This is a genomic window from Enterovibrio baiacu, from assembly GCF_004120195.1.
GTDB lineage: Bacteria > Pseudomonadota > Gammaproteobacteria > Enterobacterales > Vibrionaceae > Enterovibrio > Enterovibrio baiacui.
In genome coordinates this window covers 519,042-576,712 of record NZ_SCHN01000008.1, presented here as the reverse complement: position 1 = coordinate 576,712, position 57,671 = coordinate 519,042, and the positions used below count along the sequence as shown (strand labels likewise).

At 46.5% G+C, this 57,671-nt stretch carries 53 protein-coding genes and 1 pseudogene (1 of these 54 only partly in view); 38 read left to right on the top strand and 16 right to left on the bottom strand.

The window, feature by feature from the left end:
• Positions 1-357: the end of an ABC transporter substrate-binding protein gene (locus EQP46_RS09420; protein ID WP_129493392.1), read on the top strand. It extends 687 nt beyond the left edge of the window; 357 of the gene's 1,044 nt are visible here — the last part of the coding sequence; its start codon lies beyond the left edge, outside the window; its stop codon occupies positions 355-357.
• A gap of 113 nt (positions 358-470) precedes the next feature.
• On the opposite strand, the gene EQP46_RS09415 is transcribed toward EQP46_RS09420, so the two are convergent.
• The gene (locus tag EQP46_RS09415) at positions 471-1,202 is read right to left on the bottom strand and encodes a sulfite exporter TauE/SafE family protein (RefSeq protein ID WP_129493391.1); all 732 of its coding nucleotides are present in this window, start codon (positions 1,200-1,202) and stop codon (positions 471-473) included.
• A gap of 173 nt (positions 1,203-1,375) precedes the next feature.
• On the opposite strand from EQP46_RS09415, the gene ltaE reads away from it, so the two are divergent.
• From ltaE to EQP46_RS09390, 5 genes and pseudogenes are all read left to right on the top strand, one after another.
• On the top strand, positions 1,376-2,386 hold the full coding sequence (ltaE, locus tag EQP46_RS09410; protein WP_129493390.1) for a low-specificity L-threonine aldolase: 1,011 nt from the start codon (positions 1,376-1,378) through the stop codon (positions 2,384-2,386).
• 82 nt (positions 2,387-2,468) lie between these two features.
• A pseudogene (locus EQP46_RS09405) lies at positions 2,469-2,939 on the top strand (DUF808 family protein); the annotation flags it as partial.
• A gap of 253 nt (positions 2,940-3,192) precedes the next feature.
• Entirely contained in the window at positions 3,193-3,687 is a 495-nt protein-coding gene (locus EQP46_RS09400; RefSeq protein ID WP_161972850.1) for an HTH domain-containing protein, read from the top strand.
• 46 nt (positions 3,688-3,733) lie between these two features.
• Positions 3,734-5,305: a recombinase family protein gene (locus EQP46_RS09395; RefSeq protein WP_129493388.1), complete on the top strand. Its 1,572-nt coding sequence runs from the start codon at positions 3,734-3,736 to the stop codon at positions 5,303-5,305.
• 64 nt (positions 5,306-5,369) lie between these two features.
• Complete coding sequence (locus EQP46_RS09390) at positions 5,370-5,735, top strand: hypothetical protein (protein WP_129493387.1); 366 nt, start codon at positions 5,370-5,372, stop codon at positions 5,733-5,735.
• 36 nt (positions 5,736-5,771) lie between these two features.
• On the opposite strand, the gene EQP46_RS24095 is transcribed toward EQP46_RS09390, so the two are convergent.
• Both EQP46_RS24095 and EQP46_RS24300 read right to left on the bottom strand, forming a co-directional pair.
• Complete coding sequence (locus tag EQP46_RS24095) at positions 5,772-5,939, bottom strand: hypothetical protein (RefSeq protein ID WP_161972849.1); 168 nt, start codon at positions 5,937-5,939, stop codon at positions 5,772-5,774.
• Between the two features lie 15 nt (positions 5,940-5,954).
• A complete protein-coding gene (locus EQP46_RS24300; protein WP_192545490.1) occupies positions 5,955-7,985 on the bottom strand; it encodes a hypothetical protein in 2,031 nt (676 codons plus the stop codon).
• A 124-nt stretch (positions 7,986-8,109) separates the two neighbouring features.
• On the opposite strand from EQP46_RS24300, the gene EQP46_RS09380 reads away from it, so the two are divergent.
• From EQP46_RS09380 to EQP46_RS09310, 15 genes are all read left to right on the top strand, one after another.
• Entirely contained in the window at positions 8,110-8,370 is a 261-nt protein-coding gene (locus EQP46_RS09380; RefSeq protein WP_129493386.1) for a hypothetical protein, read from the top strand.
• A gap of 141 nt (positions 8,371-8,511) precedes the next feature.
• A complete protein-coding gene (locus EQP46_RS09375) occupies positions 8,512-8,928 on the top strand; it encodes a hypothetical protein (protein WP_129493385.1) in 417 nt (138 codons plus the stop codon).
• 90 nt (positions 8,929-9,018) lie between these two features.
• On the top strand, positions 9,019-11,574 hold the full coding sequence (locus EQP46_RS09370) for a DNA-directed RNA polymerase (protein WP_129493384.1): 2,556 nt from the start codon (positions 9,019-9,021) through the stop codon (positions 11,572-11,574).
• Positions 11,575-11,787: 213 nt separating this feature from the next.
• A complete protein-coding gene (locus EQP46_RS09365; protein ID WP_129493383.1) occupies positions 11,788-12,120 on the top strand; it encodes a hypothetical protein in 333 nt (110 codons plus the stop codon).
• Positions 12,121-12,168: 48 nt separating this feature from the next.
• On the top strand, positions 12,169-13,698 hold the full coding sequence (locus EQP46_RS09360) for a terminase large subunit domain-containing protein (protein WP_129493382.1): 1,530 nt from the start codon (positions 12,169-12,171) through the stop codon (positions 13,696-13,698).
• Positions 13,699-13,710: 12 nt separating this feature from the next.
• Positions 13,711-15,828: a portal protein gene (locus EQP46_RS09355; protein ID WP_129493381.1), complete on the top strand. Its 2,118-nt coding sequence runs from the start codon at positions 13,711-13,713 to the stop codon at positions 15,826-15,828.
• A 182-nt stretch (positions 15,829-16,010) separates the two neighbouring features.
• Entirely contained in the window at positions 16,011-16,223 is a 213-nt protein-coding gene (locus EQP46_RS09350) for a hypothetical protein (RefSeq protein ID WP_129493380.1), read from the top strand.
• Positions 16,216-17,142, top strand: a complete 927-nt coding sequence (locus tag EQP46_RS09345; protein WP_129493379.1) for a hypothetical protein — start codon at positions 16,216-16,218, stop codon at positions 17,140-17,142. Before EQP46_RS09350 ends, EQP46_RS09345 begins: the two co-directional genes overlap by 8 nt.
• A gap of 3 nt (positions 17,143-17,145) precedes the next feature.
• Positions 17,146-17,889 carry a hypothetical protein gene (locus EQP46_RS09340; RefSeq protein WP_129493378.1) on the top strand — a complete coding sequence of 248 codons (744 nt, stop codon included), beginning with the start codon at positions 17,146-17,148 and terminating at the stop codon, positions 17,887-17,889.
• A 12-nt stretch (positions 17,890-17,901) separates the two neighbouring features.
• Positions 17,902-18,216 (top strand): hypothetical protein, encoded by a 315-nt coding sequence (locus EQP46_RS09335; RefSeq protein ID WP_129493377.1) that lies wholly within the window; start codon positions 17,902-17,904, stop codon positions 18,214-18,216.
• 55 nt (positions 18,217-18,271) lie between these two features.
• Positions 18,272-18,670, top strand: coding sequence for a hypothetical protein (locus tag EQP46_RS09330; protein WP_129493376.1), 399 nt, complete (start codon positions 18,272-18,274; stop codon positions 18,668-18,670).
• A gap of 2 nt (positions 18,671-18,672) precedes the next feature.
• Positions 18,673-20,343, top strand: coding sequence for a hypothetical protein (locus EQP46_RS09325; RefSeq protein WP_129493375.1), 1,671 nt, complete (start codon positions 18,673-18,675; stop codon positions 20,341-20,343).
• A gap of 16 nt (positions 20,344-20,359) precedes the next feature.
• Positions 20,360-22,843, top strand: a complete 2,484-nt coding sequence (locus tag EQP46_RS09320) for a hypothetical protein (RefSeq protein WP_129493374.1) — start codon at positions 20,360-20,362, stop codon at positions 22,841-22,843.
• Positions 22,844-22,898: 55 nt separating this feature from the next.
• A complete protein-coding gene (locus EQP46_RS09315) occupies positions 22,899-23,105 on the top strand; it encodes a hypothetical protein (protein WP_129493373.1) in 207 nt (68 codons plus the stop codon).
• Positions 23,102-23,617 (top strand): DNA N-6-adenine-methyltransferase, encoded by a 516-nt coding sequence (locus EQP46_RS09310; protein WP_129493372.1) that lies wholly within the window; start codon positions 23,102-23,104, stop codon positions 23,615-23,617. The genes EQP46_RS09315 and EQP46_RS09310 overlap by 4 nt, the downstream gene beginning before the upstream one ends.
• 184 nt (positions 23,618-23,801) lie before the next feature.
• Here the strand turns inward: EQP46_RS09310 and EQP46_RS09305 are convergent, their stop codons facing one another.
• A complete protein-coding gene (locus EQP46_RS09305) occupies positions 23,802-24,449 on the bottom strand; it encodes a hypothetical protein (protein ID WP_129493371.1) in 648 nt (215 codons plus the stop codon).
• A gap of 256 nt (positions 24,450-24,705) precedes the next feature.
• On the opposite strand from EQP46_RS09305, the gene EQP46_RS09300 reads away from it, so the two are divergent.
• The 12 genes from EQP46_RS09300 (at position 24,706) to EQP46_RS09255 (ending at position 34,805) form a co-directional block, all read left to right on the top strand.
• A complete protein-coding gene (locus EQP46_RS09300; RefSeq protein ID WP_129493370.1) occupies positions 24,706-24,942 on the top strand; it encodes a hypothetical protein in 237 nt (78 codons plus the stop codon).
• 242 nt (positions 24,943-25,184) lie between these two features.
• Complete coding sequence (locus EQP46_RS09295; protein ID WP_129493369.1) at positions 25,185-25,862, top strand: helix-turn-helix domain-containing protein; 678 nt, start codon at positions 25,185-25,187, stop codon at positions 25,860-25,862.
• A 9-nt stretch (positions 25,863-25,871) separates the two neighbouring features.
• Positions 25,872-26,033 (top strand): hypothetical protein, encoded by a 162-nt coding sequence (locus EQP46_RS24090; RefSeq protein WP_161972848.1) that lies wholly within the window; start codon positions 25,872-25,874, stop codon positions 26,031-26,033.
• On the top strand, positions 26,033-26,647 hold the full coding sequence (locus EQP46_RS09290; protein WP_129493368.1) for a hypothetical protein: 615 nt from the start codon (positions 26,033-26,035) through the stop codon (positions 26,645-26,647). Before EQP46_RS24090 ends, EQP46_RS09290 begins: the two co-directional genes overlap by 1 nt.
• Positions 26,648-26,714: 67 nt before the next feature.
• On the top strand, positions 26,715-27,461 hold the full coding sequence (locus tag EQP46_RS09285) for a hypothetical protein (protein ID WP_129493367.1): 747 nt from the start codon (positions 26,715-26,717) through the stop codon (positions 27,459-27,461).
• A gap of 1 nt (position 27,462) precedes the next feature.
• Positions 27,463-27,624, top strand: coding sequence for a hypothetical protein (locus tag EQP46_RS24085; RefSeq protein ID WP_161972847.1), 162 nt, complete (start codon positions 27,463-27,465; stop codon positions 27,622-27,624).
• Complete coding sequence (locus EQP46_RS09280; protein WP_129493366.1) at positions 27,617-28,111, top strand: hypothetical protein; 495 nt, start codon at positions 27,617-27,619, stop codon at positions 28,109-28,111. The genes EQP46_RS24085 and EQP46_RS09280 overlap by 8 nt, the downstream gene beginning before the upstream one ends.
• A gap of 163 nt (positions 28,112-28,274) precedes the next feature.
• Positions 28,275-28,472 (top strand): hypothetical protein, encoded by a 198-nt coding sequence (locus tag EQP46_RS09275; RefSeq protein ID WP_129493365.1) that lies wholly within the window; start codon positions 28,275-28,277, stop codon positions 28,470-28,472.
• 653 nt (positions 28,473-29,125) lie between these two features.
• Positions 29,126-29,758, top strand: coding sequence for a recombinase family protein (locus EQP46_RS09270; RefSeq protein ID WP_129493364.1), 633 nt, complete (start codon positions 29,126-29,128; stop codon positions 29,756-29,758).
• A gap of 1,068 nt (positions 29,759-30,826) precedes the next feature.
• Positions 30,827-31,306: a DUF808 family protein gene (locus EQP46_RS09265; protein ID WP_276320899.1), complete on the top strand. Its 480-nt coding sequence runs from the start codon at positions 30,827-30,829 to the stop codon at positions 31,304-31,306.
• A gap of 140 nt (positions 31,307-31,446) precedes the next feature.
• Positions 31,447-32,214, top strand: coding sequence for a 3-hydroxybutyrate dehydrogenase (locus tag EQP46_RS09260; RefSeq protein WP_129493363.1), 768 nt, complete (start codon positions 31,447-31,449; stop codon positions 32,212-32,214).
• Positions 32,215-32,438: 224 nt separating this feature from the next.
• A complete protein-coding gene (locus tag EQP46_RS09255; RefSeq protein ID WP_129493362.1) occupies positions 32,439-34,805 on the top strand; it encodes a Lon protease family protein in 2,367 nt (788 codons plus the stop codon).
• A gap of 113 nt (positions 34,806-34,918) precedes the next feature.
• On the opposite strand, the gene EQP46_RS09250 is transcribed toward EQP46_RS09255, so the two are convergent.
• The 3 genes from EQP46_RS09250 to EQP46_RS09240 form a co-directional block, all read right to left on the bottom strand.
• Entirely contained in the window at positions 34,919-36,304 is a 1,386-nt protein-coding gene (locus EQP46_RS09250; RefSeq protein ID WP_129493361.1) for a TRAP transporter large permease, read from the bottom strand.
• The gene (locus tag EQP46_RS09245; protein WP_129493360.1) at positions 36,291-36,857 is read right to left on the bottom strand and encodes a TRAP transporter small permease subunit; all 567 of its coding nucleotides are present in this window, start codon (positions 36,855-36,857) and stop codon (positions 36,291-36,293) included. Before EQP46_RS09245 ends, EQP46_RS09250 begins: the two co-directional genes overlap by 14 nt.
• A 72-nt stretch (positions 36,858-36,929) precedes the next feature.
• Entirely contained in the window at positions 36,930-37,982 is a 1,053-nt protein-coding gene (locus EQP46_RS09240; protein ID WP_129493359.1) for a TRAP transporter substrate-binding protein, read from the bottom strand.
• Between the two features lie 356 nt (positions 37,983-38,338).
• Here EQP46_RS09240 and EQP46_RS09235 point away from each other — a divergent pair, with 356 nt between their 5' ends.
• From EQP46_RS09235 to EQP46_RS09220, 4 genes are all read left to right on the top strand, one after another.
• Positions 38,339-39,715 (top strand): cache domain-containing protein, encoded by a 1,377-nt coding sequence (locus tag EQP46_RS09235; protein WP_194956747.1) that lies wholly within the window; start codon positions 38,339-38,341, stop codon positions 39,713-39,715.
• Positions 39,716-39,768: 53 nt separating this feature from the next.
• A complete protein-coding gene (locus EQP46_RS09230) occupies positions 39,769-40,419 on the top strand; it encodes a response regulator (RefSeq protein ID WP_129493358.1) in 651 nt (216 codons plus the stop codon).
• Positions 40,420-40,572: 153 nt separating this feature from the next.
• Positions 40,573-41,262 (top strand): hypothetical protein, encoded by a 690-nt coding sequence (locus EQP46_RS09225; protein ID WP_129493357.1) that lies wholly within the window; start codon positions 40,573-40,575, stop codon positions 41,260-41,262.
• 27 nt (positions 41,263-41,289) lie between these two features.
• Positions 41,290-42,030: an SDR family NAD(P)-dependent oxidoreductase gene (locus tag EQP46_RS09220; protein WP_129493356.1), complete on the top strand. Its 741-nt coding sequence runs from the start codon at positions 41,290-41,292 to the stop codon at positions 42,028-42,030.
• 111 nt (positions 42,031-42,141) lie between these two features.
• Here the strand turns inward: EQP46_RS09220 and EQP46_RS09215 are convergent, their stop codons facing one another.
• The 5 genes from EQP46_RS09215 to EQP46_RS09195 form a co-directional block, all read right to left on the bottom strand.
• Positions 42,142-44,235: a VIT and vWA domain-containing protein gene (locus tag EQP46_RS09215; RefSeq protein ID WP_129493355.1), complete on the bottom strand. Its 2,094-nt coding sequence runs from the start codon at positions 44,233-44,235 to the stop codon at positions 42,142-42,144.
• Positions 44,236-44,511: 276 nt separating this feature from the next.
• Positions 44,512-45,243: a helix-turn-helix domain-containing protein gene (locus EQP46_RS09210; protein ID WP_129493354.1), complete on the bottom strand. Its 732-nt coding sequence runs from the start codon at positions 45,241-45,243 to the stop codon at positions 44,512-44,514.
• 186 nt (positions 45,244-45,429) lie between these two features.
• Entirely contained in the window at positions 45,430-46,473 is a 1,044-nt protein-coding gene (locus EQP46_RS09205; protein WP_129493353.1) for a GMP reductase, read from the bottom strand.
• 390 nt (positions 46,474-46,863) lie between these two features.
• Positions 46,864-48,330 (bottom strand): chitinase, encoded by a 1,467-nt coding sequence (locus tag EQP46_RS09200; RefSeq protein WP_129493352.1) that lies wholly within the window; start codon positions 48,328-48,330, stop codon positions 46,864-46,866.
• A 536-nt stretch (positions 48,331-48,866) separates the two neighbouring features.
• Complete coding sequence (locus EQP46_RS09195; protein WP_129493351.1) at positions 48,867-50,564, bottom strand: chitinase; 1,698 nt, start codon at positions 50,562-50,564, stop codon at positions 48,867-48,869.
• 500 nt (positions 50,565-51,064) lie between these two features.
• Here EQP46_RS09195 and EQP46_RS09190 point away from each other — a divergent pair, with 500 nt between their 5' ends.
• A complete protein-coding gene (locus EQP46_RS09190; protein WP_129493350.1) occupies positions 51,065-51,766 on the top strand; it encodes a DNA alkylation repair protein in 702 nt (233 codons plus the stop codon).
• Positions 51,767-51,782: 16 nt separating this feature from the next.
• Here EQP46_RS09190 and EQP46_RS09185 read toward each other — a convergent pair whose 3' ends face one another.
• The 4 genes from EQP46_RS09185 to EQP46_RS09170 form a co-directional block, all read right to left on the bottom strand.
• Positions 51,783-52,004: a hypothetical protein gene (locus tag EQP46_RS09185; protein ID WP_240671690.1), complete on the bottom strand. Its 222-nt coding sequence runs from the start codon at positions 52,002-52,004 to the stop codon at positions 51,783-51,785.
• Between the two features lie 136 nt (positions 52,005-52,140).
• Complete coding sequence (gene nspC / locus EQP46_RS09180; protein WP_129493349.1) at positions 52,141-53,274, bottom strand: carboxynorspermidine decarboxylase; 1,134 nt, start codon at positions 53,272-53,274, stop codon at positions 52,141-52,143.
• Positions 53,275-53,335: 61 nt separating this feature from the next.
• Positions 53,336-54,580, bottom strand: a complete 1,245-nt coding sequence (locus tag EQP46_RS09175) for a carboxynorspermidine synthase (protein ID WP_129493348.1) — start codon at positions 54,578-54,580, stop codon at positions 53,336-53,338.
• 88 nt (positions 54,581-54,668) lie between these two features.
• Positions 54,669-57,572 carry a pyridoxal phosphate-dependent class III aminotransferase gene (locus EQP46_RS09170; protein WP_420841368.1) on the bottom strand — a complete coding sequence of 968 codons (2,904 nt, stop codon included), beginning with the start codon at positions 57,570-57,572 and terminating at the stop codon, positions 54,669-54,671.
• Positions 57,573-57,671 lie beyond the last annotated feature (99 nt).

Below are 57,671 nucleotides of genomic sequence, written 5' to 3'. Positions count from 1 at the left end.
TGGAACGGTAATGCCTACATGGCTCAGGAAGAAATGGACAGCATCCATTTCGTTTACCCAGAAGAAGGCTCAATCCTTTGGATGGATAACTTCATCATTCCTAAAAACGCAGAGAAAAAAGAACTGGCGCATAAGTTCATCGACTTTATGTACCGCCCTGAAAACCAAGCAGCCATGGTTGAAGAGCTTGGCTACCCAGCGCCAAGCAAGCGCGCAAAAGAAAAGCTCTCTGCTGAATACACCGAAAATAACACCATTTTCCCGTCTGATGAGGACGTAGAAAAAGGCGAATTCACCAATGACGTTGGTGATGCGGTCAGCATTTACAATCGTTACTGGCAATTACTGAAAAGCTAAATCGATGGCGATTCATTGCACGTAAAATAGAAAACCCGCAGCCAAGGCTGCGGGTTTTCTTTTATTCGGTGGCTATATCAAAGCGTATTCGTTCTGAACAATCGCTCACAAAACTAATTCGATTTGAAAAACAGAAGATGCGCTGCACTGAGCGATATCATGCTGCGCACAATCACCTTCAATTGCTCCGGTGATATCCGCGCAAACACCTTGTAGCCAATCCACATACCAAGAAAAAGCGCTGGGATACCCACGGCGCTTGCTTTCAACGTTTCTGTATTGATTAACCCAAGGCTTAACAGCCCCGCCAGTTTCATTAGGTTCAGGCTCAGGAATGCCCAAACTCGCGTAGCAACGTAGGCGGATTTTTCCATTTTCTGCTCAAGCAAAAACAAGCCCATCAATGGTCCTGCCCCGTTAGCGATTACCCCCACAAACCCGCATAACGAACCTGCAAGGCTTGCCGCCCAAGGGTGAGTGAAAATAGGTAAAGGGTGGTAATCCAACCACAAAGACAGGCCCAACAAGGCGAAAATCAAAATACCGAGGAAGGTCATGAAGGTGCCGGGGTCTACTGTCCCTAACACATAAGTGCCAGCCGCGATGCCAAGTGCCCCAAAAGGCAGCAGTTTAGCGAGCACCTTCCAGTTGATATTTTTGCGATAAGTCATTACCGCTATCAGGTCTGTGAGTAAGTAGAAAGGTAAAATCACCCCAAGCGCTTCTGGCCCCGGGAACGCCAACATCATCAGGGGTAAGATAACCAAACCCAGCCCGCCGATGGAAAACTTTGAGAAGCCTGTAACTAAACACGCCAACGAGATAAACAGCCAAGACAAATCCATTGTAACTCCGCACTTCTCCCCACTCGTCAACTGACTCAAGTGAAGGACAAGCATTCTATTCGTTATGTTTTGTAATTACTTTTTCACCAATCAAGAGTACTCTGAACATTCGATCATCATACTCAAGCAACCTCACATTGCTTGGGTACAGTAGTAATCAGGACAGTGAAGAAATGATTGATTTGCGCTCAGACACAGTGACACAACCCGATGAAAAAATGCGTAACGCGATGGCGAATGCACCTGTTGGTGATGACGTGTACGGTGATGATCCGACCGTCAACGAGCTTGAGCGATGGGCAGCAGAGAGACATGGATTTGAAGCGGCCGTATTTACCGCATCGGGCACTCAAGCAAACCTGTTAGGTATTTTGGCACACTGTGAGCGTGGCGACGAATATTTATGCGGTCAACAAGCGCACAATTACAAATATGAGGCAGGTGGTGCTGCGGTTCTTGGATCAGTGCAACCTCAACCGATTGAGAACAACAAAGACGGCACCTTGTGTTTTGAAAAGCTGGCGGCGGCTGTAAAGCCCGATGACGTCCATTTTGCACGCACAACACTACTGAGCTTGGAAAATACCATCGGCGGTAAAGTGCTTCCGATGAGTTATTTGGCACAAGCCCGCAATTTTGCAAACACCCATAACCTAAAGCTGCACCTTGATGGTGCTCGTGTTTATAACGCCTCTGTGGCATTAGACGTCGACATCAAAGACATTGCTCAGCATTTCGATTCCATGACCATTTGTTTATCAAAAGGCTTGGGGGCACCCGTGGGTTCTTTACTGTTGGGTGATGCGGCTTACATTCAACGTGCACGTCGCCTGCGTAAAATGGTCGGTGGCGGGATGCGCCAAGCCGGTATTTTAGCGGCGGCAGGCATGATGGCGCTTACCGAAAACGTAGAACGCCTGAAAGATGACCACGACAATGCGCGTTATCTCTCTGAGAAATTAGGGGCGATCCCCGGATTCAACACCTTTATCTACCCGGTTCAAACCAACATTGTCTATGCGGATGTGTCGTCACACATCGACATTCGCGCCATGGCTGACGCATTAAAAGAGCAAGGCATTTTGGTGTCGCCGTCTCACAAAGCCATGCGCTTTGTTACGCACAAAAGTGTCTCTCGTGAAGACATTGACACCTTACTTTCTGCAATTGAAAAACAGCTTTAATTAAGACTTCTCAATGGAAAAAATGACGTAAATTATGGGCGGATTTCCGCCTCATTTTTTATCCATCATATAAGGAATTACCATGGCCGGCGCTAGCCTTCTCACACTGCTCGACGACATAGCCACCATACTCGATGATGTATCCGTGATGAGTAAAGTGGCGGCCAAGAAAACCGCAGGTGTGCTTGGTGATGACCTCGCACTGAACGCTGAGCAAGTGTCGGGGGTGAAAGCAGACAGAGAGCTGCCCGTTGTCTGGGCGGTGGCTAAAGGCTCGTTTTTCAACAAGCTGATATTGGTGCCCGCGGCGCTTGCCATCAGTGCAATTGCGCCATGGTTGATCACCCCGCTTCTTATGCTCGGCGGTTTGTTTCTCTGCTTTGAAGGTGCAGAGAAAGTGTTGCACACCTTTTTCCATAAAGAAGATGACAAGCCCGACACGCCAAGCGACGACTTCAACACTGCGACACTCAATGCCGCACAGTTTGAAGCGGAAAAAATCAAAGGCGCCATACGTACAGATTTCATCAATTCAGTTGGACTAGGCATCGTGGTAAAATAGCCATCTTTCCAGTGTACTGGATGCTGAATGATAGATTCTAAGAAGTGGATTAAAAAACAACCAAACGAACATCACTTATAAAACAACTACTTAAACAGAAATCGAATACCATTTAATCGAAATGTATGCCCAAATGAGACCAAAACCGTGTGTCTCCTGAGAGCACATCAAAGAAATATCATTGACTATGCTTCTCACCAGATACATACTTGGCTCGAATTTAAGCGGTATCAACGGAAAAACAATGGCTCAGGCAAATATTCGCTCTCGGAGAGAATTTTCTATGAACAACTTTTTAGGACAACTTGCCGTAACCGTAGCGGCAGAGGATTGCGCGCCAGCAGCAGCTATTTTTAACAAGATGCTTGCTATTGCTGATGAGAGTAATGAGTTCGCATTTACGGCTGTCCAACTTGCTGAGCTATTCAAAGTTAGCCGCTCTACCATGACACGATCAATCAAGGCACTTTCTGATAATGGCGTTATTGTCTACAACGGCGTGAAAGGTGGTTCAGGTAGCTTCTTCATGATCAATCCATACGAGTTCAGCGTCATACCCCGCGTTGGCACAGTGGCATACATGGACACTGGCGAAGTCTCCCAAGCAACTGATACTAAATATGCGGCTCTGTGCAGACGATATACCGAACTAGGCGGCTTACAATGCAACAATGACAGAGTTTGGGAACTGAGAAACACACTCAGAAACGGAATTTCAAACAGGACGACAGCAGCTTAACTTTTAGCCTACCTATAGACGGTGGGCTTTTCTCATTTGAGGCAACATGAACCCCGTCATTTCCTACCGTCGATTCTCCGACAAACAACAACGCAAAGGTGATTCTCTTCGCCGCCAAACCCAAGCAGCACAAGACTATTGCTTAGAGCATGGGCTAACACTTTCAGATATGTCCTTTGAGGATTTGGGCGTCAGTGCGTACCACTCAGACCATACCAGAGGTGATAAGGGTTTCGCCAAACTGCTTGATGCCTTGGCAGAATCTAAGATCCATACACCATGCACACTGCTTGTAGAGAACCTTGACCGATTATCCAGAGCTAACATCAACGTTGCACTACGTCAGTTAATGTCCATCGTTGACTATGGCGTAGATGTCATCACACTCACAGACAACCGCAAATATACAAGTGATATGCAGATGGAAGACTACATTTACTGCATCATCACCATGCAACGCGCCTTTGATGAATCTGACCTCAAATCAAAGCGTCTTAAAGCGGCTCACAAGCGCAAGCGTGAACAACCGTTCGAGTCCAAGCGTTCTAAGCGTTGCCCTTTCTGGCTAACAACCAATGCGCTAAAAACTGAGCACATCTTCAATGACTTTGCACCATTGGTTAGAGAGGCTTTCGAGCTATCTGCACAGGGCGTAGGCGCATACACTATCGCTAAGCGTTTCAATGAGAAAGGCTGGCTTACTCCTAAGGGTAAGGAATGGGAGTCTTCTGTGATCATACGCTTCTTATCCAACCGTCAATGTATTGGTGAGCACCAACCGTGCAGAATGGAAGGACGAAAGCAAATACCAGAAGGAGAACCAATCCCTGACTACTTTCCAAGGGTGGTATCTGATGATGTTTTCTTTGCCTCTCTGGGACAACTCAGGAAGCGACACAAGACACAGACTCACGGATCTACTTTGAGTCACTTAAACCTACTCAAGGACGTAGGAAAATGCGCGGATTGTGGTTCAAATTTGGTGCTCAAAACTCAAGATGCACGAAAGTACCTCATGTGCAAAAACTCCGCATATGGTCGATGCAATGCACCTAAGTTCAACATCGCATATTTGCGTGATTGGTTGCGGGAATGCTGGCTAACCCCTGCTTTCTTCAAGCACTGGTCAAATGCGTCTAACAGTAAGTCTGATACACGTAAGCTGGACACCCTGAGAGGTGAGCTAAGGTCTCAGGAAACCGCCCTAGAATCGCTTCTAGAAGGCCTTACAGATACAACCAATGCGGTAGTCATTGCTCATATCAACAAGCGTACTGAGGCAATCAAGCAGCTATCTGATGATGTGAAGTCTCTTGAGGTAGAGTTGATGAGCAAACCTTCTGCTCACAAGGTGGATTTTAAGCACTGCTTGGCTTTGATTGATGCCGCATTCATTGAAGGTAACGCAGAGGAACAACTCACAGCACGTAACAGGCTACAGAGGCTAATGGAGCGGTTGCCCTTATTCACCGTTAAATCTGACAAAGAAAACGGGCTTGAGTTTGTGGTTGCTGGAAATGGAGAATACACATTCACCTTTAAGGCAATTAAAAACGCATACATCTTCAATAAGAAGGTTAATGCGGTTTGGTCGATGACAGGTATTATTCATCATTGATGAAGCGACCGATGTAAAATAACATGATACAATAGCCGCGATTTTTATTTATGAGGGTTAAATCGTGGCAGTGTTTATTAAAATCCACGTTCATGATGTTGGTTTCGAGGTTATTAAAGAGTTGGATTACTGCATCAAGCAATTATTCAGTGATAGCATTATTGACGAACCATTCCTAGCGCATTTTTCAAGCGATAGATCGGAAGTATCGAGCAGCTTAAATGCTGTTATCCCTACCGGAGATTGTTCGGCAAAATACATCATCCAAGTAACTAACGGCACTGATGATGATTGCCTGATGCTGATCCAAAATATGCTTTATGATGAAGAATTAAACATCGACATTGAAAGATGGAATTTCATTGTTGTTTCTGGCTCAACACTCCGTGATGTTATCCTTTCTGCTAATCGAGTAGCGTCATTCCACTAAAAAAAGAAAGGCCGCCAGTGACGGCAGCCTTTTTCCTTAGATAGCTTCAGCCTCGATACCAAGATCGGCTTCTGCTTCGTTGTGCTTGTCCAGCTTGTTTTGAAGCTGACCAATTGTGTAGAGCACTTCGTCAATACGTGCTTGCGCTTCAACTGGTGTCAGTGCTTCTTCCACGTAACCAGTGATTAATTGTTTTAGTTTCATAATTATAGTTCCTTGTTAGGTCGGGAAGTTTGTTTCGATCCATGCATCAACAACGGATTGTTTCTCGAAACCCCAATAAGCATCATCATCCCAATCGTTGGCATCATCCCAATTAGACAGGACAGCAAAAGGCTTCTCTACTTGTCGCCAGCCTTCAAGGTTAGTGAAGTTAAGCGTTGCTGTAGAACCGTCAGAAGTTGTACCAACCCATTGAGTGTGATCAGGTGCTTCCATAGCGGAGTGTGGTTCAAACGTGAAAGTATCAATTACACCGTCAGCGATAATCGGCATCACGATTTGTGAAATGTGGAACGGTGATACTTCATGGATGGAACGAGAACCAATGATAGGTGCGTTGAACGCTGTAGATTCACCAGAAGGGAAAATAGTGATACGAACATCTTTACCAACCAATTCAGAAGGGAATGTTCTTCCATCAACAAGCGGTTCCTCATTCACCAAGATACGGAATGGATCAGAATAGACAAACGCCCCATTAATCAATCGCACGTAGTTAGAAGTGGAAACACCAAGCAAACCTACACCACGGCTCATATCAGCTTCTGTGACACGAGTGTAAATCGTCATTGGTTTATCTTGACGTAACTCAACACGGATAGCACTGTTTGTCAGTGATTGATTTGCTTCTTGAGTGAAGTGCGGCATCCATGATTTAGCCTTTGGTGGTGTGTAATCTCCAATGTCTCGCCACCTTGTGTTAGGGGAGTCTGTATTTCTTAACCAAACACGACTGCACGAACCATACCAATCAAGTACATCTTCTGTTGGTTGGACTGTCGAGTTAACCACCAAGTCATAAGAACATGTATCATTTCCACCAAAAGAGAATTTGAAAATGTCGCTGGTACATGGGTATTTTGGGAAACGATAAGTATTGCCAAAACAGTAAATAGAAGCCGTTGTGTTCGGTGGCTGTCCAATGTTGATAATCTCGAAATCCAGTGTAGTTCTTTCGCCTTTTACCAAAGAAGCGTTTCCACTGGTGAGGTTAATGCCATTTCCGCAAACAACAGCACCGCCTTCAATAGACACGTTAAGAGAATACTCGCTCACGTCATCCCAGCCCTCAGTCCCGCCGATTAACATTTGCTTGGTAGCCAATCCATCCCAAGAAACATCAACTGAGACTGTATCTCCAACTTGGCAATAGTAAGACCGCTGAATTCCAAATTCTTCATTATGACCAGTGTTTGGAATCCAAATTTTAGCTTGTGTAGGTACTCGCCAAATGTTTGCTTCTTCGCTGAAACCAATGATAGTGAACTCACCTACAACGCTATTTGTTGGTTTTTCTTCTGCGTCACTGGTGAAGTTGGTTTCATGGATAGTTCCGTCAGCCTCTACAATCTTGACGTGCTTGATTGAACCACAAAAAGGATGCCCGATAATTTCTGGATTATGGTATTTATCATTGCCTATGTGAAGCTGTGCTGTTTGTACCTCTTGTTCTAGCTTACACCGCATCTTTATCGTGTTCTCTACGCCAGCCAAGACCTCTTGCTTACCTTCTGCAAGTTCCCAGACAACAGGAGGAAGGCCAACAAAACCGCTCTCTGCAACATCTATGTCATAAGAAGCACTGTCTGTTTGGAATGAGAGCAATGTTTGCCTGCCTGCTTCTGGTTGCTCTTGGATGTAGGTAACTTCGACAGTTAAGTCTTTCGAAAACTGAATCCCGTTCTTCTCAGCGCAGAATCCGCCAGACTCACCAAAAGCGACTTCCCATGATTTCTTACTTGGCGGCGGTAGTGGAGCCTCACCGGAATAAGGCATACACAACCACCAAGGCTGCGATAACTCACTGAAAGGGATACCAGCCATTGTCGGCTTGTTGATGTACTTACCAAAGGCACTGAGAGCCTTCTTGCGCCATGCTCTAGTGTAGCCCCTTCTTCGAAGGGCGGAGTTTGCCCCGTCCAGAGTTTCACTATTGGCGATTACAGCCTTCATTTTGTTGCATTTATGGCGACTAGCCCAGAAACGCTCAGCTTCCGGTGTCGTTATTGGTGTTTTTAAAATAGTCATTGACTGTCCTTATATATTTATTTTGCGCAGATGTGTGAGTGTTTTTTACTTTCTGCGTATTTGTTATCTAAGAAATAAAAGATATTCGTCCTTCTTCTTAATCTATTTATCATTTTGGAAACCTATGAATATTGTGAAACCAGAAAATGGCTATGAGATCATTCGTAAAAATGGAGAATGCCTTATTAACTTCAAAGGCGTTCTAGCTGGTGCAGTAATTCCAGTGGAAGATGCGTGGTATTGCCACTTCAACGCAAACACTAAGAAGATCTTTAAGACATTTAAAAATGAACGTGATGCCATTGATTGGACAACCGCTGGCTGTGCTGCAATGTATGACTATCACGTCAATGGAAACAAGAAAGCATTCCTCTCCGTTTCATAGTAGCGGCATAGTAATCATCTACATCACCGCTAATATGAAAATAGCATGACTCTCCTAAAATAATTCCGCCGAAGTGTAAATACTCTGGCGGGTTTATTTTTCATTAAAACCAAATAAGTTAATCATAATGGAAGTATATTCATGGAAAGAAAAGACCTACTAAAACAAGACCTGAACAGAGTTGAACGACTGTGTTTTAAAAAGTGGATCATCACGAATAAATATGGCGAAGTTTTTGAAACTAACTCAATGACAGAGTTTGCGAAAACAATGGGGATAGATCGTTCGTGTTTATCACACCTAGCCGCTGGTAAGTTTCACACCTACCGTGGATTCAGAATCATCTCTAAAGAAAAACCGCTGATTGTTTTGCGTAGTCCAGAAGGCGTAGACGTAAAACTAGAGACCTCTGTCCCTGAGTTCTGCAAAGAAAACAACCTAGTTCTACACGCCATTTACTCGCTTATCCGTGGCACTCGCAAAGTACATAGAGGGTGGGTAGCAGTTAAGACAATGGATGATGAGGACTTAATGCCATATGTCCGAGTATACCGATAAGAAGCGATCCAGAGACATTCTGGACGCATTTAAGAACACTCCCGTTTCAAGGAGAAAGCCCCAGAAGAGATAGCATACCAAGGAGAGATTATGCGTTTTACGAACCAGAAAGAATTAGAGCTTCACAGCTATGCCAGAAACAGAGTCAAACAGGAAGAAAAACTAAATGCCATTATCAGCAAAGGTCATGAGGCTCAAACAAGCCACGCCATAGCCTTTCGAAACATGATTATCACAGAGCTAAAGGAGTATCTTGAGAATCGGTACATGATGCGTACTGGAACATCAGGAAACTATCTATTAACGTCTGTGTTGTTCCCCCTAAAAGAGGCTTGGCTCAGGGATTACTCAGACCGCTTAGCATCGGTTGAGGCTAGAGAGGTTGATCCCTTCTTTACCGTCGCATGTATCGTTGCTGAGTGCGTTCTAAAGGCTAAATTTGGAGAGATAAAAGAACACTCTGTAGTTAATGCGATCCACAACCAGCTAACCATCATAATGGGTTTGACTAACGGAGAACTCAGAGAAAACTCTCAATCCATCCACACAGAGACGTACCGATTCTTGATGACCCTTGAGCAAAACCTAGGGATTATCGAGATATACCAAGTAAACAACAGAGACCGCTACGTTAGGCTGTCAGAGGAATGGCAATCTAAGTTCGATAGCATCAAAGATCACCTTTTCCTGATGACTACCGCTGCATTTGTGCCAGCTATTCAGAAACCTCTACAACACACATCACTGATTGATAAGACCACTGGTTATCACACTCCGCAATGGGCTTCTCCAATCCTAAAGCGACCAGTACGAATCCCGACCATTTCCAGTGCTGAACTTATGCAGCCTGAAAACAAGCCGTGGCTCGAAGGTAAGCGAAAAAGGATCGCAAAAGGGACACCCTACGTGAAACTACCTAAGGTGATACACCCACTGATTGAAAACTTTGATGATGAAAACTGGTTCAAGCAATTCAACCGCATTCAGGATACACCCTACGCAGTCAACAAAGGTTTCCTTGAGTTATTCCTTGCGAACACACGCATGGGCTACCAGTTTGAAGGGTTCGAGCTTGAACTACCTGAGATAGATTCTTTGGTAGACGCTGAGCTTGAAAAGTTCGAAGAGGACTACAACAAAGAGGTGTCGTGTAACGCAGCATTCTACGGCAATGAGCCTCATGTATTGAGTGTAAGGGCTAAGCACAAGAAGCGTCTTGAATTGAAGCGTACACACGAGGACAGGATCAGAAGAAACAACCACGTCATCGAACAGGCTCAAGAGTTTGCCGAATATCCTGAGTTGTACTATCCGAGGTTTTGCGACTACAGAGGCAGGTTCTACGCATTTGTAAGTGGTGGCCTTAACCCTCTTGGTGATTCACTTAACCGTGCATTCCTTTGTTTCCAAAACAAAGAGCGCATGACCTCTGAGGGTATAGCGGCACTTCTTCAAACCCTAGGCAATTGTTTAATTAATCGTAAAACAGGCATTGGCCTAGACAAGCTGAACATCCACAAGAAAGGACGACTTGCCCGTAAATTCTTCGACCGTCACCTAATCGACTTCAAAGACAACAACTGGCAGGTTTTCTACAACGACAATGATGATGAGGTGACTTTAGATGAACCGCTTACCGCTATGTTGCTATGTTTTGAGCTTCTGCGACATATTCAAGACCCTTCCTATGAGACGGGCGTTATTTGTCATCGTGACGCTCGTTGTAGTGGCGTTTCTCTCATGGGTGCTTCACTAGGAGATGAGAAGGCCATTGGCCTAACAATGCTTGATGCAGACCCAGAGACAGGAATACTACCAGATGCCTACACATCAGCAGCAAAAGCAGCACTAAACCTTGCAGAGGCTGACGCTAAAAATGGCAACCCATTTGCTGCGATACTACTGACTCAAAAAGACAAGATATTCAAGCGGTCTATATTCAAGAACCCTGTGATGGTGTGGCTTGGTTATGCTGGTAGTGATGGTGAGCTTGAGAAATACTGTAGAAGCGTCCTATTTGGCGTTCCTGAGCTTTCAGATGCTATCAGTGTTGGACTAATCAAGTATCTAAAGCAAAACGTCATGGAGTCGCTTACAGAGCTTTTACCGTCATCAGTGCGGATAGTTAAGGCCAACAAGAAAGTTGCTAACATCGTATCAAGAAGAGGCTTAAAAGGTGGTGATGATTCTAAGGGGGTGATCGCAGTAAATGTACCTGTGTCTGAATTCCCTATGGTCATCCAGAAGCTGAACAAGGTTGAGCTGAGAATAACCCCCGTTGTAAATGGTCGGACTGCTAGGCCAAACCTAATCGAACCTACAAACAAGCCAATGTATCAGAAGTTGTCCAGCACCACGCCACCATGTTTCGTACATGCTATGGATGCCTCTGTGATTATAGCCATGAGGGAGTTCGCTGAGTTCGACTTTGACTGCATACATGACTCTATCGGTTCTCACCCTAACAATGTTGCTGAGATGGTTCGTTGCTACGCCAAGGCCATTATCAGGATCATCAAGGTTGGTTTCTGGGAAACGATTTACCAGAGGCTAGGCGTATCAGATCAAGTATCCATTCCAAGAGTCAGCAACCTTTCAGAAGAAATGCTTCAAGCCATTGAAAACAGTGAGCATATTCTAGTTTGACACTACATCACCGCTAATATGAAAGATTCAAACTAACTTCCCAAAAGTTAAAACCAATCCACCCATTGGAAAACTCTTTCAGAAATATGAGGCACTTTCGGTGGTTGTTGATGGCTTCCCTCCTTATAGCTTTGATTCAGCCAAGCCTCATTAATAAGCCTCCCTTCGGGGAGGTCTTATTTTTTCAACACCCAACGCAAGGAACTGATAACTATGAGTAATCCACACAATGTAGGTGTTGTTGGCAATGTTAGCAACATGAAGAGAGGTGCAGTAGTTGCGCCTAAAGTCGCCAGCTTCACAAAGTATTTCCGCGAAATCGCAACCGACCCCTTAGTGATGACCCTCTACCGAGCAAAGGTACTTGAGTTTCTAGAGTCAAACGACTTCAAGAAGAACCAACTGATTATGAAGTTGATTGCCGACAAGATGGTTCTTGATGCTGATGCTGAAATTTCTAAAGAAGAGATCCGCATCAAAGCAGAAGGCACAAAAGAGATGCTTGACATGGTTAAGAAGCGACTAGCTGAGATGTCAAACGATTAAGCACTAGCCCCACTTGTTCGGGGCTTTTTATTGGGAGGGATTCCCTAAATGAACATAGAAAAAATGGAGGTTCATGAGTTACTAGAGCTACTAGATAAGATTGAACAAACCAGAAAAGAAAACCGCTGGCTAGACTTCAAACCGTATCCCTTCCAAAAGCAAATGTTTGAAGCGGGGAACACCTTTCGAAGTCGCTATGCTTGCCTAGCCAACCGTTGCGGTAAGACCTACGCAGGGGCTATGGAACTAGCCTACCACCTCACAGGCTTATACCCCACAGAAGAAACCCACGGTTGGGAATGGAACGGCATCAGGTATGACTATCCTATCCTAGCATGGGCTATCGGCCTCACAGCCAACTCTACGCGCACCGTTCTACAAAAAGAAGTCCTAGGCACTGAAACAGCTAAAGACCTCTCAGCGATTGGTACAGGCTCAATTCCAAGGGATTACTTGGACTTCGCATCAATCGAAAGGGATGGAAACACCGTCTCAACTATCCGAGTAGCACACCACACCAACGGCGTGTTTGATGGATGGTCAACGCTGGACTTCCGAAGCACACAGCAAGGTGTTCAGTCATTAATGGGACAGAGTTGCGATTACATTTGGCTGGATGAAGAGGACTGGTACAAGTCGCTGGAAATATACTCTCAGTGCCTTACTCGTACTTCAACAAAAACAAAAGGCCGTGTGCTGATCACCGCTACGCCAGAGGCTGGATATACAGAGCTTATCCGTAAGTTCGAGGAAGAACCAAAGCTGTACATCTTTCATGCTGGTTGGGATCAAGCACCTCACCTAACCAAAGAGGTCAAGGCTGAATTGCTGGCTGGTATCCCAGAGTTTGAAGTACCAATGAGAACCAAAGGCCTACCAAGCAAAGGTTCAGGTGCAATATTCCCTATTGATGACTCTGAAATTATCACAGGTGATTTTGAGCCTCCTATTCACTGGCCTGTAATAGCAGGTGTTGACTTTGGTAAGACGCGAGACCCATCAATTGTAATGTACATTACAAAAGACCCTGAAACAGACACCTACTACATTTTCAAAGAATTCTACTTAAACCTTGATAAAAGCGTTGATGCTATGGCTCAAGCTATCAGGGACTCTGATTACCCAAACATTCCCGTTATCTGCCCTCATGACGCAAACGCAAGGCTTGAAGGTGGTTCAATGGAAACCCGCGCAACCATTCTCCGCGACCTAGGCTGCAACGTCATGTTTAAGGTCTTCTCCAACCCTCATTTCATCCAAAACAAGATCACCAATGTACAAGCCAAAGACCAAGGCCGTGAAGGTGGTTTGCACTGGATCGCTCATGGGTTCAAGAGTGGGACGATAAAGGTTGCGGAGAGTTGCTTTCACTTCTTCAAGCAGAAGCGTTCGTTCTTCTGGAAGCAGCACGGCGGGAAAACAGTTTCAGCAACAACCAACGATGACACCATTGATGCAAGCAGATATGCACTCTTATCAATCGACCGTTACGGGGTTCCAGCAGGACAGTGCAAAGGTGTGTTTGAGGACTTCAATAACGGTTTTAACTCAGAGCCAACAGGCTTTGAAGTATTTTGATAAGGATTATCAATGAAACGATTTAACAATGTGCAAGGCGAACGGTTATTCGCTTTGCTCAAACAATCATTTAGTGATGCTGAGTCATTCCAAAGCGAACAGGCGACTAAATACACTGAGGCATGGGATTACTTCTTAGGCAAGAAACCGCTACGTTTAGCTAAAAGTGGTTCAGATTTTGTTGAGCCTGTATTGCGTGATGCAGTTGATCGCCTTCTACCTCAGCAACTGAGCATCTTCACTGCGAATGAATCCCAAGCTGTGATCTACCGTCCAGCAGAGGTGATGATTAGTCCAGAGGGTAAGCCACTACCAACAACGATGATTGCAGATGCAGTCAATAAGAAAATCAATGAAATTTTCCTACGTCAAAACAACGGATATGAAATCCTGAATGAAGCGTTCACAGAGGCATTGATTATTGGTGGTGCGTACCTGAAATGGTTCGTCGAAGAGTCCAGAGAGGAACAGGCTATTGAACTACCTGATTGGACTGAACTTCTAGAGCTTGATCCAATCCTGAAAGCGTTCCCAGATACTGATTTTAGCGTTGCTGAGATCAAGGTAGAAAACATCAGCCAAGTAGACCAAGCAACTGGTCAGCAGGTTGAGATTCCAATTCCGTTTATTCGTGGCAAAGTCGATCTACTGAAAATCAACCGAGACATCAAACTTGACCACGTAGGCTTAGCTGAGATGTTCATTGAGAAAGGTTGCACCTCTATCAGTGATTGTCGCTACCTGTGTCACCGTCAAAAATACACGGTTGGTGAGTTGGTTGAGATGGGCTTTAAGCGTAGCAAGATAGAAACCTCTAGCTCTATGCCTTACGAGTCATCACCACTGGATAAGATCGACCTTCTAATTGATGGGACACTTACGAGTGACTTGGACTACGGCTCATTAAGCTATGACGACAACGAACGAGACGTATATCTATACGAACACTTCATTTACACGTCACTGATGAACAAGCGTGGAAAGTCTGAACTTCTGCGAGTATTTGCTACTGATAATCAAATCCTAGAAGTACATTGCGCTGATAGAATCCCTTTCACATATGGAAAGGCAATCACTATTGGTGGTTCGTTCCTCGGAATGTCCATGTATGACATTTGTAAGGATCATCAAGACTCTCTAAGCAATGCTATGCGCTTACAGATGGATGATTCAGCTAAACGTACACACCCACGCTACTACGCACTGAAAGGCGGATACGATAAGAGAAGCCTTCTTGATAATAGGGTGGGCGGCATTATTGAAGTAAACCTATCTGGTGCTATTGAACCAGAACAGCTTTACTCAACACTTCCAGACTTCGCAACCATTCAAGCAAAACTGGCTGAAAGCCGAGACCGTTCTATTGGCACTCAAGTTTCGAGCAACCTTGAAACTAGCAGCATGAACAACGTCAACTCGCTGACTGTTTCTATGATACTTGGTAACGAAGAAATCAAAGACCGCCGCATTGCTGGCACGTTCGCCCGTACCATGATTCAGCCGCTATTCTCTGGCCTTTACTCACTACTACGTGAAGAAGGCGTAGATCTGACGCTGGAAGATGGTAGCAGGTTCAATACTTCTGCACTTCCTAAGGTATCTGACTTCGCAATCGACGTACTGACGCAATCTGACAAAGGTACGCTTATTTCAGTGCTTACCGAGGCTGCAAAGCTGGCAAACCTAGCCGCTCAAAACCCTAACCTGTCAGTGAATATCCGAGCAATCATTGAGGAAATGCTTACAGCTACAAGTCTAACCAAAGACCAAGCAGCTAAATTCATCGTACCTGAGAAGCAACCTACCCCAGAAGAACAGCAAGAAATGATGCTACGCAAGCAGCTTGAGGTTCAGGGACTACAGGCACAGCTTGAGAACCTACAAGCACAGACTCAAAACTTGCTGATTACCGTAGCCAAAGAAGAGGTTCGTACCTCTGAGATGTTGCTTGATGGTGTCAACAAGCGTCAACGAGATGAAGAGTCCTCCTTACGTGCATTCCAAGAGTTAGATCTTAAAGCCCAAGAGTTAGGCGGCAAGCTGGCGAAGATGGAAAGCGACGTTGTGATGGATCGTGCTGAGCTTGAACTTGAAGCTAAGCAGAACAGACCTGTCCTCATCGGCAACTAATTGAAAAACATGTAACCCCTTCAAGTCACTGATTTTCCATGAACAGTGAGTTTCAAGAAAAACACAAATACCAATGCCTACCAATACCTAGCTATTTCAGGGTTATCAGTGTGTGCGTTGTTTTGTAGTGACTTACAGGGGTTTACATGAAAACGAACCACATTAAAAAAGGACGTTAATCAATGGATTACACGCAAATCACTGACAGTGAGCTTGATGTTATTTATGAAGACTCATTGAGGGTTATTGGCTCACATGTGCCTCATGTATTCGAAAAGCTACGAAGAACAATGCGAGTCAGTGTCTTTCATTGCAACGACATGGAAGCCATGAAAATCGAATACAAACACTTAGACAAATTACAAATGGAATTGGAGAAATATAACAATGACTAACGAAGATTACACGGAATACAGTCACCTATGGGATGACGCAGCGGTTGAAGAGGCCGTAGAAGCAGTTGAAGAAAGTGAAGAAGGTTTCGACGTTAACGAGCTTATGGACTCTTTCGATTCAAGTGATGAAGAGTCAGAGGAGTTCTCTGAGGATGATTTTGAAGAGGGTGACGAACCAGAAGAACCGAAGGCTAATGAACTGGATACGCTAGGCGTTGATGATGTTGTCCTTATTGCTGGCGTTGAACTTACCAAAGGTGAGTTAGAGAAGGTTGTTTCTCGTAAAAACGAGCTAACCACAGCATATGAAGGTTTGTCAGGTGTGGCACGAGACCTTGAAGCTAATGAAGAGTTCCTGAAAGAACGTGTTGTTGCTGTACAGACAGAAGCTGATCGAGAAATCGCAGCCATTAAGCGCAAACTCCAAGACCCTTACATCAGTGATGCTGAACGAGGCAAGTTCTACATGCAACTGACCAATGCGGAGACACGCAGAGGAATCGTTGAGCAAGAAGCATCAGCATATACGAAGCGTGTTCAGGAGTTCAAAGCAAAGGAACTACAGGAACGATACAACCACATGGATCACGTCATGACCTCTAATCATTCAGATTGGAAGGACATCAAAGAGGACATTGGCAAGTACCTACTTAACTCAGGTATGCCGTCTCAGGACGCGGTTAAGGTTCTATCACCTCAGTTCGCAGAAATTCTGGTTAAGGCGTACAAGTACGACAAAACAGTTAAATCATCAATCGCATCTCTAAACAAACAACCAGAGAAACAACGAGCCACAGTAGCAGCACCTAAAAAGCGCGAGAAGCTAACAAAGCAGTCTTCTGAGGCATTGAAAAATTACGCAAAAGGCAAAGCTAGTTCACGCGACATGGTAGACGTGTTCAGCTTCTTGGAGGATTAATTTATGGGTGCATTAGCAAGCAGTATCGCAGGTGCTGCAATGGGCAATACAGGCGGCACTACAAACAGTTCAGGCTCATCAGGTTCCAACCTTTGGACTCCTGAGATGGAAGACCTCTATGGACAGCTTGTTGGTGACGTTATGGCAGGAGGAGCACCAACAGGACCAGAACATGTTGGTCTAAATCAAGGCCAACTAGACGCGATTGCTGGCATGGGTTCAGGTGGCACAGCAGGACAATATTATCAAGGCTTACTGTCTGGTGAAGGCCAAGCAGACCGCTACAACGCATTGCAAGATCTGAATGCTGCATCAGCGGCACAGGCAAGCAGCGCACTTGAGGGTTCACTGAGTTCTATCGGTCTTGGTGCTTCTGAAATGGGTAATTCCAACAGTTCAAGACGTGGCGTGATGGAAGGTGTTGCGACAGCACAAGCAAACACTGATTTATCAGCCCTACAAGCGCAGCAGAACAACGCATTTCTACAGAATGAGCAAAGCATCATGGGTAATGCTGCAAACGCTCTACAAGGCATCTACGGGCAACAATTGGCGGCTTCTGGTGTTCTCCAACAGGATGAGATCCAGAAAGCACTTGCTGAGTGGAAAAAGACTCACGCAGGTTCTACGGCAGGGATGTTCGAATACCTGACTGGCATCGCAAACAACGCATCCGGTCTTGCTGGTTCTTGGCAGCAAGGTTCTACCACTGATGAAGGTAGCGGCTTGTTAGGCAAACTATTTTAAGGAGTAATAACTATGAGTTTTTGGGCAGCAATTGCTGGCGGTGCTATGGATTTATTAGGTGGCGCATTAGCACAGCAAACAGGCACTGATATTGATTCAGATGCGAAGGCAAAAGGTGAAGAACCATCAGCAATGACAAAGCTAGGTGGTGGGATTATGGCAGGTATTGACGAAGGTATTAAGAAAGGCGGACAAGCAGGAGCTAAAGGCTCAGCACCGCTAGGTTCTATTCGTCAAGCGAGCAATGGTTATGACGCAATGGGTAATCATCTCAGAACCGCTCAAGCATCACCTCTTGACTACCTCAAGGCTTTCTCTGGCCGTTAATCGAAACAAAGGGAGGGATTAGCTACCCCTCCTCCCTTCCTATAGGAAAACACTAATGAATATTCAAGAACAACTGGCCTTATATCGCCAGCGTTTCGGCATTGAACGAGAACAAGCCAAACAAGAGGTTGATCCTTTCGAAACGTCCACCCAACAGCAACAGCAGGAAGCGCAAGCACAGACTCAATCAACTGATGACTTATTCGCTAATCGTCCAAGTTTTGAAGGTGTTACCGTGTCACCAAAAGAAGGCTACAACAAACGCTTAGAAAACTTTGCATTGGAAGCTGATAAAGATCCAATCCTAAGCAGAGACCAAGAAAAACTGACACAGACAGCTTTGCGATTGAGAGGCATTGTTAATGACCCTTCAAACCCTATCGACAAGGTAAAAGGCGAGGAAATTCTCAAGAAGATAATTGCTGATTTAAACAACACGGATGAGGGCTACTGATAATGGCTATCCAAGAATACAAAAACCCATACTCTACGGACTTAGACACCATTCTTGCTGAACAATCAGATGAGATTAATGAGATTAAACCGTCAGAGTTAGCAAATGCTAATACAGATGTTTCTAGCGGAGCACCAGTAAGCGACATCAGAGAAGGTGCAGTTTATGAAACACCTAAAACAACTGTTCCAGATGCCTATGACAAGTCAGTAAACAACAAAGCGATTGATAAGCAGTCTCTGGAAAGTGAGTGGGATGAAATTGATGATCCAGAGTCACTTGAAGCTAGGCAAAAAGTTCGAGAGATGTATTTCCGTAGTGTTTATATAACAGGAGACCCACGAGAAGCCACAAAGCTGATGTATGCGGAAAAAGAGGCTGTCAGTGAAAAGTGGAGACGCAACAAGCAGCGAGACCAGCTAAGTGAAGAAGGTTTCAGCAAATCCTCTATTCAGGAATACATTCATTCAGGTGACAGAGGTGTTCTTGTTGGAAATACAGTTGCTAAAACTGGAAAGGTCAATAAGGGTGGTTTTGTCCATGTTGTTGATTTGGCTACAGGTAAAACAGTGTTGGCTACTGATGAGAAGGCAAGACCAGATCTAATGACTCTTCAAATGAACTCTGATGGTTCAGGTATTTTCTTGAATGATGCAGGCGAGACGGTTAACACAATTACTAAGCCTGTCCTTTCACTAGATGAACGTAAGTTCGCATTTGAACAGAAATACAAGACAGATGAGTTGACACTCAAACGTGCTGTAGAGAGTAGCAAGATTACTGAACGTCAGGCCGAGATTCAGCTAAAACAAGCTGAGCTTGAACTTAACCAATCGAAGCACCTCTCAGCGGAAGAACAAGCAGCGGCGAAGTTGAAGCACGAGCAAGCAAAACTTGAGTGGGAAAAGGCAAAACTTGAGTCTCAACATGCACACGAAGACCAGCAACGCATGATGGATGAGAAGCACGACATCGAACTTGATGAGATTAAGGCTAACAGAGAGGCTGGAAAGGATATTGCTACGGTCAAGAAGAATGCAGCTAACCGCATCAAAAGTATTCACACTACTCGTAGTCAAATTGCACGTATAGATACAGCAACAATCGAGGCTCTTGCAGATCAGCCAGTCTCAACTACTGCACGCGCATTATCTGACGAGTACAACCAAGGTGCTGCACTGTTACAGCAAGTGTTAGGTTCTCAATTTCAACAAATCGTTGATAGCGTTGATAGTATCGCAGGCCTTACTGACCCAGAAGGTAACAGACTTCTCACCTCAAAGAATGCGCTTATTGATCCAGAAACTGGTCACATCAGGCCAAACCTTCCAGTATCTTTCATCACTCAGCACTTGCAGGTGATTGAGGCTGGACTAGCTTTCGATGAGTCTATCGAGAGGTACGCCGAGGAACATGGAAGATACCCTGACAGCACGAAGATGAAAGAGCTTTACAACGAATCGTTTAGGGGTGTTAAGGACTTCGAATTCAGGGAATCCACTATGAACATCACGCCCTGGGAAGATACTAGCAAGGTTGATGGTGTAACGGTTGGCACTACCGAGCCTAAACAACCTGCGACCACTACTACCCAACAGCCTCAAAAGGTTCAATACGACGCATCAGGCACACCAACAACTGACGTAGGAACGGCTGGTTCTAAGTATATGTAAATAGGAGCCTCAAACAATGGCACAATACACAAGACAACAAATTGAGGCTGGTTTAGAGAAAGCTAGGGCTGCGAATGATGCAGAAGGTATCAAGGATTTAGAGGCTGCTTTAGCCTCTCTTCCACAGTACAGCCTTTCCCAACTAGAGTCAGCCAGAGAACGAGCAGTAGCAGCAGGAGACCAAGAGGCAATAGCTGATCTTGATTCTTCAATATCTCGCATTCAACAATCAATGCCACAACAACAGGAAGAAGGAAACTACTTCACGAGTGGTGAGCCAATCAAAGCGGCTGCACTGGCGGCAACTAAGTCAGCGTCTAACTTCCTTCACAACTGGTCTAAACCCGTTTCTGATGTAATTGAGGGTGTTTCAGAGGCTATGGATGTACCAGTACCTTACTTGCATGTTGACTACGCAAAAGACTACAACCCGAAAACAGACTATTGGTTTGAAAAGTACGATCCTCGGATTGGTTTTGATGAACCTACTCAGTCTCTTGGTGTTGGCATTGACAAAGAGTTAAGCGCAGCACAAGGAAACCTTGAAGAAGGTTTATGGACGGATGCGCCAGAGCTTATTGCTGGTGTTGGCACTGAGTTAGCTCTAACCAGAGGCGTAGGCCTTGGTGATAGACTTTCAAGAGGTTCTAGGGTTATTCAAGAGGCTTTCAGGGCTGGTGTTGGTGCTGCATCACAAGAGGCTCATGAGAGCGGTGTGATTAGCTCTGAATATGCGGGTGATGCTGCTTTAGGTGCGACTATCGCGGGTGGTACTCAGAAACTCATTGACGAGGGTGTTGAGGCACTAACTAACCGAGCAATCAAGAAGGCTGATGCTGATAAAGCGGTAGCTCATAGGGCTGCTACAGAAGCTCACTACTCGAAAGAGGTTGTTGAGGCTCAGAAGGTTTTAGATGAAGTCGAAACAAAGGCAAAAGAAGCTAAGACACCGGAAGAAAAGGCAAAACTAGAGAAACTCTACTTCAAGACTTCTGGCGCAGGTGTATCACCAAAGCTACGAGTTGATGAGGATGGTGTGATAGTTCCTCAACGCGACACCATGACACCTCGCAAGGCACTGTCTGTTGTCAGGGTTAATGAGCTTCACAAGCGGTTAGTTCAAAGTGGCTCAACAGTGGACTCACAGGAGTTCTCAAGGCTTCTTGGAACTGATACGGCAATGCGTGAGCTTGGTTTCATCCCTGATAAGGGTGAGACGGCTACAAACTTCATCAGGTCACTTGGTTACGACAAAACCGTTGATGGTATGAAAGGTGCTGCAAGGCTTACTGACGTAGGTATTGAGCAGGGTTTGAAGGCATCAAACGCAATGCTACGTGAATTTATTGCAGGTGCTGATGATCCAGTTGTAGATATTGCACGGTCTCGATTCAATGCGCTCTCAGAAGAAATCCTGAACGGTACTGATGAATCAGCCAAGCGTGTGATTGATGAGCTTGAGAATAAAATCATCCCATCATTGCGAGAATCTAGCAATTTCAGACTAGCTATTGAGATGGAAGACACACTAGGTATTTTCAATAAATTCCTAGATGCAAAAACTGTCTCTGCGAGTGGTAAAGGTGCTGGATTATCGTCACAACAGGCGGTAGAGGAAGGTTATACGAAAGGGACGGCTGCTTTTACTAACAAGAATATGGCTCTGATCGAACCTTTGGCTACAGCGTTTCAGTGGACTGCTACTAAAGCCATCGACATGTTAGGCGGAAAGGTAGTGGCCTCTCATATCAAACGCAAGCAACTGTCTGAGGCTGAACGCTTTGCTGAATCTATGAAGCAAACACACACGCCAAGAGTCAGACCGGAAGGTGAGCAGATCGAATATGCTGGATATGCGTCTACAGCTAACCCTCAAAGGGAGAGGCTAATCAAACCTGAATCAGATTCAAGGTACACGCACGAAATGAGCGGTACTTCTGAGAGTGCTATCAGGTTATCTCCTGATGAAATCCCAGCGGATAAAGGTGAGCGTGATGCCTTCTTTGATGCTCTACGCAACAAGGGACACGACCTATTTGTGGTTGGCGATGAGGTTTTCTTACCAAGGACACCGGAAGGTTTGGCGAAGAATCTATATCAGACAGGTTATGACAAGGAAACTGGCGACATTCTCATGACTACGGACAACGTAGGCCATTATGACGAACTAGGAAACAAACTAGGAAAGACCACCAAGGACAAACCTAGCCCTGTCAGCCACAGCAACTTGAAGGTTCGAAACCCTTACACAGTTCAAGCAAATCCTGACGGTTCGCTTCCAGAGTATGACCGTAAAGCAGCGATTGAGGCTGGTCATGACGCGATTATTATCGACCGTGGAGCATATGACCAGAAAGACCCTACCAAACGTAGGCGTCAAATCAGACTAATCATTGATCCAAGTGACCCGTCTTCTGACGTGGTGATTGACTCTAAGATAACTGAGGCTTTACGCAATCATCCGATAGGCGCAGCAATAGCATCAATGCTCACACAGTAAAACCAAGGAAACAGCCCCGTCAAGGGGCTTTCCTTTATCTATAAGGACATAAACAATGACAAAACATTCAGATATGGTGAAAGGCTTCATGGGAGTGCTTTCAGAGCGTTTCGGGCATAACGAAGCATTCACCAATTTCAAATTTGCGGACACTTGCCTAGGCATGTTGGGACGCAACCACATTGATGACGATGAGCGTGATTTTCTGTGCTCATTGGCAGGTAAGGACACAGCAACACGCATCATCGAGGCTTACACATGAACAAATCCGTTGCAGAGTATCTGCTACAGGATTCAGGCAACGATGAATTCTACACACCACACGAAATCGTTGAGTCTGCACGTACTGTTTTAGGCAGCATTGAGTTAGATCCGTCATCTTGTGAAGAGGCTAACCGAACAGTGCTGGCACATAGAATATTCACCAAGGATGATGACGGACTATCTCAGAAATGGGTAGCTGACACCGTTTGGATGAACCACCCTTTTAGCCGCATTAACAACAAGCTATGGACTCAGAAGTTGGTTGATGAGTACCAATCAGGAAACGTCAATGAAGCGGTCATGATTTGCTTTGCAAGTACCTCTGAGAGTTGGTTTCAGAAGCTATACGAGTTTCCTATTTGCTTCCTGAACAAACGAACCAATTTCAGCGGCAAGAAGAGTCCTACGAAAGGCTGTGCTGTGATTTACCTAGGAGGCAATACTCAGGCCTTTGTTGATGAGTTCAGCAAGCATGGCAGCGTTATGCAGAGGCTCAGAGAGGCTTCATGAGTACATACACAGCACCGATACTCATTGACGGCCTAGAATCGCCTTACAGGTACATTAACGGGCATGTATTGCACAATACAGAGAATGTATGGAAGGCGATCAGGACAAAGGACGAAACAGGACGTAGATTTTTCAGGCATGGCAGCAAGAAGCGCAAGATCTACATCGACACACACGACCGAATCTATGACTTGATGCAATCAAAAGACTTATCCTCTGTGAGTGGTTGTCGCGTCTCGTATGAATACGGGACACCATCAATCATGAAATAAGCTGGCTCATCCTCTTCAATGATGGTGTATGTCTCCATATCAATCATCAAACCCTCGTTAGTGTAGAAAATACCCTCTTCACGATTCACGTAACCGTCATGGCGACCATAAAGTGGGTTATGAGTATCCAAGCACCAGTAACTATGCTCATGGATGTTAGGTAGCTCCACAGGCTCACTGACAGTAACTGGCTCAGCGGTGGCTAGATACTCCTTTTCCCTTTCCATTGATGTGTAGAGGTCATATTCATAGGTTGTCGCATCCTTGGCCTCTTGTGCGTACTCATTCGCCAGTGCTCCACAGAGCGCACCAATGTGTGATCGCGTGTTAGTGCCTAGCTTCATCAACTCTTCGCTAGTGATTGACGCTGAGGAAATAATATCTTCATTGGAACGGTTGAACATGGTGATATTGATTAGGTCATTCTCAGAACTCCATGCAATGTTAAGCGCAAAGGACAGCGCATCATCGAAACAACCTAAATCAATCAGTTTGCTTAGGATCGCTTTAAACATACGAGAGTGAAGTTTTTGAAACTGAGAGGCAGATAGAATAGTCATAAATTAATCCAAAATTTCTTAGGGGTATAATAATAAATACGTTCTAAAAGTTAAAATCCTCACACCATTTGATAAAAAACTTAAATTATTTTTTCAACTCATTGTTTTTCATGGATTTGATTGTTTTTTGATGAATTTCAAATTTATTTTCACAAAGTGTGAGGATTTTCGTTTTCCAAACGTATTTATTATTAGAAGAGTTAAGAAAATTAACTAAGAAAAGATCAATTAGATACTAATAATAAGGAATATTCCTATGAAATATATTACTGACCTGTCAATCACAGATGCACACAAAACAATCATCTCACTGATGATGTATCACCCTGATATTCCTCGAAACAAGACTGATTACGCAGCGGTACTAGGTAAATCTACCATCTCAATTCAGTTGTACTTCCGTGCATTGTTGGATCTTGGCTACCTACTACCAACTGGGCGCTACGGCAACAAAGACAAGGTGGCACTAGCTCCAAAGGCCTATGAGGTTTAAACGCTCTGTAAGCGATTCTGAGAGGCGTTAGATAAAACAATACAACGATTCATCTGATGCCTTTAAAACGCACTACAACCCGCCACACGACTCAAACGAGGTGCTTATGAGAGTAACCATACCGACACAGCTACAGGAACCGCTTATTTGGCTATCTGACAGCGAAGATAAGACCGTAACACGCAAGATTTGCGAGTTGATTGACGAAGCATTTACCAAGGCTACTACGGCGAAGGAAAGCGATGAACGAAATACAACTACCAGCAACCACGGATAATCGCTACCTACGCTTCCTTCCACTTGAAATACTGTACAACCTGAACCTTTCACCTAACGCACGTTTACTCTGGATCGCTATTTGGACTGAGTTCAAATTCTACCTCAATAGCAAGGAAATAAACCCCTACCGCCTGATCACATGCTACTGGAAGAGTAACGACGAACTAGGCGCATTGGTGGGTGTGTCTGAGCGTCAGGTTCGAAGGTTGATGGTTGAACTCAAGGACGCTGGTTACTTGGAGACTCTGCGGAACTACAACAACGCAAGCTACATCATCCCATTCCATCCAGCGGACAAGGCCTACAACGAAACCATAGCGAAGGTCATAGCTGTCAAAGCTAACCGTATCGAGGCTAAAGATAAGCACTTCATGAGGCTTTCTGATAGCTGCTACAAGAACACCATCGACGAGGTTGAAGTCAATCCCTTACCTGTATCGGTTGAACGCAACTACGACGATTTTAGAGCGTGGTGTGAGGGTGAGTTTGGCACAAGCAACGTGTTGATTAACCACGAATCAAGGTTCGTCTATTTCGAAGATGACCTTTTTCAATATCTAGAAGCAAATGACTTCGAAAACATCGGAGCATACGGACTAACCCCTGTAGACCTAACAACATGGGAGTCAATTACCACATAAGGAAATAACATGAAAAATCCTGATAAATACACCGACATGCAAAAGCAGCTTGTCTGCTACGTTGCTGATGCACTAACAACAACAGAGGCCAATGAGCGCATTGCGTCTCTACAGGAGGCACTTGATCGAGTTCGCCAAGAAATCAACGTACTGCAAGCGGAGGGCTTCTAATGTCTATTGATAACGGATATCACATTTCAGACATCAACCCAAAATTACCAGCAGACGACGATCCACGCGCCGAAGGTGCTCAGCAAATCTGTGCGTTAAAGCGAGCGATTCAACGAACGTTTAAATGGACTAAAGGTGAAGATAACAAGCGACCAGATCTGCCAGTTGGCTACATTTCCATGTACTACGGCAAGGAAGAGAACCTAACCAAAGGTTGGGCTATCTGTGATGGTCGAACTGTAAATGGTGTTCTTACGCCTGACCTTCGCGGCAAGTTCATCATGGGTGTTAATGACGAATTCGCTAACGCCAAAACTGGCGGCGTACACAAGGTATCATTGAAGAGTACCGCTGATTTCAAACTTGAAATTGCACACATTCCTTCTCACAACCACGTAGTTCATAACGGTTCGTTGGGTTATGATCAAACAGGTTGGGTTAGTGGTGATAATCGTCAATGTGGCCCTGACATTAAACACTGGTCTAATCTATACCCAACTACACATCACACTGGTGGAGGCCAAGCACACAAACATGACATTGCAGACTTTGACAATCGTCCTGAGTTCATGGCACTTAGTTACATCATGTTCGTAGGTATGTACGAAGACTAACAACAACTGATAATAGATGCAGCCGCAAAGGTTCACGGCTCAGACTACTTAACCGAAAGAGGTAGTTATGAGTATTAAAAACATTGAAGCACTAGCAACACGTTTTTCTAAGCAACACCGCATTGAAACAACCCTTCACTACAACGCACACATCATCGAAATTAAGAGTGGCTATCCCGCCCTCTACGCTGATCTAAATACCAAAGTTTCCCGCTACAAGTGGCGGGTATTGACTACACGCGAGTTGATTAAGTGGTTCGCCATGAATCAGCTAGAAAACAACCTCTTCGATGAAGAGTATTTCAAAGCCAACTACCCAGAAAATCTGAACATGTACGAACTACTTTCAGTTCAAGCATCAGATCCGAACGTTGGTCTATTGCCTCAGCAACTCCTAGAGCGTCACGGTGTGTATATTGGCCTTGATGAGCCTTGGGCTGATGAAGGTGTTGTTTACTACCAGCAAAATGATTTTGCTATTGGTTTTTGTAGTGTGCTGAAAGAATCGCTTCCTGATGAGTACGCAAGCCGCACTTTCAAGGCCATTCCAGACAACTACGCAGAGCACACTGAGTACGGCTATGTGATGGGTGGTGACAAGGCCGAGCGATACCGCAAACTAAACGTCTTGATGGAATATGAGCGTCTTGGTGCGCTTAAACGCATACGAGCAGAGAACCCCAAGGCTGACATGAAGGTTGAGTACGAGAAACTTATCAAAATACCTGCATGGGTATCATCAACAGGCAAGTCAACTTCTGACAAACTCCTTGAAGCACAGCAATCAATCCAAGCCATTATCGGAGGCATCTAACATGAACTATTCTGTTTTTCTACAAGCACTTATCGGCATCAGTAGCATCAAAAACAACGCAGAGCGACATGAGGCAATGAAGCTATTTTCTGATCACCCTTGGGAAGACCAGCACGAAAGGGACATTGCTGATTTAATCGCAAGGGCTAGACGTGGTGGCTAACTACGGAAGCAAAGCTGAGGGGAAATTTGCCGCTGAAACATGCGGCTTCCTACCTATCCACGGAAAGCACTTTAGACACCCCAAGACACGTCAGTTTCTACGGTTTCTTGACAGGAATGGTCATGAGTTTCGAGCACAGGGCGATTTCTGGCATAAACCAACGAAGACCATCGTTGAATACAAATGTGATGAGTTGAATTTTATTCCGTCACTCGTTGACTCAGACGCAGCACTAAGCGATTTTAGAGGTGGCAAGTACCGACGTATCAAAGAGTGTTGCTGGTCGAATTCAGCCATTAAGCACAAGATCATTCAAGATGACCTTAGCGCACTTGGCATCAAATACATCGTTGTTTTCGATGAAAGCTACACACCAGAAGCTGAATACGCTAAGAGGCTTGATCGACTTCAATTGCACTGGACAGAACAACGCAATATTGAATTTTTCATAGGTGGCGTTTCTGGTGGTTCTGGTTGGGATTTCTGAAACCGCCGAATCACGGTTTGACTTCTGAGAAACGCAAAAATGCGCTTTGGGCTTTCGCACATAATTGAGCGAAACCTTTATGACAATGTTGGCAAAAAGTCTTTCCCCTTCTTGGGGACGCAAAATACATCCCTAACCACTAATCATGAATGGAAATTTTTTTATGAAGAAAGAACGCATAGAGTTAACGCTTGAAGAAAAGCGAAAAATCGCAAAGGGTATGCAGGAAGCGATAGCCCTGACAAACGAGAAAACAAGGCGTAGCAGAACACACGAAGAAAAACTTCGGATCACGCAAGGTGTGAAGGACATTGCCGCTTCAACAGAGCCGCCGCCTCTGATTAGGATGAGTGGAGAGTAAAGGCGCGGAAGGAGTTGTTTGATGGAAGGGTAATCAGAAATGATTGCCTTTTCAAAAGCTGAGAACGAGCAAGCAACGCTTGCGATGTTTCGAAGCATGAGTGTTTATTTTTATTATATTTTATTAGGCGGACATTTTTGTCCGGTATCACGGACATTTTTGTCCAAAACGCAGTGACTGCGTGGGATGAGTTGAGCGTACCACGTTGAATTGCATAGGGGAAGTTTCATTTTTAAATTTTTCGGAGGTGGTCACGGCACCTGTAAATGGACTGTAAAAATGGTTGGAACATTGTTATCAATCTGTAGAAATCAACCATTCCCTTATCCAGAAATCCTAAGTGCTTGATTAGTAAGGCTTTATAAATACTTTAGGTAATCAGCTATTGACAACACATCATCAATAGTATCCATCCACCGTGAATCCCTCTCACCGATAGTAGATCGCACACACGCAACTACTACACCTCAGACACAAAGGCAAGCAATACCTACCAACTATCCAATCCCCTAAGGGCATACCTCAATGGAATATTCCCATTGGTCAATCCTTAATCAGTATTCCCTTGATATTCCGTAGCTATTCCCTATTGACACAACCCTTAGGGAACATTATTCTATTCCCACTGAAACAAAGACCCTTAGGGAATAACAATGGCTATCAACAGAATCTACCTCCGCGCATCTACAGATGAACAGGACTCTAACCGTGAGCGTGACAATATGCTCAGCTTCACCACTGACAAGTTCGATGGTGCAATCATCACCTACACAGAGAACTACTCAGGGACAAAGCTACAGCGTCCTGAACTGGCAAAGCTACTGGATGAACTACAGGAAGGCGACCGCATCATCATCGAGAAGGTAGACCGCATCACCCGTATGACTATGGACGATTGGGACAAACTCAAGCGTGTAGTCAAAGAGAAAGGCGCATACATCGTATCAGTTGATCAGCCTATGACTCACCAACAGGCAGATAACCCACTGATGGAGGTGCTGACGAACTTCATCTTAGACATCGGTGCGGCAATGTCGCGTGAGTGGTGGGAGACCATGAAGAAGCGTCAACGTCAGGGTATCGAGCGAGAACAGAAGGCAGATGCTGAAAGACCGGATACTGAGAAGAAATACAAAGGAAAACAACCAGATGTGAAGCTACGCAGTGCTATCAAGGGCATGTTGCTTGATGGAGCTAAACAGGTAGAAATCACCGCTGCATTGAAGTGTAGCCCTAAGGTGATTGTAGCTATGCGTAAAGAACTGAAAGAAGCTGGAAAGCTGTAAGAGAGGATTGGTGGGGAAGCCCTGAGAAAGTATCCCCACCGAACGATACCCAGAGGAAATACTATGAACATCGTCACGGTGAATGCTACCAAAACCCTGATCATTTGGCGAGGCCTTGAGATATATGGCTACAACCTAGGTGACTGCCTACGCAAGGTTACATCCATAGCTAAAATCAAGTGGGCTACTAAGTGACTGAGCTACAATGGATTTTGCTAGTAGCTAATCTGGCATTCTTCGCCTACCTACCCTTCCATCAGGGTTAGATCTAAGCCTCCATATCGGGGGCTTTTCCTTTTTAGGAATACCCACCCTGAGACACACCTCATAATACCCTCTAGAAGCTCCTGTAAGCCATTCTCAGAGGACTTCTCTTACCAGTAGTACGATGGTAGCTTGATTGATTATAACCCTTTAGAATGACTTGCAAGTAATCGCTACATCTAAAATTTAACATTTAGAACTTTTACTAGATTTAATTTATTTTTCAAGGGCTTAGGGGGTGAGGGGTGCCATCTCCTCGAAAGGAATACATCGAAAGGAATACATCGAAAGGAATACATCGAAAGGAATACATCGAAAGGAATACATCGAAAGGAATACATCGAAAGGAATACCACCACCGCACCAAAACCATCACAGCCCTAGGAACAAAGACCTTAATCACAGTGATTCCTAATATCTCGTTCTTGTCCTCACTCTCTCCGCGCCTAACCCTCGCACTCGTCCCTCAGTCAGTAAACTACGTTTCCTTCCCTCACTCGTCGCACTCGTCGGCTTGGATCAGTTTACTGTTTTTCCTTTCTGTAAGGCTTTCTAAGGGGTTTTTGTTTCTAAGAGCCTAACGGCTTGGGTTATCAACTCAAATCCACGCAGAATCGTTCCTAGCGCGTTTAAATGGCATTCCAAAGAATGATCCTTTGTTAGTTTTAGCGAGGCGACGAACAACCAAGGAAACGAGCCTTAGCGAGTTGAACGGTTGTGAGGGTTAGCCGCTGCAACGCAAAGCCATACGATCAACCACCGTAATCACAGTATCGAGACAACGAGGCCTAGAAAGCTGATAGAATCTTATCTGCAGAAATCATCGTGATCACATTAGGGGTGGTCTCTGAAAGTTCTTTCTTAACCCAAGTCGTCACCCTGTTCGGCATTGCTTTTCTCATGACCATCGGCGTTTACGGCTTGGTTGCTGTTATCGTAAAAATTGATGATGCAGGTTTGTACCTCAGCCAAAAACGTGCAGCCATTGCACAATCCGTGGGTCGTGGCTTACTTGTTTTTGCACCCTACCTGATGAAGACCTTGTCCATTGTCGGCACGGTAGCCATGTTCTTGGTGGGAGGCGGTATTTTGTCACACGGTGTGCATGTGTTGTCTGAATGGATTGGTGAGGCGGCAAGAGAAACCGCGCTCATTCCCGCACTTGGCGATATCATTTCAGCGGTAGTCCCCACACTACTTAACGGCATCATCGGATTGATTGCAGGTGTTATTGTGGTGGTTGTGGTGTCTCTACTGAGCAAACTCAAACCCAACGCTCAGTAATGCATTCTGGCCATGATTTAATTGGTCATTTGCGTACTTCTACGCATTGCTGTTTTCCCTATCCACGCTTAATTTAATAAGAGTGCGCACACGAATGGTGTGCTCACTTTCATTTAAAGGGTGCGTTAAGGAGAACTCACATGACAGCAAAGCATGTCCTCATCACAGGTGGCGCAAGCGGCATCGGATTTGGTATGGCCCAAGGGTTTGCAAGCAACGGTTACTGCGTCACGCTTTCAGACATCAATAAAGAAGCCCTTGAACGTGCTGTCGCCTCCCTAAGAGAGACTCACAACGCCGAGGTTTATGGCCTTGAGCTCGATGTTACTGACTCAGAGCAGATTGCGTCAGCGCCGTCTCGCGTCGTGAAGCCTGTCGATGTACTCATCAACAACGCAGGCATCCAATTCGTCTCCGCACTCGAGCAATTCCCTGAAGAGACATGGCGATTAATCATCGATATTTTGCTCACTGGTCCCGCCATGCTCACCAAGGCCTTCTTACCCGAAATGTACGCGCAAGGTTTTGGACGCATCATCAATGTTGGCTCGATTCACAGCCTTGTGGCCTCTCCGTATAAATCCGCCTATGTTTCTGCAAAGCACGGTATTCTCGGCTTTTCAAAAACCATTGCACTCGAGAGCGCAGAGCATGATGTCACCATCAATACACTGTGCCCTTCATATGTCAAAACGCCGCTGGTTGAAAATCAAATTGCCGCACAAGCAAAAAACCACAACATCAGTGAAGAAGAAGTCATCCACGACATCATGCTCAAACCCATGCCCAAAAAAGCCTTTATTGCATTGAGTGAGCTTGCTGATACCGCCTTATTCCTCTGTTCACCAAGTGCCAAAAACATTACCGCGCAAGCCATTACTATTGATGGTGGCTGGACCGCACACTAACACGAAACGCGTGTATAAGAGATTCGATACATACCTACTTAGAAACGGCCTTTGCGCCGTTTTTTATGCTTTCAACTGGCCAATATTTGTGCAGTTGTTCACTAGAATATACCGAATAAAGTGCGCTAGCCCACATTGCCAACAATCCTTTACCTGTTTATCTCAAAATCAGTAAGTTAAGAGCGCTACACTGAAAATATTGAACATAGCGAAAGGAGAGCGCCATGACACAGACTTCTTTAACCAGTGACAGGCTCTATCGCACTTCACAACTGAACAAACTCGACGTTTCATCTACCAAGCATCTTGAGCCCCTCGACGAAATTGTGGGTCAGGATCGTGCACGTCAAGCCGTCGAGTTTGCGATGTCGATAAAAGAAAAAGGCTACAACATTTACGCTGTCGGCCAGAACGGGTTGGGTAAGCGCACCATGATGATGCGATACCTCAAACGCCACTGGGAATACAGCCACCCTATTTTTGACTGGTGTTACGTCGCGAACTTCCAAGACTCTCGTTGCCCTACTGTTTTGCAGGTGCCTGCTGGCCGTGGCATCACGCTGAAAAAAGACATCGAAAAATTAATGGGTAAGTTAGGTAAAGCCCTCCCCCTTGCGTTTGATAACGAGATGTACTTTACCCGCGCAGATGTATTGAAAGGCCAGCTAACGGAACAACAAGAAGGCGCGCTACAAACCCTCACGAACGATGCAAAAGCACAGAGTGTCAGTTTGTCGATCACCACCGCGGGGGATTATCAATTCATCGCGCTGAACGGCGAAGAACCTCATACAGAGGAAACGTTCGATGCGCTGTCTGATGATGAGCAAGCCCATTTTGACAAGGTGATCCGCGAGCTAGAAATACAGCTTCGTGGCCTCGTTCGTAAGCTAACCGAATGGGAAGAGCAATACGCAGAACAGCAACAAAAACTGGATGAAGAAATTGCGATTGAAGTGGTTGCTCGTCTCATCAAGCCGCTGATCGACACGTATCAAGATTTGTCGCAGGTGAAGAAATACCTGAAAGGCATGCAGGCTGATATTCTCGAGAACCTCGATATCTTCCTCGAAGAAAGCGAAGACCAAGCGGCACTCGCGTATGCCGCACTCGATAAAAAGTTACCGCGTCGCTACCAAGTGAACGTGCTCGTCGCGCAAGAAGAAGATGTGCCGCCTGTTATTGTTGAAGACAGCCCAACCTACCACAACATCTTTGGCTACGTGGAAAACGCCACGTACAAAGGCACAGTATTCACCGATTTCTCGCTGATCCGTGCAGGTAGCATTCACCGTGCGAATGGCGGTGTGTTGCTGATCGACGCTGTCAAAGTCCTTGAGCGCCCTTATGTGTGGGATGGCCTAAAGCGCGCCCTGAGTTCGCGCAAAGTCAGCTTGAGTTCATTGGAAAGAGAGGTGACCTTGAGCGGCACGATCTCGCTCGAACCTGAACCGATTCCACTTGATGTAAAAATCGTTCTGTTTGGTGACTACAAAACCTATCAACTGCTTCAACACTATGATGCAGAGTTCAGTGAGCTGTTCCGCGTCACTGCTGACTTTGAAGACGACATGCCGCGTAATGACGACAGCGAAATGAAATATGCAAAATTCATTTCAAGCATCTGTCATGACAACAGCTTGCTGCACTGTGATCAAGGTGCGATTGGTCGAATCATTGAGCACAGCTCTCGCCAATCCGGTGACCAAGACAAACTTTCACTGCACTCAGCAGACATTGCGAATCTGCTGCGTGAATCGAACTATCAAGCCCGTGTGAGTAACGCCAATATCATTCGAGCTTCACACGTTGAGAAAGCCCTCGCAAGCCGTGACATGCGTGTGAGTCGCTTGCGCGATCATGTGATGGAAGGCTTTACCAACGGCACGACACTGCTACAGACAAAAGGCACGTCGGTCGGGCAAATCAACGCCCTCTCGGTACTTGCTACACAAGATTACGCGTTCGGTGCCCCAAACCGTATTACGGCAACCACCTCTTTCGGTGACGGCGGCGTACTTGATATCGAGCGAAGCGTAAAACTGGGCGGCAACATTCACTCGAAAGGTGTGATGATCTTAACCGCGTACCTGTCATCACTGCTGGGTAAGAAAGCCAAGATCCCACTCACGACCACGCTCACCTTCGAGCAATCTTACGGTGGTGTGGACGGCGACAGTGCGTCAATGGCCGAGTTCTGTACCGTGATTTCTGCGATCTCTGGTATTCCGCTTCGCCAAGATTTGGCGATCACAGGATCGATGAACCAATTCGGTGAAACACAGCCAATTGGCGGCGTGAACGAGAAGATTGAAGGCTTCTTTGATGCTTGTACCATCAAAGGCCCTAAATCGACACAGGGCGTTATCATCCCCGCCTCTAATGTGCACAACTTGATGCTACGCAAAGACGTTATTCATGCCGTTGAGAAAGGCCAATTCCACATCTATGCCATCAGCCACGTCAGTGAAGCACTCGAACTGTTCACAGGCATGCCTGCAGGCAAGTTGGATGCAAAAGGTAAATTCAAATCGGGCACCGTATTGCACAAAGCCTATGAATGCATTGCCGCACTGCGTGACGACAAATGATTGTTCGCCAGATACAGGCGCAGTGAGCGCTTAAATCAACGCTCGCAAACGTTAAAAAGCCGACACTTGTCGGCTTTTTCTTTATCTAAACAATGGCGTTCAACATGCCTTTGTTAGCCATAGGCCACCGACGGTAACCACAAGATTAAGTTCGGCCAGAAGACCAAAACCACCAGCGCAATCAATTGAAGAATAATGAATGGCAGCACACCTTTGTAGATATCGACCAATCTAACCTCGGGTGGACACACCCCTTTCAGGTAGAACAAGGCAAACCCCACAGGCGGGGTTAAGAAGCTCGTCTGCAGTGCCATCGCCACCAGCATGACAAACCACACAAGCTCCGCGTTATCCAACCCAGGATAAGTGCCAATGTCCAAGTCTAACCCCAGTACGACGGGCGCAAGTAGCGGCAATACAATCAGGGTAATTTCAATCCAATCAAGGAAAAAGCCGAGCAGGAAAATCACCAACAAAATAAACGCCACCACCCCATACGGGCCAAAAGGCAGCGCTTCGAAGGCTTGCTCGATGAACTCATCGCCACCCAACTCACGTAGCACCAACGCAAAGCAGGTTGCACCAATGAAAATAGCAAAAATGTAGGCCGTGGTTTTATAGCTATCAATGAGCACTTCTCGCAGTACTGATAACGAAAAACGTTTGTAGTAGACCGCCAGTAAGATAGCGCCAAAGGCCCCTACGCCTGACGCTTCAGTCGGCGTAGCAATTCCCGCAAAAATAGACCCTAGCACTGCAAGGATAAGCGCAAACGTCGGCACAATGGCTTTAGCAACGTCTTTGATTATGCCCCAGTCCACCGCCTTCGCATCGTCCGGTAACGGAATAGATGTTGGCTTAACCAACCCAACTATCAGCAAGTAGAGAATATAAATAGCGCCCAGCATCAAACCCGGCACCATCGCCCCCATAAACAGATCACCCACTGATAACGCCAGCTGATCCGCCATAATGACAAGCATGATCGAAGGAGGTAACAAGATACCCAGCGTGCCCGCAGATGCGATGGTACCGAGTGCCAGTGGAAGGTGATAACCCTGCTTCATCATGGCGGGCAACGACATGGTCGCGAGCAACACGACGGATGCCCCGATGATGCCTGTCGACGCTGCCAAAATGATCCCAATGGCCATGACAGTGATCGCCAAGCCACCATGCACACGCCCAAATAACGCTTGCATGGAGTGCATTAGGCGGTCCGCTACGCCGGATTTATCTAACATGTTCCCCATGAAGATAAACATGGGAAGTGCCACCAATATCCAGTTGTCCATGATCTTGTAAAGGCGGTTAACCACAAGGCCAAGCGTGGTGAAATCCAGCCCTGTCCATGTGTCTAAATAGATATCGCTGTAATAACCAATGATGGCAAACGCCACACCCACGCCACCCAGTACCCACGCAACGGGAATACCCACAAACAGGAGAAGAATAAAACTGCCAAACATGGCAAGAATGAGGATTTCATTCGCTTCCATGCGAACCTCCGTGATCTGACGCTGACGAACCCTTACCCCGCAACAATGCGATGGATCTCAATACCCGCGCTAAACTCGCAAATGCTAACAATGCCGCACTAAATGGGATGGCAGACTTGATCACCCAACGCCAAGGCAAACCCGACGGCGCGTTAGAACGCTCATCCACACGCCATGCTTCATACACAAAATCGAGCGAATGGATAAAAATGACGTACATAAATGGCCAAACAAAGAAAGCGACTGTGATGATTTCTACCCATGCTTTTGCGCGCTCAGAAAATCGGTGATAGAAAATATCGACACGTACATGCGTGCCCGTGATTTCCGCGTATGACAAACCAAAGAGCACGCCTACCGCGTACAAATGCCATTGCATTTCTTCTAACGCGATCTGTCCATTGCTGAACACCTTGCGCAAAACAACCTGCGTGATGATCACCACAATCAAAATGAGATAACTCCACGCAAAAAAGCGCCCGAGGGATCGCACGACATGTTCAATACTGTCAGCAAGGGGCGAGGCAGAAGGCGAATAGGAAGGCTGGGCCATAATTCGTTCCCTGTTCCATAAAAATCTAGGTGGTAAAAAAAGGGGCAGCAGATGCTGCCCAAACACGAGAGATTATTGTCGAGGTAGGAAACCTTTTGATTCCCAGACTTGGTAATTAGTGCGGAACGTTGACATGTCATCCCACACTTTCTTGAAGTAAGGGTCTTGTTTTTGTTCGTCCACCACATCAAGCCACGTGGTTTCAAACAGGGTCAGCATCTCGTCGTTCCAGTAACGAAGTTCGACGCCCTGCTCTTGTGCTTTCTGCATGGCTTCAAACTGCATCGCTTCACCTTCGGCTATCGAGTTCGTCATCGATGCGAGACATAGCGTTTCGACGGCAGCTTGCTGATTGTCATCCATCTTGTTCCACGTGTCTTTGTTGATCAAAAGTTCAAACACAGTGGCCTGCTGGTGCCAACCTGGGAAGTAGTTGTATTTCACGATTTTGTGAAAGCCAAGGCGCTGGTCAATCGCAGGTTGTGAAAACTCAGTGGCATCAATCGCCCCTTTCTCAAGCGCGCCAAAGATTTCGCCGCCCGGAAGTTGAACGGTACCCACCCCCAGCTTTTCCATCACCTGACCACCGAGCCCGAAGAAACGCATGGTGATCCCTTTCAGATCTTCTGGTTTTTCGATTGGCTTTTTAAACCAACCTGACGTTTCGGGCGAGATGATGGCGCACGGCAGTACTTTTACGTTATAGCCTGCTTGGTCATACATTCCCTGGTAAAGATCTAAGCCGTTACCGTAGAAAAGCCACGCCATGTATTCCGGCGCTTCAGGGCCAAACGGCACTGCGGAGAAAAGTGCAGCAGCTGGCATTTTGCCTTGCCAATACCCCGCCGTCGCATAGCCCGAGTTCACTTTACCGCTCGAGACAGCATCCAAAATTTCAAGCGGCGCCACCAGTTTGCCGGGTTCATAGACTTTCATTTTTATGGTGTTACCGGATACCGGTGTAATGCGCTCTGATACCCACTTAATCGGGGTACCTAAAGCAGGAAGGTGAGTACCAAACGCAATGGGGGTTTTAAGTAACACTTTGTCTGCGAGGGCTGCGCCAGAAAAACATGCAGTAGCGACGGTAAGTACTTTTAGCGTTGTAGAAATTGGCCGTTTCATTGTCCACTCCTTGGTGCGCGGTATCACTGTTTTGAATGTATGGTGTTACCGACGTAGGGGTTGAGGTTTAGAGCACACTGAACCTGTTAAAAATTTGTTACCATCAGCCTATACATGCACTTCAGATTAGAAAATCAGGTAGATAACGGACGTGCCCTCGCACGATTTACGTACTTCGCTTCCGTAAAACTACGTAGATGCCATGGGTATCTTATTGAATTGCTGCAGTCCTGCGCAGGGAATGGGCGAAACCGTTCGTCTTGACGCGACCACAGCACTGTGCGGGAATGGGCGAGAAATGTGACGAAACACGTAACAACAATGCGGAAAAAAGAAAGGCTACACGCGAGAAACGTATGAATATACTGAGCAACCTAGTAGGCATAAACACACGGCTACGCGCCAAAATACTGGTGCTCGCCATGGTGCCCTTATTGCTGATGTTCGCGTTGATCATCGGTTTGGTTGCCGTACAATCTGAATCCCTTTCCACTAACCAAGCTGACCTCATTCGTACCGAGACCCTCGCCTCCAAAAAACAAGAACTGCTGAAATACGTCGAACTCGCCCGCGCCTCTGTATCTCCCATCTACAACGCCGCTTCCCCACATGATGAAAATGCCAAGCAAGCGGTGATCGACGTACTCAACAAGCTCACTTACGGCGAGGACGGATACTTCTTCGCCTACACCTATGACGGCACCAGCCTTGTTCTACCGTATCAGCCAGACATGGTGGGTCAGAACATTTGGGATGTAGAAGACACAAATGGTTTTAAGCTTCTCCAAGCACTGATTACATCTGCGCAGCAAGGCGGCGGTTTTGTTGAATACTACTGGCACAAGCCCTCGCGCAAAGAGCCCGTAAAGAAGTTAAGTTATGCCATCGGGTTAGAAAAATGGGGATGGATGGTCGGTACGGGGGTGTATATTGATGACATCGATACGCAAGTCATGTCACTTCACCATAAAATCGACGAAATCATCAGTAAAACCTTCATTGGCCTAGGCATTACTCTCGTGATCACCATTGGCATCATGGCGAGCTTAGCCGCCACCATTCACGTCAATGCGCGCGAACTTGCCGATAACAAATTACAGGCGCTCAACCGCCAGTTAATCGACTCCCAAGAAGAAGAACGCACACGGGTAGCCCGCGAACTGCATGATGGCATCAATCAGATTTTGGTTTCGGTGAAATACCGCCTAGACAGTTTAAAAGAAGCGAAGAACCCTGAAGAAATTGGCGAGCACCTTGGTTTGGGGCAAGCCAGTTTGAATGAAGCGGTCACAGAACTTCGCCGCATATCGAAGGATTTACGCCCTGCTCTTCTGGACGATCTCGGCTTGCTTCCCGCCCTTGAGGATTTAGCCAAAGAAGTCACCATGCGCTCTGGCATGACAGTGATTTTCGAACACCACTTAGACATGTCCCACGTTTCCAAGGCCGCAGAAATCACCCTTTATCGCGTCGCTCAAGAGGCGCTACATAACGCTGAAAAACACTCACAGGCCAAGGCAGTCGACATCATTTTGCAGGAAGAAGAAGGCGAGATTGTGCTTACCATCGCAGATGACGGCATCGGCTTCGATGAACATAGGCTTCGCGTTACCGTCCAATCCATGGGGTTAAAGAACATGCGCGAGCGGATTGAAAACCTCGATGGACACTTCGCCATCAATAGTTTGTTAAAGCAGGGCACGGAAGTACGCGCAATTTTGCCCGCCAAATAGGCGCAAAAAGCCTTCGATTTTGGTGGGTAATGACATTCGAAAGGAGAAACACCATGACCACATTGTTGCTTGCGGACGACCACGTTCTGTTGCAAGACGGGTTAAAAGACCGTTTGTCTCGCCAACCGCAATTTTCAATTGTTGGAACGGCCAGTGATGGCGAGTGTGCGATTGAAAAAACCTTGGCATTACGGCCTGACATTTTACTCACAGATATTTCCATGCCAAAGAAAACAGGATTGGAAGTATTGAACACACTGCGCGAATCCGCCCCGGATGTGAAAGTGGTGATATTGAGCATGCACAGCAACAAAGAGTACATCATGGCGGCCATGCGTGGCGGCGCAAAGGGGTATGTTTTGAAAGATGTTTCCTCACAGGAGTTGGTGCAGGCGCTCGATATCATCGCAGGAGGAGGATCTTATTTTAGTGCTGGCGTATCAGAGACTTTGCTCGAAGGCATGAATGAACTTGAGAACAAAGAACACGATGATTCCCAGCCCACGCCGAGGGAAAAAGATGTGCTCATTCTTATCGCCAATGGCGCATGCAACAAAACCATCGCAAGGGAGCTGGATATCAGCGTTCGTACTGTCGAAACTCACCGACTGCGGGTGAAAAAGAAGTTGGGCGTAACATCCACCGCAGGGTTAGTTAAATATGCCATTGATCAGGGTTGGATTGACCAAGAGGAAAGCCATTAAGTCAGCGCATGCACGTTGCGCCACATACCCTATAGCATTCGGTATTTAGCATGAATATCATGACGTTATTTGTCTACTTTTTGAACCATGACAGCGAAATTATCCGTGAAGTGCGTATCGTAGTGGTTACTTCTTTTTCGATTGGTTTAAGGCATGCAGCAAGCGCATTTTGCTATCCCGGAATACCCAAAGATCACATACGCTGGTATTTCCCGTGAAACACTAAGCCGGAAAACACCGAATTTCCTCAATTCAGTGAAATGGTATGCCCGCGTTGGTATTTCATTCACTTTTATATTTTTTGCCTCCGTCACCACCTTTTCGTGTTACCTCTTTGATTTGACGGACGATATCTTTTTCATCGCCACACTCGCCATTACCTTCTTTCTGTATTTGTGTTCGTTACCCCTTCTCACCAAGATCATCATTTCTTCCGAACGCGTTAGACAGTGGGTACGCAAATCTAAACACCGTTATTTTTTAAAGGCGCTCGCGAATACCCCTTTTGAAGCAAGATTGAACGCCTCCAACATCATATGGGAAACGTTGCGCAGTGATGAATGGGCGACCTGCATCAATGATGCGCATGAAATAGACAGGGAGCGTACTGTTTATTGTTGCCAGCAGCTTGGCAAAATTGCATCAAACCTGATTGACAGCGACCCAGAGATTTTTAGCGATGCTATGCTTAAAACCATGAATAATCAGAGAGGTAGCGCGCCTTACTTCTTCGATATTTTGGTGAGACTTGCAGAACAGCAATTTCACAATGAGCACGAAAGCCAACGAAAATTACGTGGGACTCAAAAGCTGATGTTGGATGACATTTTCTCGCATCGGTAGTTCGCCCCCAACGACCCCGGAGAGATAATGAAAATTGTTCTTGTGACCGGAGGCAGCAGTGGTATCGGCCTTCAAACAGTGATGCATTACCATCGTTCAGGCTTCAAAGTGCTTACTTGTTCCAGGAATGAAGATAAGTGGAATAAGGTACTTGCTACTCATCCAGAGCTGTCTGCTGTCGACTATCTCCCTGTCGATTTGAAAGATGTTCATCAGGTTGATCGCTATTTCGGGTATATCCGGGAAAACTATGGCCATCTCGACATTGTGGTCAACAATGCCTCCCCCCCGCTAGAATCTCGCGGCGATTACGCCGATGTGCCTATTGATGCGCTTTACAACACCCTCATCGGTGACTTTTGGATCCACGCACTGTGCCTAAAATACGAATTAAATCTTGTTGTTAACGGCGGCTCCATCGTCAACGTTAGTTCGGTCAATGGGATCCGTCCAACACCCAACGCCGCCATGTTTTCCGCCGCGAAACACGGCATTGAAGGGCTCACCCGATCTATCGCAGTTGAAGCCATTCGAAAAGGTATTCGCGTAAACGCGGTGGCTCCCGGTGTAACGTGGACACCTCGTTGGGAGCAAACACAGGCTGAAATGGGCGACGAATTAAAAAACACCGTAGCAAGCCAAGTGCCGAACGGGCGATTCGCAACGGTAGAAGAAGTGGCCAACGCCATTGCTTGGCTTAGCTCCGAGCAGGCCAACTACATTGTGGGTCATACCTTGGTGATGGACGGCGGCCTGAGTTTGACATAGCGTCAGCATTTTCAGTGCTAACACACGCAAAAAAGACTGCCGAGGCAGTCTTTTTTCTTATCATGTTGTTTGTCCGGTATTTCTATGGCTGCTTGCCAATGAAAGAAGCCATTAAGCCTTTCGCGTTTGCAGCATCCAGCGACCCACCCCAGCTAAGCCAAACAAAGCAAACAGGAAGACACTCATGCTACCGCCGCTGCTTCCACCACCGCTACGCGAGTGTGTTGGCGCGGGTTGGGTAAACATGGGCTGACTCGTGTCGGCTTGTGTGGGTTGTACATTCTGGGTTTGGCGTGTTTGTCGTGCCTGTTGCTCTTTCTGCACGCGCGCTTGGTTGTTACGCTCAACGCCAAGCTGTTGGAACACATCTTCTTCAACCACCAGCAGCGAGGTGTAGTCCGTCAAAAGCCCATACTCTACGGCGATGTCTTCTATCGCTTGTTCTTTGTCGGCATCTTTCTGCTCCAGGTAATCCATCTGTGCTTCTAAATCTCGAATCGCTGAAAATGCCCACATTCTTTCAAGCTCCGGGTTACGCAGCGTTTTTTCTGGCAGCGATACCTTGGTGGTGTATCGACGCGTCTCGCCATTCACTTTCATGCTCAAGGTAACGTCCGCCGTTCCCGCTTTGAAGTAATGGCCAAAGACCGTCAACTGTTCACCTCGATACAAGCTACTAATAGAGTCTGGTGTCAGATCTTTCACCTTCACACCGTCAATATCCAATTGAATATCGCGATACGCTTGGTGCGTTAACTTGCTCGAGATGTTGAGTAAATGCCCCATCATGTCATCTGCGTTCGACACGGAGGTCGCAACACCATTTGATAGCTTAGTCATTGGCACCAATAGCGGTGTATTCGCACTGTTACCCATGATGAAGGTAAACAAACGGACATCGTACTTCTCCATCATTTTGAAGAATTTCCGCTTCTCAGTCACACCCACATTCGCCACACCATCTGTCACCAGCACGATACCCGTTGGACGATCGGCATCGAGCTTACGCACCGCTGCGCCCATACCTTCATAAAGATTGGTGCCGTTGCTCGGTTGCATGGCTGAAATTTCACTCAGGGCTTTTTCAACGTTTGTCTTGTTGGCAGAGATAAAGCCATTGGTCAGGTCATACGCTGCGCTATCAAACATCACAATACGAAAACGGTCTTGCTGTGGCAGTTTGTTCAGCCCCTGTCGAACCCCTTCCGCCAAGGTGTTGTACTTGCCCGACATCGACCCTGATTTATCTAAGACGAAAACCCAATCGCGCCCTTGGGTTACTGGCCCCAAGTCATCACCCGGCGTAAACGTGAGCTTCACTGTGCCGCGCTTTGATTCTTCGGGATCACGGTACGCAACCATGTCCAAGCGACCCGGCAATCCGTCTTGCAGACGCCAGTAAACCACGATGTCTTGATCCAATCGGTACGCAGGTGCAGAGGGTGATGATGTCGCACCTTCCTCTTCAGCCACTGCTGATGTTTGGTTCGCCACTTGCGCCTTCCAAATCGTGTGCTCGCCTAACGCTTCCTGTGAGAGTGCTGCATTCGGGTGAGATGGCAAACGCACACCATCAACGGGATACGCGGATTTCAGCGCAACGTTGAACGAGAAATCATGCTGCACGGTATCGTTACGCGTCCAAAAGCTGTCGCGCGCTTCATCGACACCGCCCTCTTCCATCGGATACACGTAACGGCCAATGCCGTGGTCAATCAGCGCATCTTGCAGGTAAACCAATCTCACCTTGACGCGCTGTTGAGGCTGAACAGGAAAGACACGCATCTCAAACGTTTTGTATCCGTCTTTTTCTGTCAATGCCGTCGCATTGCCTTGTGCTTTTTGCTCTTCATATATCTTTTTGGCTTTGTCTTTCGCCACGGATTCTGCAATCACTGGCGTGCCGTTTATCCAATAGATAAATTCGCCAACCACAGCTTCTTGCGGCACAGGAAATGAATATCGCGCTTCGAGCACATCATTATTTGGGTTATAGAAGATTTGTTCGATGGACGTTGTCGCGTAGCCGTCTTCGATAACGACATCCACGTGATGCGTTTCGATGGTGAGGTCTTGGTGTTGGCTGTTTGTCGGTTTCAATAACCCGCTCGCCATTGCAGCGGGGGCAAACCAGCCTACTACAAACGTGAGAAATACCATTCCCCACGTCATCAATCTTTGCGTCATTTGCTGTTGGTTTAGCATCGTGTGCCTCCATTGCGTTGCTTCTTTGAGAATCGTTCTCTCATCTGCAGGACGTTGATGTTGGCGTTATTTGCACCAGCAACGCACTGCGTTTTCAGAAGCTTGCAACAAGACGGCGTCAGTCAAAAGCACCATGTCCGAAGTGACAATATACGTAACGCTACGTCTTATGAGGTGACACCTTCTCGCCGAAACAACGTGTTGGAGGGTGTGAACGCACACTTATCCATACGTGCTAAGACATATTGATTCATTGGCTATTCTTGGGGCTAAACGCTATTCGTATTCATCGAAAAGTGGGAAGGTCCAGCGGCGCATCGCGACCACCATGGACGTGCCATGACGCTCTTGCATCGTTAAATCCGAGTCTTGGTTGCATGAATCATAAAACTCACTCACCAGACGTTGAATACGTTGCTGAAATTTGTAGTTGGTCGAGAGTGACATCAGCCCAGTAGACATCACCAACTTCTCTTCATCCCCCGCAAAGCGAGATTGGAAGAAAGCACTGATCACTTGTTGCTGGAAGAACTGCTGAATAGGACCACCCGCCACCCATGAAAATGACGGAGAGATTTTGAGTTTAATGCGGTTATCCGGTTGAAGCTCAATCAGGTTTAAGCGGTCTAAATGCGCCAATTTCTGAATCAGTGCGGTTTCAGGTAAGTTATATTGTTCAAGGATTTGGTCGAAGCGATACCCATTCGTGATGCACACAGCAACCAAGAGCAAGGCTTTGTCAGCCACCAGCTCTTCTTCTTGCTGCCACGTTAATTCAGTGATCTGATTGCTGCTTTCAGACGAGAGTTTAAACAACTCACCCATTTCCATATCAATAAGTTGGCATACCGTCGCCAAGCGCTCCAAGCTCAAGCTTCCACCATTGGCAAACAGGCGCTTTACCGAGCCCTCACTGAGCGATAACGCACTCGCGACATCTTGATAATTCACGCCACGCGCTTTGAGCTGTTTTTTTAACGTTTGAACCACTTGATCACATTCAGCCATGTTTCCTCCTTGAAACCAGAGGACAGTAAACCGTAACCGCGTTGGCTTTTCCAGTGCTATCTAAAAGGCAGGCCGTCAGTGCCTTACTGACATTCGGCGTCATCGAAGTTCCTGACTGTGACCCAAAAAATGGCGGATAAAAAAATACCACCCAATTGGGTGGCATTTTTATGTATTCTTTCGGATTTATTCTTTACCGAACACGTTGTTTTCTTGTTCTTGAACGCGAATAAACGTCGTGCGCTTAGTCAACTCTTTAAGCTGCGCAGCACCCACGTAAGTACATGTAGAACGCACGCCACCAAGAATGTCAGAAATCGTATCGTTCACTGTGCCACGGAATGGAAGCAGTACAGTTTTGCCCTCTGCTGCGCGATATTTCGCAACACCACCAGAGTGTTTCGCCATGGCGCTTTCAGAAGACATGCCATAGAACTTCATGAACTGCTTACCGTCTTGCTCAATCACTTCACCACCGCTTTCTTCGTGGCCAGCTAGCATACCGCCAAGCATCACAAAATCAGCACCGCCACCGAACGCTTTAGACACGTCACCTGCACATGAACAACCGCCATCACCGATAATGCGGCCACCTAGACCGTGCGCGGCATCTGCACACTCAATAATGGCAGAAAGCTGCGGGTAGCCGACGCCCGTTTTCACGCGAGTAGTACATACAGAACCAGGACCAATGCCCACTTTTACGATGTCTGCACCAGCAAGAATAAGCTCTTCAACCATGTCACCTGTTACAACGTTACCCGCACTGATCACCTTGCCAGGGAAGGCAGCGCGAACACGTTCAACGTATTGAACAAGGTGCTCAGAGTAACCATTCGCAATGTCGATACAGATGAAAATAAGTTCATCAGATAGCGCCATGATATCTTTGGTTTTCTGGAAATCTGCATCAGAAGTACCGGTAGAAACCATCACATTATTCAAAGTCTTAGCATCAGCCTCAGCAACGAAACCCGCCCAGTCTTCAACCGTGTAATGCTTGTGGATGGCAGTCATACAACCGTGCTCTGCAAGCACCTTACCCATTGTAAATGAGCCGACTGAATCCATGTTTGCTGCAATGACAGGTACACCAGACCATTGACGACCGCTATGCTTGAAGGTAAACTCGCGGGTTAATTCAACTTGTGAACGGCTTTTTAAGGTAGAACGTTTCGGGCGAAACAGTACATCTTTGAAACCCAACTTCAAGTCTTGTTCGATACGCATGTGTCTTTCCTTTATATACAGACGATGCCCTTTCGGACAGTGCTCATGGATTTTAGCTATTGGCAGATAGCTGAAATATTCACCATTGAGCAGGCACAAAAAAACCGGAGCGTTGGCAGACGCTCCGGTTTTCAGCATTATAGGCAGATAAATATTATTCACAAGACTGACAATTAAAATTTTTTTGTGATACCTTTTGTCAGAATACACCCCGATAAATTCAAAAATCCCTCTCTATTTACAACCACTTATCTCGTTTTTTTCTCTTCTCAATTTGTATAAAAAAACCGCGTATTCCCAATGGAAACACGCAGCTTGATTATTCTTTTGTCAGTAAAAAAACACCCGACTTAGTCAATGTTTTTCCTACTGATTTAGTTGATGTTGCTTCTACTGAACAGGCACCCATGGACCCCATGCTTCGCTCAATAACGGATCATCACCTTGTGTCCAGTAAAGCGCTTTATACGTCACGCCCTTTACAACCACTTGCTGATCTTTGTTGTAAACCTTGGTAGCGCTCCATGCATTAGGATCAGACGGTGTTCCCGCATCCGTTCCATTGCCTGAGCCTGTCGTTGGCATCTCAGCATCCGGTAACACACGCACGGTTGGCCAGCCTGCGTGTGAACCATAGAAATTCGTCACACACTTCTCGTAGTCGCCCGGAACCAAGGCCGAATAAGCAGTTTGGAAGCCAACAAGCTCACATTCAAATGAATAGCCACCCGGGCGATCAGCGTAGTATTTCCAGTTACCATCCCAGTTGGTGTAAAGCACATCCGTTGCACCTTGTAGGTTCAAGCTACCGAATGGCAATTGTTGATAACAAGTATTGGCTTCATCCGCCTCAATAGGGATTTGATAGTGTGCCGCTAATCCTTCCCAGTAACGAATACGGTTAACTGGCTGGCCTTTGGTTTTGTTTTGCTCACCACACTCAATGCCACCATTAATGATATTGATGGTGGTACCAAAACCGTAACCAATGCCCGCGTCCTTTTCACGCTGAGAAGGCGTCCATGTTCTGTCAATAACATGAAGCATTGCTGGTTTTGGCGCTTGGGGTGTAAGGAAGAACCAAATCGCTGACGCAAGGTTTAACCAAGAGTCCGCCACCAAACCCGGTTCATTAAGCAGTTTGGTTGCATCGCCGTCATACATCACTTCAGAAAACATGCCGTAGTTAAAGTGATAAGAAAGCTGTTTTGCACCACGTCCAAAGTACCCCTGCCCTGCCGCGCATGGCCATCGGCTATTCTGCCAATCTTGCTGACCACACCCTGTCGTGTAGCCTTCTTGGCCTTCAGCCCAACCCATTTCACGGACGTGAACCAGTGCTTGCTGCCATTCTTCTAACGCGAGTGGGTTATCCGACGTGTTGTCGATAGCAATGTGTCCACCGGTTTCTTGAGAGAAATGGGCAAACGCCGTGATAATGGATTTCTTACAGATGGCATCAGCATCTCGACCATCAGTGTAATCACCACAGAATGCTGGGAACTTACCTATCGCACGCAAGAAGCGGGTGTAAGTGTATTCAGGTGCCGCCATTTGCGTCAGAAAATCCCAATCTGAACGTGGGAAAACGCGCTCAACACGTTTTACGTTGTCTGGGTTTGAAGCAAGTCCTTCGTCAATGGCTTCAACCACAGTGTTAGATGTGGTTTCGAGTGCTTTGGACCAAATGGCATACATAGGATCGGAGGTTTGTGCCGCTTCTGCTGCTGCCATTTCAGAGGCAGAAACAACGAACCCGTTGACGTCATTAGGATCAGTTTGAGGGTTCATGGAAATGGCGCTATTCGCCATAAAACTAGCACCACACAGTGCCGTAAACAGAGCTGTTCTTTTCATGTCAGTTTCCTTATCAAATACGCCGGAATGAGAAAGTCTCCCCTTCCAAATTCGCCGCTGCGATGGCTATATCATCACGATGTCATTTTTACGCTGGGCCTATTCCGTTAACGCTGTACGTGGCGCGTTTTACCCAGTCATTCTTGATGATTTTGTTATTAACGCAGACAGCCAACTATATGCATGACTTGATATACAACTGAACCACTATCAACCAGACAAATACCAAGACTGTATGATGCCCCGTTAGGTTTTGATAAAGGCTGACCTGTTGTAGCGTGATTTTTTGAAGCCAAACACGTTAGACAAAAGAATTCTCAACACAATGCACTCATTTTCATGCACACTCGTCGAATTAAAAACTGCGAACTGGCTCGCTAAAAGGCGGCGGTATCCCCTGAATCCAGCCGTCTCAGGTGCAAAAAAGCGCGTACCCTACTTTCGTAAAATACGCGCTTTTGTGATCACAATTTAATCATGCATCGCGCTATGTGCCGTGTTTATTGCTCAAGACTTAGCGTTGCATTCATGGACAGTTATAGCTGTTGCCAAGGACCCCACTGGGCACCCGATGCTGGGTTGTCACCTTGTGTCCAATACTTGGCTTTATAAGTCACACCGCCCACAACAACTTGGTCACCCGCCAGGTAAACCTTGTTGGCATCCCATGTTGTATTGCCTGGTTCTGGTGTTGGTTCAGGGTCCGGGGTTGGAGTTGGTGTTGGATCGGGCGTCGGTGTAGGTTCTGGGTCAGGCGTTGGTTCTGGCGTCGGCGTTGGTGGTGTACCAGACACTACTTTCCATGCGCCATATTCACCACTGGTCTCTGGGTTAACGCCCTGGTTCCAATATTTCGCTTGGTAGGTAACACCGTTTACCACGACTTGATCACCAGTGTTGTAAACCTTAGTGGCGTCCCAAGCATTTTCTGCAGGAGGATTCGTACCACCACCGGTGTCACCGCCATCAATTTTGTCAACGACACGCACTTCTGGCCAACCTGCATGCGAACCATAGAAATTCGTCACACACTTCTCGTAGTCACCCTCAACAAGCGCGGAGTAAGCAGTTTGGAAGCCAACTAATTCACATTCAAATGAATAGCCACCCGGGCGATCAGCAAAATACTTCCAGTTGCCATCCCAGTTAGTGTAAAGCACATCTGTAGCACCTTGCAGATTCAAGCTACCAAACGGCAATTGCTGCCAGCAGGTATTCACTTCATCGGCTTCAATTGGAATGTCGTAGTGTTTTGCCAAGCCTTCCCAATAACGGATGCGGTTAACCGGTTGTCCTTTGTCTTTGTTTTGCTCGCCACACTCAATACCACCATTGATAATATTGATAGTGGTACCAAAACCATAACCAATGCCTGCATCTTTCTCGCGCTGTGAAGGCACCCAAGTACGGTCAATCACATGCAGCATTGCAGGTTTTGGCGCTTGTGGCGTTAAGAAGAACCAAATCGCAGATGCAAGGTTCAACCAAGAATCAGCAACCAATCCCGGCTCACCCAGCAGTTTGTTGGCATCACCATCAAACATCACTTCAGAAAATGCGCCGTAGTTAAAGTGGTAAGAAAGTTGTTTAGCACCACGGCCGAAATACCCCTGCCCTGCCACACATGGCCAACGCTGGTTTTGCCAATCATTCTGCCCACACCCTGTTGTGTAGCCTTCTTGACCTTCAGACCAACCCATTTCACGCACGTGCACCAAAGCTTGCTGCCACTCTTCAAGCCCAAGAGGGTTGTCCCACGTATTATCGACAGCAATATGTCCACCCGTTTCCTGCGCAAAGTGCGCAAACGCCGTCACAATGGATTTCTTACAAATCGCATCGGCATCGCGGCCATCAGTGTAATCACCACAGAACGCTGGGAACTTACCAATCGCCTGTAGGAATCGGGTGTAGGTATATTCAGGCGCGGCCATTTGAGTCAGAAAATCCCAATCCTGACGAGAGAACACGCGCTCTACTCGTTTTACGTTGATCGGATTGCTCGCCAACCCTTCATCAATGGCATTGACAACAGCGTTCGGCTGAGTTTCAAGAGCCTTAGACCATGTCGCATACATAGGGTTAGACGTTTGGGCTGCGGCCGCGGCATTCACTTCTGCGCGCTCGACAATGAATCCATTGGGATTTTCTGGATCAGGCTGAGGCGTCATGGTTGCCCCCTGAGCCGCAAATGTTGCGCCGAGCAACACTGGAATCAAAGCAGTTTGTTTCATCGTAAAAATTCCTTATCAAAAAGTGAGATTTGCCTCCTATCGGATTCAAATCACGTAAACTGCGCTGTCTGTGCTTTACCCAACTCCACCTCTATGCCCTAAACTGCCGAAGGAATACGCAAACTTCGATACGACATTGTTGAGTGTTTTTGCCTAATGATGACGACGAGCAGCGACTATAATTCCCGCGCAGCCGCCTCAATATATGCACTGTGCGAATATTAAAATGAGACCCACCCTCCAGTAGACACGCCACCAGCAGACGGGATGATATTTATCCGAGTGACTTCAAGCTGTTAATGAGAAAACCAGTGATGTGTTTCGCGAAATATTCACTTACAACTGTTGTGGAAAGCGGGCTGAAAATCAGAAATTAAGGCAACATAAAAAGGCATGCATTCACATTTTGTATGTATTAACACTCGCTGTCTCAAACCACGATTTTTCAATACACTATCACTTGCAGAATCGCTGATATGGATTTGGAAAAAGGACGAATCATGAACGACGCCACTACCATTATCGACACGATAAAAGCACAGGGGGATGAAGCACTTGCTCAGAACGCCCAGCGTTTTTTCAAATCGGGGCCAGGGGAATACGGTGAAGGCGATCAGTTTATCGGCGTACGTGTGCCCGTTATTCGAAGCTGCGCAAAAGCCCACATTCATGCCTCGTTAGACACAATCGGTTCATTGCTTGATAGTGATTGGCATGAAATCCGACTGTTGGCCGTTATTCTACTTTCCGAACAGTTTAAAAAAGCCAAAGGAGAGGATCGCACCACCATTTACAATTTCTATCTGACTCAAACCCACCGCATTAATAATTGGGATTTGGTTGATAGCTCAGCGCACCATATTGTGGGCGGGTATCTCGCGGACAAAGACAGAGCAAAGATCTATGCGCTCTCTGAGTCTTCGTCATTATGGGAACGACGCATCGCCATGATGGCGACGTTTACGTTTATTCGGCTCAATCAATTTGATGACACGTATGCCCTTGCAGAAAAGTATCTGACAGACAAAGAAGATTTGATTCACAAAGTGTCGGGATGGATGTTAAGGGAGGCAGGAAAGAGAGACGTCGATAGGCTTCGCGGTTTTCTTGATCGCAATGTGTCGTCCATGCCAAGAACCATGCTTCGCTATGCGATTGAAAAATTAGATAACACAGAGAGAAAGCACTACCTTTCCCTCTGATTCTCTATCATCACAGCTAATGTATTGTTTTCGTTTCTAAACTGTCTACGCGTTGTCTCAATGCATCAAGCTCTTGCTGATAGGCACGATTTAGACCTGTCGTCTTCTGACGATTGATTTCAAACTCGCGTAATTGCGCGTGATAAGCAAAGTAACTGCGCAGCGTTTTAACCGCTAACACGACGGTAACGATGGCAATCACAAATAAGAACACATCCATGTTGTTTCCTCCATCCATGATCACTGCCTTTATAAGAGAATTAAGGAAATAGTGCTATTGAAGAGAGAAAATGCTCAGAGATACATCAAAGATCTAAATAAAAAGAGCGCACACAGCGCTCATTTTTTATATTTATTTACCGAATAACAGGATGTTATGAAACAGCCCACTGCGACAAGGTTCGCTTGAAATCTTGGTAATCAAACTCATTCAGTAGCTGCACGTCCCCATTGCTGCGTTGGCAATAGATAGAAGGCATTCGCAAACCATTAAACCAGTTCAACTTCACCATGGTGTAACCTGCACTGTCGGAAATGTGCAGGCGTTGCCCGATCTTTAACGGCTCGTCAAAGTTCGCCACACAGAACTGATCACCCGCCAAGCATGAGCAGCTGCCGATCACATAGGTGTGTTCGCCAGTGTCTGTGGCTTCCTCAATGGAGGCTGGCTCATTGTAGATCAGCGTGTCTAAACGGTGCGCTTCGGTTGCGCTGTCTACGATCGCGGTTTGCATGTCGTTTTCGACGATATCTACCACGGTAACAACAAGATCCGTTGTCTGGGTAATAATGGCTTCACCCGGCTCCAGATACAACTGAACACCGTGTCGATCACTGAATGCTTTCAGCGCTGATGCGAGTTTTTCAACGTCATACCCCGGCCATGTGAAAAACACACCGCCACCTAAGCTCACCCACTCGAGTGAATCGAGATAAGTACCAAACTTGTCCGAAATAGCATCCAATAAACCGATAAACGCATCCACATCTTTGTTTTCACAGTTCATGTGGAACATCACGCCATCGAGTGATGCAAACACTTCTGGGTCGATCTTGTCGGCATGCACACCCAAACGCGAAAACTGACGCGCGGGATCCGCAAGATCTTGTCCGGCATAACTCACACCAGGATTTAAACGAAGCCCTAACGAAGCTTTGCCTTCCACCAAGTGACGGTGCGCTTTAAGCTGCGATTGGCTATTGAAGATCAGCTTGTCACAAATGTCCGCCACGTCACGCACATCGTCCTCGCTGTAACCAACGCTGTAGGCATGGGTTTCACCGCCAAAGGTTTCGTGACCAAGCTTCACTTCAAATGGGCCGCTGCTCGTGGTGCCATCAAGGTATGGCTTGATGATGTCAAACACGCCCCACGTGGAGAAGCATTTAAGCGCCAGTACCAGTTTCACACCGGACAAGGCTTTCAGGCGTTTTGCTATTTCCAGATTACGAATCAGCTTATCTTCATCAATCAGAAAATAAGGTGTTTTTAACGATGATGAATTCATTGTTCTTCTCACAAAAAGCCTGCGATGTTTGATGACAACATCGCAGGCTTCATCAGCAAATCTACTTTAGAATATTGATGGTTGGCGCTTGCGGTTCAAGTTCTTCAACACCCCAATCTAGGCCAATTGACGGCATCAATTCGAGGAATGGGTCAGGATCTAACTGTTCCATATTGAACACGCCCTTGCCGTTCCAAGCCCCTTTAAAGTAAAGCAATGCAGCAGTGATCGCAGGAACGCCTGTGGTGTAGGCGATTGCCTGATGCTCAACATCTTTGTAAGCCACTTCATGGTCAGCATTGTTGTAGATGAACACGCTGCGCGCTTTGCCATCTTTCGTGCCTTGCACCCACGTGCCGATACAGGTTTTACCTGTATAGCCAGGTGCCAGCGACGTTGGATCTGGTAGCAGTGCTTTCAGCACTTTTAGCGGCTCAACCACAGTACCGTCTTGCAGAGTGACAGCCTCAGGACTCAACAGGCCAATGTCGCGCATGCAGTTGAAATAGTTTAGGTAAGCATCACCAAAGCCCATCCAGAACTCGATGCGTTTTGCTGGGATGAACTCTTTCATAGAGCGCACTTCATCGTGCGCCATAGAGTACACTTTATGGCTGCCAACAAGTGGGAATTCAAATTCCATCATACGCGTATGACACGCCACTTGTTTCCACTCACCGTTTTCCCAGTAGAAAGAATCGCCTTGGATTTCGAGCATGTTCGTTTCTGGGTCAAAATTGGTCGCAAACTTCTTACCGTGGTCGCCTGCGTTCACGTCCATCACATCAATGGTGTCGATCTCGTCAAACAAATGCTTCACCGCATACGCAGCAAACACACTGACCACACCAGGATCAAAACCCGCACCAAGAATGCCTGTGATACCCGCTTGTTCAAACTTCTCACGGTAGCCCCACTGCCAATCATAGGCTTGTGGTACTTGCTGGCCTTCAGAACAAAGGTCAACGGCGACTGACGTATCAAGGTAGGAGACTTTTGCTTGGTAACACGCTTCCATAATGGTCATGTTTACCCATGGAGGGCCAGCGTTGATCACCAAGTCAGGCTTCACGTCTTGGATGAGTGCAACAAGTGCATCTACGTCATCAGCATCAACAGCGCGAGATTCAAGCTTTAGGCTTGGATCTTTGAGGTTATTACGGCCTTTGATTGACGCGATGATCCCGTCACATTTCGCGACCGTGCGCGATGCGATAGTGATATCGCCCAATACATCATTGTTCTGTGCCGCTTTGTGCGCTATCACCCAACCAACACCGCCAGCACCAATCTGTAAAATTGCCATGTTCTTAATTCCTTATAAGACACTCAGTCTTTAAACAGTGCGATGCCTTTGCCTATCAGCAATGTAGCAAAGACATCAAACTCAATATTTAACCCTGAACTTGCTTAACCGCGTCGTCAGCAAGGCTCTCTAATTCATTCAACAAGCTATCGAAGTCGCTAAGTTTCAAGCATGGATTCAGGAGCGTGAACTTGAGTGCCACGTTTCCATCCACCACGGTTTCACCCACGACAGCGCGCCCTTTAACCAGAGCATCTAATCGTATTTGCTTGTTGAGGTAATCAAGGTCGAGGCCTTGATTCACGCCCACATATCTAAACAGAACCGTGGACAAACACGGTGCTGCCAGCAATTCAAATTGAGATCGGTTATTGACCATGTCAGCCACAAGCTGCGTTTGATTGAGCAAGTGATCAACCATAGAACCGAGCGCTTGTGGCCCAACATTCTGTAACGTCATCCACAGCTTGAGCGCATCAAAGCGGCGCGTGGTTGCAATAGATTTGTCGACCAGATTCGGAAGTACATCTTCTTCACGGTTGAGGTAGTCAGCATGGTGGCGAATATACCCAAAGTGGTTTTTGTCCTTGAGGATCACCGCACCACAGCTGATTGGCTGGAAGAACATTTTGTGGAAGTCGATGGTCAACGAATCAGCACGTTCAATGCCTTCCAAACGCGCATGGTGACGACTTAGCATTAACGCACCGCCATAAGCCGCATCAACATGCATCCATAAGCCATGCTTTTCCGCCAGCATCGCGACATCGTCCAGATCGTCGATTGCACCGTGATCTGTGGTACCGGCTGTGCCTGTGATTGCAAATGGAATCAAACCTTCGGCTTTCAGGGCCGCCAATGTGGCATCGGCCGACTCAATGTCCATGGTGCCGTCGCTGTAGGTATCCACACAGATCACCGCGTGCTCGCCCAGCCCCAACAAGGACGCAGATTTTTGCATGGTGAAATGCGAATTTTTCGAGCTGATGACACGCAGTTTGTCTGCGTAGTCTGGTAAGCCGTCTTTTTGAACATCAGTCCCTGAGATCTTTTCGATGGCGTTATCTCGCGCCATCAATAGACCCATCAAGTTACTTTGCGTGCCGCCACTGGTGAACACGCCATCTGCTTTTTCATCAAAGCCAAAGCGCTGGCACAACCAATCTGTCACTTCTTGCTCAACAAACGTTGCCGCACTGGCCTGATCCCATGAATCCATCGACTGATTGAGTGCCGTAATGAAGGCTTCGGCTGCAACAGCAGGAATCAAAGGTGGGGTATGCAGGTGGGCAATACAATGAGGGTGCTGAACGATGATCGAGTTCTTCGCGATAAGATCGCTGGTTTCTTCAATCACGTCGTCCAATGACTGCGGTGTTTCACCCAAGTTCGCATGACGAATTTGAGATGCCAACACTGTCGGGTCAATACCGCTATATGGCGATTCTGTGTTTTCGAAGATCTTCTTCAACGCTTGTGTCGTTGCATTCATCGCCGCTTCAAAACTCTCTGCGCCATCTTTGCCCGTATGGATAAAGTGATCACGCCAGTTTTGTTGCAAGGTATCAGCAGGCTGAACCGCTTGTGTCGGTTCAACCAATGATTCAATCGCGTCTTGCAACGCCTTCAATGCAAAATCGATTTGCTCAAACGTAATGATGATAGGGGGTAAGAAACGAAGCACTGAGCCTTCCCGACCCCCTTTCTCGATGATCAAACCACGCTCTAGCGCTGCACGCTGAATAGCAATGGTTAATTCTGGTGCGGAAAGCGGTTCACCAAATTTGTTTTTGCCCCCTTCAGGGTCGCAAATTTCAACACCAAGCATGAGGCCTTTGCCACGCACTTCTGCAATACAACTGGTGGTAGATGCAATCTTTTCAAGCCCACGGCGAAGGTAATCACCGGTGATTTTGGCTTTGTGTGCAAGGTTGTCACGACGGATGATTTCCATCGCTTTCGCCCCAGAGACCATAGCAAGTTGGTTACCACGGAATGTGCCGGTATGTTCACCAGGCAACCAAGTATCGATTTCTTTATCGAACACCAGTAAAGACATTGGCAAGCCGCCGCCTACGGCTTTTGATAAACATAAGATATCTGGCGTCACGCCAGATTCTTCAAATGCGAAGTGGTCGCCTGTTTTACCAATGCCACATTGAATTTCATCAAAGATCAGCAAAATGCCATTTTCTTCGGTAATTCGACGTAACTCTTGTAGCCAAAATGCGGGGGCAGGAATCACACCGCCTTCACCTTGAACAGGTTCAACGATAATGGCCGCAGGTTTTTGAACCCCGCTTTCATCATCAGCCAACATGCGCTCAATATAGCGAAGACCTTGGCGAGCGCCCTGCTCACCTTGAAGACCAAATGGACAGCGCAGATCGTATGGGAATGGCAAGAAGTGCACGTCTGCCATTAAACCTTGTCGGCGTGATTTAGTGCCAAGGTTACCCATCATCGCCATCGTGCCATTGGTCATGCCGTGATATGCACCGTGGAAAGCAGCAATGGTGTTTCTGCCTGTCGTCTGTTTCGCCAATTTAATCGCCGCTTCAACGGCATCAGCGCCCGAAGGTCCACAAAATTGAACTTTGGTATTCTCAGAGAAGTCTTGTGGAAGAAAAGCCATCAATTCGCGAATGAAATTGTCTTTGGCTGGGGTCGTGATATCGAGTGTTTGATACGGAATACCCGCGTTCAATTGCTCGATCAACGCCTGATTAATTTCGGGGTGATTATAGCCGAGGGTTAACGTTCCAGCACCAGCAAGGCAATCAAGATACGTTTGGCCACGACTGTCTTCAACAAGAACCCCTGATGCTTTCGCAATTGCGACGGGGAGTCGGCGCGGATAAGAACGCACTTCAGACTCATAGTGCTCTTGGCTAAGTAAGAGCTCATCAGGTGTTAGGTCATGTAAGCCTTGCAAAACAGGGATTGGGCTTTCAATGTTTTCGCCCAGAGTGTCAGTGGTGTAGTTCATCATTACTAGAGTTCATCCTTGTCTTTTCATTCGACCACCTCAAGAACATCTTCCTCGAACGAACTACCTGAATTGGCACGAACGTTGAGTTCTTGGAGATAT

Excerpts from the sequence above, each read along its gene's own strand:
- EQP46_RS09415 (WP_129493391.1), bottom strand. The coding sequence starts at position 1,202 with ATGGATTTGTCTTGGCTGTTTATCTCGTTGGCGTGTTTAGTTACAGGC.
- ltaE (WP_129493390.1), top strand. The coding sequence starts at position 1,376 with ATGATTGATTTGCGCTCAGACACAGTGACACAACCCGATGAAAAAATG.
- EQP46_RS09400 (WP_161972850.1), top strand. The coding sequence starts at position 3,193 with ATGGCTCAGGCAAATATTCGCTCTCGGAGAGAATTTTCTATGAACAAC.
- EQP46_RS09395 (WP_129493388.1), top strand. The coding sequence starts at position 3,734 with ATGAACCCCGTCATTTCCTACCGTCGATTCTCCGACAAACAACAACGC.
- EQP46_RS24095 (WP_161972849.1), bottom strand. The coding sequence starts at position 5,939 with ATGAAACTAAAACAATTAATCACTGGTTACGTGGAAGAAGCACTGACA.
- EQP46_RS24300 (WP_192545490.1), bottom strand. The coding sequence starts at position 7,985 with ATGACTATTTTAAAAACACCAATAACGACACCGGAAGCTGAGCGTTTC.
- EQP46_RS09380 (WP_129493386.1), top strand. The coding sequence starts at position 8,110 with ATGAATATTGTGAAACCAGAAAATGGCTATGAGATCATTCGTAAAAAT.
- EQP46_RS09375 (WP_129493385.1), top strand. The coding sequence starts at position 8,512 with ATGGAAAGAAAAGACCTACTAAAACAAGACCTGAACAGAGTTGAACGA.
- EQP46_RS09370 (WP_129493384.1), top strand. The coding sequence starts at position 9,019 with ATGCGTTTTACGAACCAGAAAGAATTAGAGCTTCACAGCTATGCCAGA.
- EQP46_RS09365 (WP_129493383.1), top strand. The coding sequence starts at position 11,788 with ATGAGTAATCCACACAATGTAGGTGTTGTTGGCAATGTTAGCAACATG.
- EQP46_RS09360 (WP_129493382.1), top strand. The coding sequence starts at position 12,169 with ATGAACATAGAAAAAATGGAGGTTCATGAGTTACTAGAGCTACTAGAT.
- EQP46_RS09355 (WP_129493381.1), top strand. The coding sequence starts at position 13,711 with ATGAAACGATTTAACAATGTGCAAGGCGAACGGTTATTCGCTTTGCTC.
- EQP46_RS09350 (WP_129493380.1), top strand. The coding sequence starts at position 16,011 with ATGGATTACACGCAAATCACTGACAGTGAGCTTGATGTTATTTATGAA.
- EQP46_RS09345 (WP_129493379.1), top strand. The coding sequence starts at position 16,216 with ATGACTAACGAAGATTACACGGAATACAGTCACCTATGGGATGACGCA.
- EQP46_RS09340 (WP_129493378.1), top strand. The coding sequence starts at position 17,146 with ATGGGTGCATTAGCAAGCAGTATCGCAGGTGCTGCAATGGGCAATACA.
- EQP46_RS09335 (WP_129493377.1), top strand. The coding sequence starts at position 17,902 with ATGAGTTTTTGGGCAGCAATTGCTGGCGGTGCTATGGATTTATTAGGT.
- EQP46_RS09330 (WP_129493376.1), top strand. The coding sequence starts at position 18,272 with ATGAATATTCAAGAACAACTGGCCTTATATCGCCAGCGTTTCGGCATT.
- EQP46_RS09325 (WP_129493375.1), top strand. The coding sequence starts at position 18,673 with ATGGCTATCCAAGAATACAAAAACCCATACTCTACGGACTTAGACACC.
- EQP46_RS09320 (WP_129493374.1), top strand. The coding sequence starts at position 20,360 with ATGGCACAATACACAAGACAACAAATTGAGGCTGGTTTAGAGAAAGCT.
- EQP46_RS09315 (WP_129493373.1), top strand. The coding sequence starts at position 22,899 with ATGACAAAACATTCAGATATGGTGAAAGGCTTCATGGGAGTGCTTTCA.
- EQP46_RS09310 (WP_129493372.1), top strand. The coding sequence starts at position 23,102 with ATGAACAAATCCGTTGCAGAGTATCTGCTACAGGATTCAGGCAACGAT.
- EQP46_RS09305 (WP_129493371.1), bottom strand. The coding sequence starts at position 24,449 with ATGACTATTCTATCTGCCTCTCAGTTTCAAAAACTTCACTCTCGTATG.
- EQP46_RS09300 (WP_129493370.1), top strand. The coding sequence starts at position 24,706 with ATGAAATATATTACTGACCTGTCAATCACAGATGCACACAAAACAATC.
- EQP46_RS09295 (WP_129493369.1), top strand. The coding sequence starts at position 25,185 with ATGAACGAAATACAACTACCAGCAACCACGGATAATCGCTACCTACGC.
- EQP46_RS24090 (WP_161972848.1), top strand. The coding sequence starts at position 25,872 with ATGAAAAATCCTGATAAATACACCGACATGCAAAAGCAGCTTGTCTGC.
- EQP46_RS09290 (WP_129493368.1), top strand. The coding sequence starts at position 26,033 with ATGTCTATTGATAACGGATATCACATTTCAGACATCAACCCAAAATTA.
- EQP46_RS09285 (WP_129493367.1), top strand. The coding sequence starts at position 26,715 with ATGAGTATTAAAAACATTGAAGCACTAGCAACACGTTTTTCTAAGCAA.
- EQP46_RS24085 (WP_161972847.1), top strand. The coding sequence starts at position 27,463 with ATGAACTATTCTGTTTTTCTACAAGCACTTATCGGCATCAGTAGCATC.
- EQP46_RS09275 (WP_129493365.1), top strand. The coding sequence starts at position 28,275 with ATGAAGAAAGAACGCATAGAGTTAACGCTTGAAGAAAAGCGAAAAATC.
- EQP46_RS09270 (WP_129493364.1), top strand. The coding sequence starts at position 29,126 with ATGGCTATCAACAGAATCTACCTCCGCGCATCTACAGATGAACAGGAC.
- EQP46_RS09260 (WP_129493363.1), top strand. The coding sequence starts at position 31,447 with ATGACAGCAAAGCATGTCCTCATCACAGGTGGCGCAAGCGGCATCGGA.
- EQP46_RS09255 (WP_129493362.1), top strand. The coding sequence starts at position 32,439 with ATGACACAGACTTCTTTAACCAGTGACAGGCTCTATCGCACTTCACAA.
- EQP46_RS09250 (WP_129493361.1), bottom strand. The coding sequence starts at position 36,304 with ATGGAAGCGAATGAAATCCTCATTCTTGCCATGTTTGGCAGTTTTATT.
- EQP46_RS09245 (WP_129493360.1), bottom strand. The coding sequence starts at position 36,857 with ATGGCCCAGCCTTCCTATTCGCCTTCTGCCTCGCCCCTTGCTGACAGT.
- EQP46_RS09240 (WP_129493359.1), bottom strand. The coding sequence starts at position 37,982 with ATGAAACGGCCAATTTCTACAACGCTAAAAGTACTTACCGTCGCTACT.
- EQP46_RS09235 (WP_194956747.1), top strand. The coding sequence starts at position 38,339 with ATGAATATACTGAGCAACCTAGTAGGCATAAACACACGGCTACGCGCC.
- EQP46_RS09230 (WP_129493358.1), top strand. The coding sequence starts at position 39,769 with ATGACCACATTGTTGCTTGCGGACGACCACGTTCTGTTGCAAGACGGG.
- EQP46_RS09225 (WP_129493357.1), top strand. The coding sequence starts at position 40,573 with ATGCAGCAAGCGCATTTTGCTATCCCGGAATACCCAAAGATCACATAC.
- EQP46_RS09220 (WP_129493356.1), top strand. The coding sequence starts at position 41,290 with ATGAAAATTGTTCTTGTGACCGGAGGCAGCAGTGGTATCGGCCTTCAA.
- EQP46_RS09215 (WP_129493355.1), bottom strand. The coding sequence starts at position 44,235 with ATGCTAAACCAACAGCAAATGACGCAAAGATTGATGACGTGGGGAATG.
- EQP46_RS09210 (WP_129493354.1), bottom strand. The coding sequence starts at position 45,243 with ATGGCTGAATGTGATCAAGTGGTTCAAACGTTAAAAAAACAGCTCAAA.
- EQP46_RS09205 (WP_129493353.1), bottom strand. The coding sequence starts at position 46,473 with ATGCGTATCGAACAAGACTTGAAGTTGGGTTTCAAAGATGTACTGTTT.
- EQP46_RS09200 (WP_129493352.1), bottom strand. The coding sequence starts at position 48,330 with ATGAAAAGAACAGCTCTGTTTACGGCACTGTGTGGTGCTAGTTTTATG.
- EQP46_RS09195 (WP_129493351.1), bottom strand. The coding sequence starts at position 50,564 with ATGAAACAAACTGCTTTGATTCCAGTGTTGCTCGGCGCAACATTTGCG.
- EQP46_RS09190 (WP_129493350.1), top strand. The coding sequence starts at position 51,065 with ATGAACGACGCCACTACCATTATCGACACGATAAAAGCACAGGGGGAT.
- EQP46_RS09185 (WP_240671690.1), bottom strand. The coding sequence starts at position 52,004 with ATGGATGGAGGAAACAACATGGATGTGTTCTTATTTGTGATTGCCATC.
- nspC (WP_129493349.1), bottom strand. The coding sequence starts at position 53,274 with ATGAATTCATCATCGTTAAAAACACCTTATTTTCTGATTGATGAAGAT.
- EQP46_RS09175 (WP_129493348.1), bottom strand. The coding sequence starts at position 54,580 with ATGGCAATTTTACAGATTGGTGCTGGCGGTGTTGGTTGGGTGATAGCG.
- EQP46_RS09170 (WP_420841368.1), bottom strand. The coding sequence starts at position 57,572 with ATGATGAACTACACCACTGACACTCTGGGCGAAAACATTGAAAGCCCA.